Source organism: Alicyclobacillus sp. TC (genome assembly GCF_016804365.1).
Lineage (GTDB): Bacteria > Bacillota > Bacilli > Alicyclobacillales > Alicyclobacillaceae > Alicyclobacillus_I > Alicyclobacillus_I tolerans.
The window spans coordinates 1,670,453-1,728,123 of sequence record NZ_CP044434.1; the positions used below are offsets into that span (position 1 = coordinate 1,670,453).

52 protein-coding genes (2 of these 52 running past the window's edge) are annotated in these 57,671 nt (G+C 45.8%); 3 read left to right on the plus strand and 49 right to left on the minus strand.

Going from position 1 to position 57,671, the window contains the following annotated elements; translation table 11 throughout:
- The 22 genes from mutS to FY534_RS08395 all read right to left on the minus strand — a co-directional run.
- Nucleotides 1–55, minus strand: partial view of a DNA mismatch repair protein MutS gene (gene mutS, locus FY534_RS08290; protein ID WP_072875226.1) — the 5' end (the start) only. Its footprint begins 2,567 nt before the window's first position; the window shows 55 of its 2,622 coding nt (coding positions 1–55); the start codon lies at nucleotides 53–55; its stop codon lies off the left edge, out of view.
- Between the two features lie 180 nt (nucleotides 56–235).
- Nucleotides 236–688 (minus strand): YlbF/YmcA family competence regulator, encoded by a 453-nt coding sequence (locus FY534_RS08295; RefSeq protein ID WP_072875211.1) that lies wholly within the window; start codon nucleotides 686–688, stop codon nucleotides 236–238.
- Nucleotides 685–2,193 (minus strand): tRNA (N6-isopentenyl adenosine(37)-C2)-methylthiotransferase MiaB, encoded by a 1,509-nt coding sequence (gene miaB / locus FY534_RS08300; RefSeq protein ID WP_072875210.1) that lies wholly within the window; start codon nucleotides 2,191–2,193, stop codon nucleotides 685–687. Before miaB ends, FY534_RS08295 begins: the two co-directional genes overlap by 4 nt.
- A 99-nt stretch (nucleotides 2,194–2,292) precedes the next feature.
- A complete protein-coding gene (locus FY534_RS08305) occupies nucleotides 2,293–3,189 on the minus strand; it encodes a PhzF family phenazine biosynthesis protein (RefSeq protein ID WP_203114283.1) in 897 nt (298 codons plus the stop codon).
- 55 nt (nucleotides 3,190–3,244) lie between these two features.
- Entirely contained in the window at nucleotides 3,245–4,534 is a 1,290-nt protein-coding gene (locus FY534_RS08310) for a YheC/YheD family endospore coat-associated protein (RefSeq protein ID WP_203114284.1), read from the minus strand.
- 19 nt (nucleotides 4,535–4,553) lie between these two features.
- On the minus strand, nucleotides 4,554–6,026 hold the full coding sequence (locus FY534_RS08315; RefSeq protein WP_203114285.1) for a putative amidoligase domain-containing protein: 1,473 nt from the start codon (nucleotides 6,024–6,026) through the stop codon (nucleotides 4,554–4,556).
- Nucleotides 6,026–7,171, minus strand: a complete 1,146-nt coding sequence (locus tag FY534_RS08320; RefSeq protein ID WP_203114286.1) for a YheC/YheD family endospore coat-associated protein — start codon at nucleotides 7,169–7,171, stop codon at nucleotides 6,026–6,028. Before FY534_RS08320 ends, FY534_RS08315 begins: the two co-directional genes overlap by 1 nt.
- A gap of 27 nt (nucleotides 7,172–7,198) precedes the next feature.
- Complete coding sequence (locus FY534_RS08325) at nucleotides 7,199–8,365, minus strand: YheC/YheD family protein (protein WP_203114287.1); 1,167 nt, start codon at nucleotides 8,363–8,365, stop codon at nucleotides 7,199–7,201.
- 66 nt (nucleotides 8,366–8,431) lie between these two features.
- A complete protein-coding gene (gene cotE / locus FY534_RS08330) occupies nucleotides 8,432–8,971 on the minus strand; it encodes an outer spore coat protein CotE (protein ID WP_072875207.1) in 540 nt (179 codons plus the stop codon).
- 233 nt (nucleotides 8,972–9,204) lie between these two features.
- Complete coding sequence (locus FY534_RS08335) at nucleotides 9,205–10,161, minus strand: dipeptidase (RefSeq protein WP_203114288.1); 957 nt, start codon at nucleotides 10,159–10,161, stop codon at nucleotides 9,205–9,207.
- Nucleotides 10,162–10,206: 45 nt separating this feature from the next.
- A complete protein-coding gene (locus FY534_RS08340; RefSeq protein WP_072875205.1) occupies nucleotides 10,207–10,467 on the minus strand; it encodes a stage V sporulation protein S in 261 nt (86 codons plus the stop codon).
- A gap of 117 nt (nucleotides 10,468–10,584) precedes the next feature.
- Complete coding sequence (locus tag FY534_RS08345; RefSeq protein WP_072875204.1) at nucleotides 10,585–11,361, minus strand: TIGR00282 family metallophosphoesterase; 777 nt, start codon at nucleotides 11,359–11,361, stop codon at nucleotides 10,585–10,587.
- Between the two features lie 120 nt (nucleotides 11,362–11,481).
- A complete protein-coding gene (gene rny / locus FY534_RS08350) occupies nucleotides 11,482–13,023 on the minus strand; it encodes a ribonuclease Y (protein ID WP_203114289.1) in 1,542 nt (513 codons plus the stop codon).
- A gap of 92 nt (nucleotides 13,024–13,115) precedes the next feature.
- Entirely contained in the window at nucleotides 13,116–13,754 is a 639-nt protein-coding gene (locus FY534_RS08355; RefSeq protein WP_072874065.1) for a regulatory protein RecX, read from the minus strand.
- Nucleotides 13,744–14,787 (minus strand): recombinase RecA, encoded by a 1,044-nt coding sequence (gene recA, locus FY534_RS08360; protein ID WP_203114290.1) that lies wholly within the window; start codon nucleotides 14,785–14,787, stop codon nucleotides 13,744–13,746. The genes FY534_RS08355 and recA overlap by 11 nt, the downstream gene beginning before the upstream one ends.
- Nucleotides 14,788–14,985: 198 nt before the next feature.
- The gene (locus tag FY534_RS08365) at nucleotides 14,986–16,569 is read right to left on the minus strand and encodes a DEAD/DEAH box helicase (protein ID WP_072874149.1); all 1,584 of its coding nucleotides are present in this window, start codon (nucleotides 16,567–16,569) and stop codon (nucleotides 14,986–14,988) included.
- Nucleotides 16,570–16,659: 90 nt separating this feature from the next.
- A complete protein-coding gene (locus tag FY534_RS08370; RefSeq protein ID WP_238413463.1) occupies nucleotides 16,660–17,910 on the minus strand; it encodes a competence/damage-inducible protein A in 1,251 nt (416 codons plus the stop codon).
- Nucleotides 17,911–17,924: 14 nt separating this feature from the next.
- Entirely contained in the window at nucleotides 17,925–18,515 is a 591-nt protein-coding gene (gene pgsA / locus FY534_RS08375; RefSeq protein WP_072874150.1) for a CDP-diacylglycerol--glycerol-3-phosphate 3-phosphatidyltransferase, read from the minus strand.
- Nucleotides 18,516–18,646: 131 nt separating this feature from the next.
- Nucleotides 18,647–19,138: a YajQ family cyclic di-GMP-binding protein gene (locus tag FY534_RS08380; protein WP_072874068.1), complete on the minus strand. Its 492-nt coding sequence runs from the start codon at nucleotides 19,136–19,138 to the stop codon at nucleotides 18,647–18,649.
- 50 nt (nucleotides 19,139–19,188) lie between these two features.
- Nucleotides 19,189–20,139: a helix-turn-helix domain-containing protein gene (locus tag FY534_RS08385; RefSeq protein ID WP_203114292.1), complete on the minus strand. Its 951-nt coding sequence runs from the start codon at nucleotides 20,137–20,139 to the stop codon at nucleotides 19,189–19,191.
- Nucleotides 20,140–20,234: 95 nt separating this feature from the next.
- Nucleotides 20,235–21,032, minus strand: coding sequence for a DUF3388 domain-containing protein (locus tag FY534_RS08390; protein ID WP_238413464.1), 798 nt, complete (start codon nucleotides 21,030–21,032; stop codon nucleotides 20,235–20,237).
- Between the two features lie 97 nt (nucleotides 21,033–21,129).
- On the minus strand, nucleotides 21,130–22,176 hold the full coding sequence (locus tag FY534_RS08395) for a hypothetical protein (protein ID WP_203114293.1): 1,047 nt from the start codon (nucleotides 22,174–22,176) through the stop codon (nucleotides 21,130–21,132).
- Between the two features lie 175 nt (nucleotides 22,177–22,351).
- Here FY534_RS08395 and FY534_RS08400 point away from each other — a divergent pair, with 175 nt between their 5' ends.
- A complete protein-coding gene (locus FY534_RS08400) occupies nucleotides 22,352–22,693 on the plus strand; it encodes a hypothetical protein (RefSeq protein WP_072874152.1) in 342 nt (113 codons plus the stop codon).
- Between the two features lie 132 nt (nucleotides 22,694–22,825).
- Here FY534_RS08400 and FY534_RS08405 read toward each other — a convergent pair whose 3' ends face one another.
- The 5 genes from FY534_RS08405 to FY534_RS08425 all read right to left on the minus strand — a co-directional run bounded on the left by FY534_RS08405 (nucleotide 22,826) and on the right by FY534_RS08425 (nucleotide 28,570).
- On the minus strand, nucleotides 22,826–23,404 hold the full coding sequence (locus tag FY534_RS08405) for a hypothetical protein (protein WP_203114294.1): 579 nt from the start codon (nucleotides 23,402–23,404) through the stop codon (nucleotides 22,826–22,828).
- A gap of 111 nt (nucleotides 23,405–23,515) precedes the next feature.
- Nucleotides 23,516–26,005 (minus strand): FtsK/SpoIIIE family DNA translocase, encoded by a 2,490-nt coding sequence (locus FY534_RS08410; protein ID WP_203114295.1) that lies wholly within the window; start codon nucleotides 26,003–26,005, stop codon nucleotides 23,516–23,518.
- Nucleotides 26,006–26,115: 110 nt separating this feature from the next.
- The gene (locus FY534_RS08415) at nucleotides 26,116–26,343 is read right to left on the minus strand and encodes a YlzJ-like family protein (protein ID WP_072874073.1); all 228 of its coding nucleotides are present in this window, start codon (nucleotides 26,341–26,343) and stop codon (nucleotides 26,116–26,118) included.
- Entirely contained in the window at nucleotides 26,340–27,119 is a 780-nt protein-coding gene (locus FY534_RS08420) for a ClpP family protease (RefSeq protein WP_370541523.1), read from the minus strand. Before FY534_RS08420 ends, FY534_RS08415 begins: the two co-directional genes overlap by 4 nt.
- Nucleotides 27,120–27,244: 125 nt before the next feature.
- Entirely contained in the window at nucleotides 27,245–28,570 is a 1,326-nt protein-coding gene (locus FY534_RS08425; protein ID WP_203114296.1) for an NRAMP family divalent metal transporter, read from the minus strand.
- Between the two features lie 207 nt (nucleotides 28,571–28,777).
- Here FY534_RS08425 and FY534_RS08430 point away from each other — a divergent pair, with 207 nt between their 5' ends.
- Entirely contained in the window at nucleotides 28,778–29,425 is a 648-nt protein-coding gene (locus tag FY534_RS08430) for a helix-turn-helix domain-containing protein (RefSeq protein WP_238413465.1), read from the plus strand.
- A gap of 116 nt (nucleotides 29,426–29,541) precedes the next feature.
- Here the strand turns inward: FY534_RS08430 and FY534_RS08435 are convergent, their stop codons facing one another.
- The 20 genes from FY534_RS08435 to rimP all read right to left on the minus strand — a co-directional run bounded on the left by FY534_RS08435 (nucleotide 29,542) and on the right by rimP (nucleotide 50,847).
- Nucleotides 29,542–31,200, minus strand: a complete 1,659-nt coding sequence (locus FY534_RS08435) for a ribonuclease J (RefSeq protein WP_072874076.1) — start codon at nucleotides 31,198–31,200, stop codon at nucleotides 29,542–29,544.
- A 436-nt stretch (nucleotides 31,201–31,636) separates the two neighbouring features.
- Entirely contained in the window at nucleotides 31,637–32,527 is an 891-nt protein-coding gene (gene dapA / locus FY534_RS08445) for a 4-hydroxy-tetrahydrodipicolinate synthase (protein ID WP_203114298.1), read from the minus strand.
- Nucleotides 32,528–32,533: 6 nt separating this feature from the next.
- Nucleotides 32,534–33,760, minus strand: coding sequence for an aspartate kinase (dapG, locus tag FY534_RS08450; protein ID WP_203114299.1), 1,227 nt, complete (start codon nucleotides 33,758–33,760; stop codon nucleotides 32,534–32,536).
- Between the two features lie 25 nt (nucleotides 33,761–33,785).
- Entirely contained in the window at nucleotides 33,786–34,769 is a 984-nt protein-coding gene (locus tag FY534_RS08455; protein ID WP_238413743.1) for an aspartate-semialdehyde dehydrogenase, read from the minus strand.
- Between the two features lie 70 nt (nucleotides 34,770–34,839).
- Nucleotides 34,840–35,475, minus strand: a complete 636-nt coding sequence (locus tag FY534_RS08460; protein ID WP_238413744.1) for a dipicolinate synthase subunit B — start codon at nucleotides 35,473–35,475, stop codon at nucleotides 34,840–34,842.
- A gap of 25 nt (nucleotides 35,476–35,500) precedes the next feature.
- Nucleotides 35,501–36,406 (minus strand): dipicolinate synthase subunit DpsA, encoded by a 906-nt coding sequence (gene dpsA, locus FY534_RS08465; RefSeq protein WP_203115573.1) that lies wholly within the window; start codon nucleotides 36,404–36,406, stop codon nucleotides 35,501–35,503.
- A gap of 120 nt (nucleotides 36,407–36,526) precedes the next feature.
- Nucleotides 36,527–36,988, minus strand: a complete 462-nt coding sequence (gene dut / locus FY534_RS08470; protein ID WP_203114302.1) for a dUTP diphosphatase — start codon at nucleotides 36,986–36,988, stop codon at nucleotides 36,527–36,529.
- The gene (locus tag FY534_RS08475) at nucleotides 36,985–38,256 is read right to left on the minus strand and encodes a M16 family metallopeptidase (protein ID WP_203114303.1); all 1,272 of its coding nucleotides are present in this window, start codon (nucleotides 38,254–38,256) and stop codon (nucleotides 36,985–36,987) included. The genes dut and FY534_RS08475 overlap by 4 nt, the downstream gene beginning before the upstream one ends.
- A gap of 131 nt (nucleotides 38,257–38,387) precedes the next feature.
- Nucleotides 38,388–39,332, minus strand: a complete 945-nt coding sequence (locus FY534_RS08480) for a polysaccharide deacetylase family protein (protein ID WP_203114304.1) — start codon at nucleotides 39,330–39,332, stop codon at nucleotides 38,388–38,390.
- A gap of 132 nt (nucleotides 39,333–39,464) precedes the next feature.
- Complete coding sequence (gene pnp / locus FY534_RS08485; protein ID WP_203114305.1) at nucleotides 39,465–41,561, minus strand: polyribonucleotide nucleotidyltransferase; 2,097 nt, start codon at nucleotides 41,559–41,561, stop codon at nucleotides 39,465–39,467.
- A gap of 137 nt (nucleotides 41,562–41,698) precedes the next feature.
- Nucleotides 41,699–41,968, minus strand: coding sequence for a 30S ribosomal protein S15 (rpsO, locus tag FY534_RS08490; RefSeq protein WP_072874083.1), 270 nt, complete (start codon nucleotides 41,966–41,968; stop codon nucleotides 41,699–41,701).
- 165 nt (nucleotides 41,969–42,133) lie between these two features.
- Nucleotides 42,134–43,105: a bifunctional riboflavin kinase/FAD synthetase gene (locus FY534_RS08495; RefSeq protein ID WP_203114306.1), complete on the minus strand. Its 972-nt coding sequence runs from the start codon at nucleotides 43,103–43,105 to the stop codon at nucleotides 42,134–42,136.
- Between the two features lie 2 nt (nucleotides 43,106–43,107).
- The gene (gene truB / locus FY534_RS08500; RefSeq protein WP_072874085.1) at nucleotides 43,108–44,022 is read right to left on the minus strand and encodes a tRNA pseudouridine(55) synthase TruB; all 915 of its coding nucleotides are present in this window, start codon (nucleotides 44,020–44,022) and stop codon (nucleotides 43,108–43,110) included.
- The gene (locus tag FY534_RS08505; protein WP_203114307.1) at nucleotides 44,019–45,026 is read right to left on the minus strand and encodes a DHH family phosphoesterase; all 1,008 of its coding nucleotides are present in this window, start codon (nucleotides 45,024–45,026) and stop codon (nucleotides 44,019–44,021) included. The genes truB and FY534_RS08505 overlap by 4 nt, the downstream gene beginning before the upstream one ends.
- A gap of 21 nt (nucleotides 45,027–45,047) precedes the next feature.
- On the minus strand, nucleotides 45,048–45,518 hold the full coding sequence (rbfA, locus tag FY534_RS08510; protein WP_203114308.1) for a 30S ribosome-binding factor RbfA: 471 nt from the start codon (nucleotides 45,516–45,518) through the stop codon (nucleotides 45,048–45,050).
- A 44-nt stretch (nucleotides 45,519–45,562) separates the two neighbouring features.
- A complete protein-coding gene (gene infB / locus FY534_RS08515; RefSeq protein ID WP_203115574.1) occupies nucleotides 45,563–48,424 on the minus strand; it encodes a translation initiation factor IF-2 in 2,862 nt (953 codons plus the stop codon).
- A gap of 19 nt (nucleotides 48,425–48,443) precedes the next feature.
- Nucleotides 48,444–48,803, minus strand: coding sequence for a L7Ae/L30e/S12e/Gadd45 family ribosomal protein (locus FY534_RS08520; protein WP_072874087.1), 360 nt, complete (start codon nucleotides 48,801–48,803; stop codon nucleotides 48,444–48,446).
- Nucleotides 48,784–49,077: an RNase P modulator RnpM gene (gene rnpM / locus FY534_RS08525; RefSeq protein WP_072874088.1), complete on the minus strand. Its 294-nt coding sequence runs from the start codon at nucleotides 49,075–49,077 to the stop codon at nucleotides 48,784–48,786. The genes FY534_RS08520 and rnpM overlap by 20 nt, the downstream gene beginning before the upstream one ends.
- Nucleotides 49,078–49,155: 78 nt before the next feature.
- Nucleotides 49,156–50,265 (minus strand): transcription termination factor NusA, encoded by a 1,110-nt coding sequence (nusA, locus tag FY534_RS08530; RefSeq protein ID WP_203114309.1) that lies wholly within the window; start codon nucleotides 50,263–50,265, stop codon nucleotides 49,156–49,158.
- A gap of 108 nt (nucleotides 50,266–50,373) precedes the next feature.
- Complete coding sequence (gene rimP / locus FY534_RS08535) at nucleotides 50,374–50,847, minus strand: ribosome maturation factor RimP (RefSeq protein ID WP_203114310.1); 474 nt, start codon at nucleotides 50,845–50,847, stop codon at nucleotides 50,374–50,376.
- Between the two features lie 232 nt (nucleotides 50,848–51,079).
- Between rimP and typA the strand changes: the two genes are divergently transcribed.
- Complete coding sequence (gene typA, locus FY534_RS08540; RefSeq protein ID WP_072874091.1) at nucleotides 51,080–52,921, plus strand: translational GTPase TypA; 1,842 nt, start codon at nucleotides 51,080–51,082, stop codon at nucleotides 52,919–52,921.
- A gap of 24 nt (nucleotides 52,922–52,945) precedes the next feature.
- Here typA and FY534_RS08545 read toward each other — a convergent pair whose 3' ends face one another.
- Both FY534_RS08545 and FY534_RS08550 read right to left on the minus strand, forming a co-directional pair.
- Complete coding sequence (locus FY534_RS08545; protein ID WP_072874092.1) at nucleotides 52,946–53,911, minus strand: prephenate dehydratase; 966 nt, start codon at nucleotides 53,909–53,911, stop codon at nucleotides 52,946–52,948.
- 71 nt (nucleotides 53,912–53,982) lie between these two features.
- Nucleotides 53,983–57,671 carry the 3' portion of a PolC-type DNA polymerase III gene (locus FY534_RS08550; RefSeq protein ID WP_238413467.1) on the minus strand. The gene runs 742 nt beyond the window's last position, so 3,689 of the gene's 4,431 nt are visible here — the last part of the coding sequence; its start codon lies beyond the right edge, outside the window; its stop codon occupies nucleotides 53,983–53,985.

The following is a 57,671-nucleotide window of genomic DNA, read 5'->3' on the forward strand; positions in this document are numbered from 1 at the left end:
ACATCAACAGCGCATCTGAAACTTGTTGCTTAATTTCCAAATACTGCTTCATCATTGGTGTCAATTTTAGATTCACCTACCCCTGTATGGGATCTTCATATAGAGATGGTAGCTTTCAACACAAACAAATCGAATATGTTCTTACGACAAAAAACCGTCTGCCCAAGGAAGACGGTTACTGGCATCATTGGAGGCTCAACTTCACAATCCGAGAAATGACATGTCAATTCGGCGTTCATCCGTGATGTCCGCCACATGAACATCCCTGTCCATCCGGACCTTGTCCGCATCCTTGGCGAGGACCTGGTTCAACTGGCAAAACTGCTCCAAGACGCTGCAAAAGACGAGTCATCACTTCCTGAAGAAGATTGTTTAGTTCATCATGGGCTTCACGATATTGATAAGCAACAGGTATTCCCGCCAGTTCTGCTTCGATTTCTTGCATTCTTGTGCGCGCGATGGAAGTGCGTTCATGTACCTCACCATAGTGGCTTTCGAGCACCAATAATTGGTTGGTCTGTTTCTTCAATTCCTCAAATAATTCCTGCGCGCGCTCATGACGTGACATTTTTTCTCGTGCTTCCCAAAAACGTTCTGCTACATCCGACGTAAAAATGAGCCGCACAATAGCATCCGCTTTTGATTGCCAGAGTGGAGTGGGTGGAGATTCAAGAAGATTAACATTCATGCGCTTTCCTCTCCCCTATGGCTGACAATTTCTCCTTTTAGCAACCAGGTTTGTGGCTCAGTAACACGCACCTTGACATGTTGCCCGACTAATGCAGACGTGCCAGCAAACAGAACGAGCTGGTTTTTGCGCGTTCTCCCTGCTAATACATCTGGATTGGTCTTGCTTGGTCCTTCGACCAACACATCCAGTTCTTGTCCTACATATTGCTCTTGTTTTTCACGACTAATGCTGTATTGCATATCGTTCAATCGCTTCAAGCGCGCTTTTTTCTCCGCCAGTGTCACCGTATCTTCAAAGGTGGCTGCCGGAGTATTTTCACGTGCTGAATAAATAAACGTAAAAGCGTTATCAAATCGCACTTCCTCAACCAGCTTCAATGTATCTTGAAATTCTTCTTCCGTCTCACCCGGAAATCCCACAATGATATCCGTGGTCAAAGACACACCAGGAATCTTATCGCGAATGCGCTGTACCAAGTGCAAGTAAGCTTCTCTCGTATGCGAACGGTTCATGCGTTTAAGAATGCGATTGTTACCAGACTGTACAGGCAAATGAATATGCTCAACCACATGCTCAGATTCTGCAATGGCATCGATTAATTCTTGAGTAAAATTCCACGGATTCGATGTTGTAAAGCGAATGCGGTCAATCCCCTCCAAGCTATTGACTTGTCGCAATAGCTGGGCAAACGTCATATTCCCCAAATCAACACCATAGTCGTTTACGTTTTGACCCAGTAATGTAATATCTCTGTACCCATCGGCAATTAAATTGCGAATCTCATCCAGAATATCCTCTGGCAAACGGCTCCGTTCAGCTCCTCGAGTATATGGAACAATACAATACGTACAAAACTTATTACATCCATATTGAATATTCACCCAAGCACGAGTTCCCTGCGCGCGCACTTTAGGTAAGTTTTCCATAGTTTGCGGAGCATAGTCCCAAACTTCCAATACAGTTTCCTGCGATTGTCTAGCCTCAGTTAACAATTGTGGTAAACGATGAAGATTGTGCGTTCCAAAAACGAGATCGACCCAAGGAAATTTGTCTTGAACGAGTTTTTGAACTCCCTTTTCTTGTGCCATGCAGCCGCACAAACCCAAAACCAACTCAGGATTGCGCTGTTTAAGTGGGCGCAAACGGCCAATCTCGCCAAAAACTTTGTCTTCTGCATTCTCACGTACAGCGCATGTGTTGAATAAGATAAAGTCTGCCGATTCAACATCTGAAGCTGGTTCATAACCCATGGTCTGAAGCATTCCAGCCATGACTTCTGTATCATGTTCATTCATCTGACAACCGTACGTACGAATCAAGTATCGATAGGGTTGTCCAGAAACCTTTTGACCCACTTGATATTGCTCGGTTAATTTTGCTATATCAAAAGGTGCGCGTTCTGCAGCAGGACTGCGATGCGTCCCAAAAACGAGACCGCGCCCCTCTTCCATGGCGTGTTTCTTTAATCGCCCTTCGCGCAACTGGTGAATTAGATTTTCCAATTCAATCCCCCCTTGCCTCTTTTATTGCCAAACTCTTGTCTTTTGGATTGCGCTATACGGCGTAATCATACCACAACTCACTGAGAACACATACGGGATTCAAACCAATGAGAGATTTCCCTGTATAGTAATATTTGCATAGCCTGACACGCAAATTTGCAAGACGCTTCCTTCATAAAAAGATTGAGTGGCAATTTGACTAGGACGACCGATTTCGTATCCTTGTTCCAACCAATACGTTTTGCCTATATCTGCTCGTCCCTCACTGACCAGCAATCCAAGTAGAGCCCCAGATGCAGTGCCAGTAGCGGGATCTTCAGGAACCCCTACAGCAGGTGAGAAGTCTCGACAGTGAAAATGGTGCTTGTCCTCAATGGTCTTGCTGCAATAAACGTGCAGCGAAGCCACTCTTAACGCACGGCATATTTGAGCAATTTGATGCAAATTGGGCTGCATATGTGCCATATCACCCAAATTGCTCACTGGTACAAATAAATCCCATAGTCCAGTGGAACACATAGCAAGCGGCCATTCCGTAGAAAGCTTGTCCACTGACAGACCCAAAGCCTGAGCTAGTTCATCGCGCAAACTGTCATCCACAGCTTTTATCTGCGGTGACAACTGTGCCATTTCCGCACGATATCGACCGTCTTCATTGTATAAAGAGACTGACAACACACCTACTTGCGTCTCAATTTTACATCTTCCTTCGCGCAGGATATCCTCAGACAATCTCCCTTGCTCTGCAAGAGCCACCATGCTGCCAATCGTTGCATGACCACACAAATCGACTTCCTGCGTGGGCGTAAAATATCGCAGACGCAAATCTGCTTGTGAATTTGACGCAGTCGTGATAAAAACCGTCTCGGAGGCGTTGATTTCTCGAGCAATCTTTTGCATATCTTCTTCTGTCAGACCATTAGCCAAAGGAACTACACCAGCCGGATTACCGGAAAAAGGCTGGCGAGTGAACGCATCCACAAGCCAAATTTCCAAATGATATCCCCCGCTCGTTAAACGTTGTATATGCCCATGTATGTCTGTCAGACATTCATTTTCTATCAGACATTTCATCCACCTTAGACAGTTCTCGTAAATATTCTAACACGCCTTCCAAAGAACGAGTGCGAATATCCGGTTCGTCAAACTTCATCGGTTTAGCATTCGCTTCAAATATCCAGCTCGATCCCGATGATGTCACTCCGACATCCATGGACATTTCCCCACAAGCGTGATCGAAAAAACTATCTATCGCTTTAGCGGTACGTTCAACACTTTTATCCATTCGTTCTTCAATCTCTTTCCAATGGGAACCAAAATGGGCACGCAAGACATCACGAGCTGAAGCGATGGAACCGCCATTCGGCACATGAGTCGTAATAGCTCCCTGGCCGCTGACTCGTACACCTTTTCCAACAACATGCCATAAACCCAATCTTTTTTGCAACAGAATTCGAAAATCACATGGGCGGCCCTGCCAATCAATCCGTGGAATAGACTCCTGGATGATATAAGAAACAGGTAACCTCATTCTCTGCACAAGCCGCCAAGCGTCTTCAAGATGCCGTGCTGTCGCAGATTCGCTTCGATTATTCTTAAGGACCGTCACAAGCCAACCTGTGTTTTGTCGATCGACACGTATAATTCCATGACCAACACTGCCGCCTGATGGCTTTACATATAAAGAGCCATATTCCTGCAACATGCTGGTAAAGTCACTTTTCGTCAAATGCAATGCCGTATGTGGCAATAGATGAGCTAGACCTGCCTTTTGAAGAATGGCATGAATCTCTCTCTTATTAAAGTAGCGGGGATTAAACATCGGTATCGCACGTTGTTCAATCGCCCTGCGAGCTGCAAGCGCAGATAGCTCCTGTTCATGACGACGAGTTGGAATACGATTGTATATGGCCAGTGGAGCTGGCATGGGCAGTCTAACCCATTTCATATACCCGAGTCGAACATAACCATGCCAAGAGCCCCCTTCCTGTAGGGGTACATCGCCAACAGGAAGCACGTACATCAATTCTTTGCGCGCTCTTGCAGCTCGGATCAAATCACGAAAATCTGTGCGAATGCCTGCAAAACCATCTGCTCCATTCCCTGCAAGAATGGCATATATTGGACTGGTTCGCCATTCAGAACGATTTTCCGCAAGCAAAACAGGAGCTCGGTAGACCACATTTGTAAGTGATTGGACAGGGCGCAAAGGGATACGTCTGTCTCCCACTTTGACTATTTTCCCATGATACATTTTGGGCAATCGAGGAATTTGAATCTCCATTTCAACCGTACTACCCAATCGATGCCACACATATTCACCAGAAAGCACTCTTGCCATCCTAACCCCTCCCTTCTATTTAAGATGATTGGACACGTTTACGCCTCCTACGTTTAACCGCAGGAACAGAACTTGTGTTGGCAAAACGTTTAGGAATTTCCCACACATCTCTAACATCAACCGTTTCATCCCAGATTTCCTGTTGTTCAATCATGTGAAATAAAGGTTCAATTTGTTCTTCATAGCGTCGATAGGCTGGTAAACGCCGAATAGCGACCATACATTGCTCTAAATATGGATGAAGTTCATTGATTTCATGGCTATAGAAATGCGACTGTACTTGCGGATCGTACAACCAAATTTCCGGAAGTTCGATGTAATGAACGGCAATTAAGTGAGCCAGCGCAAAAGCAGCCAAAGTCACTTTTGGATCGACAATAAAAGAAGCGGGCGTACGATATTCAAAACCGCCATAAGATTTATGGCGCACATCGCCAAGAAATCCATAACGGGGTCGACGGCCTAAAGCGCGTGTAGGATTTTCCACCGCCATCAACGGCAATCCTAAATAAGCATCGAGAGCGCGAACTAACCTTGAGGAAAAGGGGAAACCTGAAAAATGGATATGACCTCCCGTCGAATATCCTGCAAAAGGCATACTACCTCCTCTCCATGCGACATCCTGACGATTGATGCGACGCGCCGCTTCTAACATGGTGGTCCGTAAATTGACATACAGTCCCATAGGACTTTGATCGGGATCAGGCCTTAATTCCAAAAGCGGTAAGCGGCGGCCGTCTTGTTGTACACTCCGATCATCACAGCCAACCCGTCCCTTTCGCGTAAAATAGCGACTGGCAAGCACCATTTTGCCTTCAGCGTTTTCTAACATTAACTCGACATCGGTGCCTAATTTCAACTGATTGTAATTGAATCGACTGAGTGTTATCTGTTGTTCCATGTATGTTTGGATAGCCTCTGAGTAAATCTCGAGAAGACGACCTTCCAGTTGTGGATTGCTCGTCACATCAATGACGTGCAGAACACCCTTGGGACCCAAACCCAGTGATACATAGGCCGCATCAAGCCCCAGAGCATGGACGGCGCGAACAGCCAACCATCCTGCACGCGTAATGAGGCGATCACTATCCAGTGCAACTTCTTCTTCGTGCTGCGGCATACCTTGAATCCTGCCGTTTGTCCATGGTTCTTTACCATCCGTACGAAAACAAGCAAGAGGCTGATGATTAAAAACCGGAATGCGAAATTGGCGTACAAAGCGGTTAGCAGAAGGCTGGTTTTGCGATGGTAAAACAAAACGCACACCAACCTGACGCAAAAATTTAGCCATCTGTGATTTGCTGCGAGATAGCTGCAACGCACTTTGCCGATTGAGAATCAGCCCTTCAGTCGGATCGGCCAATTTACTCTGTCCAAAGCGCAACACTATATCATCGGCACGAAGAACCGTCTCTTTGCCATAAAGCTGCGCGCGTGTTCGTTCGAGCAATCGGCGAATGCCCTGCGTTGGTTTAGCAAAGATATAGAGCATCAAGACTCCCCCGCTTTCGAGCCCAGGTGTGTTTGCGCCAGATAAACAGCAAATTCAATGGGACGGCGAAACGATAAATCCACTAAATCTTGTCTCCCTGCTTGCGTAGTGGGTGTTTTGTGCGGTTTGGAATTGACTTCTATAACATAAACCTGGCCACTTGGAGTCACCCCTACATCTACACCCAATTCCCCCAGAGTATGTTCGCACTCTTCCTGCAGCTGCTGAACCACTTTGCGCGCCAAATCGTTGATACGCTGACGGACCTGGTTATACTGCCGATGTTCCTTCCATATCTGCGAAAGAACTTGCGACAAAGGGAGAGCCAAGCCACCACTGCTTAGGTTGGAAGTAAAATCACCGATACGAGCAACACGGGCAAACGCTTTGGTTCGCTTCCATTGCCCACTGCCATCCCTCTGCATCAGGATGCGAATATCGAATGGCCTACCTTCATATGTAGCCAAACGAATGGACTCTTGGCAGATATAAGGCCGTTGCCGCAAACGTTTGCCAAATTGTTCGAGCCATTTGTCAAAAGAAGCCATTTGTCCCTGAACCACTTTTTTTCTTCCTGATTTCCATTGGTATTGCACTGTACCATCTGCTGTTTGTAAGAGCCGTATAATACCAATCCCCAGACTGCCGTGAATGGGTTTGATATAGACAGACCCGTGGCGTTCCATAAATTGCTTTGTCCGATCTCGTTGACGATGAAGAATTGTTGCAGGAAGCGCTGAACGTATTGCTTGATTCTCAGAAAGCCATTCATAAACTTGCCATTTATCAAAAAAGCCATCGTTAAAAATTCGTAACCCATACATCTCAGACAGACGTTTGCGGCGATCGCGCAACCGCTGACTCCGCTCCAATTTTCGAGATGCTAATTGATCGTAAATCACATGAGGCATAGGAATTTGTTCTTCCGTAAAACGAATTCCATCCCAACTGTAGGCACGAAGCATGTTCTTTTCAAACTGCAAATCATTCAATCCAAAAATATACGCCTTAACACCAAGCGACGAAGCCGTCTCCAGAATCTTTTTCCAATTGGCCATTTCGGAGTTATCTCGCAATGTTTTCTGTTGCGATTGCCACAAGGGATTACAGAGAATCCCTATAGACACAGATGACTGTTGATTCATTTGGTACTCCTCCACGTCATCATGTTGCTATTTGGAATTGGTTTGAGTAGAGGCGGACTGATGGAGGCCACCCGTTTCGTCATTCACCTCTTTAACATATTCAATCAGCTTGACTAGTGATAATTGCCGCGTATGTTTATCGAGTGCGCGTAACATTCTCCGCCCAGGCGTCGGATTGACTTCCAAAACATACAGTTTTCCATGATTCGAAAGCGCAAAATCAACACCCAGTTCCGCAAAGGGACCTGATTGTTTCTGAAACATTTCAAAAACCAATAACGCAGCTTTATCTATTTCTTCCAACACTCGCTCTGATTTTGTAAAGGATTCTCTGATTACTTGTTCTGCTGGAAAAGCTCGTGCACCTGAATGCAAATTGGTGGTTACTTGCCCACCCTCGCCCCGTCTGGCGACACGCGCAACCACCTGTGGTCCTGCACTGGATTGAATCATTAACCAGCGAAAATCGACCGGTCCACCTCGCCATTCAAGAAGAGGTATTGCCTCTTGCACAAGCGCATCCTGGAATTTATAAGTGCTCCAAAATTTTAGCCATTTTCCATATGCTAAGTCTTGATGGCCTGGGAAACTAACTTGACGCAAGGAAGGTGTCGAAGTACGCTCGTCCCATGTCAAAAAGAGTTGACGGTTCTTCCACTGACAGCGAAAGACTCCAAGTCCTTGAGCGCTTCGTCTTGGTTTCAAGTAAGCTTTAGAAAAATGAGTCAACGCAGCCCATGCTTCACGTGCTGAGGAAACACATTCTGTTTCCGGAAGTAACTGTGCCGTCTGTTTGTCTTGCTGAAGCAGATGAACAAGTGTCCATTTATCGCTTTCTTCCACTAGCAGGGTATGCAAACATTGATCTTCACGCAGTTTTTGCAATTCCCGCTTAGCCAAAACAAACCTTGAGCGATGAAAAAAACCTGAACGGCGCAATACGACTGAAAAATTGGGCATCGCAACTTCTTTAAAAAGAGCAGGTCGTAACCGTTCACAGTAAAGTGCTGTTTGTGCTGTCACGCAACCTGGATATAAGATGTAGACCTCCACATCTCGTTCTCGGCCGATCTCAATTAAATCCAAGACCAGTTGCGTCTGTTCTCCAAATGGACGCTTGCTGTTGCCTGTCTTCTCTAGATAAACGCCAAGTGTGGCATTGCCTGTTGACCAAGATGTCATTTTGGCTTTCATACCTCGGCCCTCCGATTGGTTTTCAAAAAAAAGGGAGGGCTATGCCCACCCCTGGTCGAAACCCTTTCAGTCTTCAATCTCAACCTCTTCGAGTATGCTGTTACTGTCACTATAAAACTCGTCATCCTTCTTGGAGGGTACGTTGTAAGTGACTACCGCCAGTTTGGTTTTGCCAACAACTTCGACACCCAGTTCTTTCTCAACTCTGACCAAGATTTCAGAACCATTTCCAGTTACAGTTGCATCCAAACAGTTGGGACTCTGCAAGACCCGCACTTCTACCTCGCGTGTGTCTTTCACACAGTCAGCATCGAGATCGCGCAAAGCAATCTGCTCAACATAGGAGACAGTGTCTTTGGCTACTGCAGTCTCAGAGTTATTGTTGTAAGAGTACCAAACGTTTACATCAAACCGTCCATGGACTTCGACATAGTCGCCAACTAACATGGCATCATACGTATGGTTCATGACCCAGCAGCCACCAATCGTAGTTGGACGATTGGCCGGATGCAGTGTGTAAGTAGTTTGTGAATACTTACTGCCTCGGCCACAGACCGCACTTGCCACGATCTCCCGATAGCTGAGGTCATCTCTTGAGAGCACCATGCGGTAACCTCCTCTGATCCTCTGATACCCCTGGTCATGTGGGCAGAGGACGTTCTTATTCTGGCGCTTCTTGGTTTTATAGACCGTTGCCCAAGCGCGACCACAGAGCATCCTATGCACGAACGCCCAGACCTGCTATCAATTCAAAAGATCAAAAAAAAAATAGGCGTACGCCTAAGCATGGGTATGGGACAATGACCATACTCTGAAGTTTGAGGATGCGCCTCCACCGTTTAGTGGATGGAGGCAAATTCAGTTTTGCGGCTGGGAAGTTGACGAGAGAGGAAATCCAAAAAGTTACCGTAGAGAATTTTTTCAGCCAATTCACGACCATATTCTTTGTCCAAACGTTCTGCTAATTTCGGATAATCAGAAACGGTTGCCAATCCTTGCAATGCATGACTGGTACCGTCAAAGTCTGAACCAAAGCCAAGATGTCGCTCGCAACCCAGTGATAAAGCGTGATCGACATGACGCATGAAATCTTCCAGCCCGGCTTCACTTTTTGCGACAAATGAAGCCTCAAAAGTAAGGCCAAGCCATCCATCTCGACGTACAATTTCTCTCACAGTATTATCTGTGAGATTGCGAGGATGTTCATGAATTTTACGCAAATTAGCATGTGAAGCCATAACGATGCCATTCGTTATAGAAAAAACGTCAAATACACCGGCATCCGCCAGATGAGCAATATCGATCCACATTTGCAATTCTTCCATCATACTTACTATCTGTTTGCCAGCTCGCGTCAACCCAGCATTACGCTCTTCCCGACAACCGTCTGCCAGAGAATTGGCTCCATTCCAAGTTAGACCCACACCTCTTACACCGAGCGAAAAAAGCGCTTGCAGAATCTCTGGTGAATCATACAGACAAGCCGCACCTTCTAGAGATAGAATGCCAGAATAAACGGGTTGCACGGAAGAAAATAGATCTTCTCGATAAAAGATGGGTTGTACATAACCCGTGTTGATCATCGTGCGCTGATATCTACCAATATCCTCTAAAACCTGACGCAATTGCTCTCCTGGGGATAACTGAGGATTGGCAAAAAGCGCAAAGACTTGCAGAGATACTCCCGCTTTTAAAGAGTCTTGATATCCAGCTTGCAAAAAGGAAGCCTCTGCATAAGTTGATGAGGCATTGCGTAGTTGATAGAGTACATCCGCATGCGCATCTGCAATTCTCACCCAGTCGTCTCCCCTTTTCACCTGCAAAACTTATGAGGCGATTCTTTAACGCGGTTCTACCAACAGGCGCATAGCTGTTCGATCTTCTCCATCAATTGTAATGTCAGCAAAAGCAGGTATACAGATGAGATCAACGCCACTTGGCGCCACAAATCCACGGGCAATGGCAACCGCCTTTACTGCCTGATTGAGCGCTCCTGCTCCAATCGCCTGGATTTCTGCTGCTCCATGTTCCCGCAACACGCCTGCCAAGGCGCCAGCCACCGCGTTTGGATTTGATTTCGCAGACACCTTCAATACGTCCATCATCCGTCCTCCTTCAATTCCTATAGGACATTATATCGATATTCGCCAGAAGGAACTGTATTCCTTTTTTGGGCGTTGGAAAGAAAAAACATGTGAGCTTTGTATAATCATTCTTATTTATTCCTCGTACTGTAAAAATGGTTCAATTGAACATGCTTTTCCTGAATGATCATCGAGTTCGATGAAAACGGAGCAAAATTGACGTCTTCCTGCTGCCACTTCGAATCGTGCTGGGCGATGCGTTAACATTCGTTCTAAAACACCCGTTCGATCCATTCCGAGAATCCCGTCACGTGGACCTGTCATGCCGAGATCAGTAATATAGGCAGTGCCTTGAGGTAAAATCCGGGCATCATTGGTAGGGACATGGGTATGCGTGCCCACTACAGCCGAAACTCGACCGTCCAGATACCAACCCATAGCTAACTTTTCAGAAGTCGCTTCAGCATGAAAATCAACCAGAACATGATGGATGGAAGGATGTTCTAATAAAATTTCATCAATCGCACGAAATGGCGAATCCAACTCGCTAATAAAAGCCCTGCCCATAGCGTTTATAAGCAGTACAGAAATCTGTCCTACCTTGCAAATGGTATAGCCGCGCCCCGGAGTCCCAAGAGGATAGTTAGCCGGACGCACAATGCGTTGGTCGTGATCAATAAAATTTAGTAAATCTTTTTGATCCCAAGTGTGATTGCCGAGTGTAATTAATTCCACACCCGCATCGTACAACTCTTCAGCCGACTTACTGGTAATACCTCTACCGTGCGAGGCATTCTCTCCATTGGCCACGATTAAATCAGGCTGATAGAGAGGAGCGTACTTGCGAATAATTTCGCCTGCGTACTCCCTACCTGGCTGTCCAACAATATCACCAATAAACCATATCTTCACCTGATCACTCCTCGCCAATAGGCGTGATTTTGCTCGTTCAAAGGTTAGTAGTGGAGTACAGAATTTGACACATCTTTGCCATAGAGTTAGGAAAAAAATAGAGTAGCCGTAATGGCCACTCTATTTTGCGTATTCCACGGCTCTCGTCTCTCGAATGACGGTTACTTTAATTTGACCCGGATAATCCAATTCGTTTTCGATTTTTTTGGAGATTTGCTTGGCTACGCGTACAGATTCCGCATCATCAATCTGCTCAGGCTTGACAATGATACGAATTTCACGACCCGCCTGTATCGCATAGCTTTTTTCTACACCTTCAAAAGACTCAGCAATAGACTCTAATTTCTCTAAACGTTTCATGTAAATTTCCAATGTCTCGCGTCGAGCGCCAGGACGCGCTGCGGAAATGGCGTCTGCTGCAGCAACAATAACAGAAATAGGAGAAATAAACTCGACATCACCATGGTGCGCAGCAATCGCATTGATAACAATGGGATGTTCTTTATAACGACGAGCTAAATCAACGCCTATCTCTACATGCGAACCCTCTACTTCGTGAGTGACCGCCTTACCAACATCGTGTAAAAGTCCTCCGCGTTTGGCTAACGCCACATCGAGTCCCAATTCAGCAGCCATCATACCAGCCAAATGTGCTACTTCTATGGAATGCTTCAAGACATTTTGACCATAGCTCGTCCGGAACCGCAAACGACCAACCAACTTAACCAAATCGGGATGCAGACCATGAACACCTGTATCAAAAGTCGCCTGTTCTCCCTCTTCACGAATGAGTTCATCAATGTCACGCCTAGCTTTTTCAACCATTTCTTCTATGCGCGCTGGATGAATACGGCCATCAGCCACCAAACGTTCCAGAGCCACTTTGGCAATCTCTCGGCGAACCGGATCAAATCCGGACAGAATTACAGCTTCAGGCGTATCATCGATAATTAAATCTATACCAGTCAAGGTTTCTAACGTGCGAATATTACGACCCTCACGACCGATAATACGGCCTTTCATTTCATCATTAGGCAGAGAAACAACGGATACTGTAATTTCTGAAGCGTGATCGACCGCACAACGCTGGACTGCAGCAGCGACTATGTCTTTTGCGCGTCGATCGGCCTCGCGTTTTGCTTCCTGTTCTATTTCTTTCATCAAAACAGCAGCATCATGACGAGATTCGCGTTCTACATCAGCCAAAATTAACTCTTTGGCACTCTCTCTGGTCAAGCCAGAAATGCGTTCCAATTCTCTGATTTGTTCCGCTTGCAACATTTCAATGCGAGAACGGATATTTTCCAATTCATTCTCACGAATTTTCAAACTCTCTGACTTTTGCTCCAAAGCTTCTAACTTGCGATCAATCGACTCTTCTTTTTGCAAAACTCTTCGTTCCAGCTTTTGCAACTCAGAGCGGCGATCTCTCAATTCTCGTTCAGCTTCTTGACGAATGCGGTGCGCTTCTTCTTTAGCTTCCAGCAGAGCCTCTTTTTTACGGGCTTCGGCATCTCTTTCCGCCGACTCTAAAATATGCAACGCTCGTGATTCCGCACTGCCGATTTTATTTTCCGCCATGATTCGACGCAAAATATATCCTAAGAAGAAACCCAATAACAGAGCAACAATGGTAACCAATATCCATAAAGCTATATTCACTGAAAAAGCCTCCCTGCCCCATTCACGCAGCCACAATTGAGCTGCGGAATCTAAACCACAATCGAGCTAGAGGCCGTAAAATATACGCAACCTTATATTATCGGTTCGTCCCAATCGTTGTCAAGAAAAGCTACACGCTTGGCAATATCGTAAGAAAATCCTTTTCTTTGCAAATATTGTATAAGTTTTCTTTTTAAATCCTGAGAATGATCTTTCGATTTTTTTCGAAGATATTTTTCCACAAGCAACTTAGCTGCTGCTTCTTCATCCCAATCTGAACAAACTGTGTCTAAAACACCACTTTGTATGCCTCGCTGTTTCAGTTTCATCATAATATAAGCGCGACTTTGTTGAGATTGATGTTGCTCAGCGTACATACTTGCATACCGTCTATCGTCTAAAAACTTGCGGTCTTGCAAAACTTTTAATACTTGTTGTATCTGTTCTTCTGGATACCCTTTTTCTTGCAAATATCGCTGTGTTTGAAATACTGTACGCATTTGATAGCGCAAATAGCGCAGAGCAGACTTCCAGATTTTGCTGAACGCCGCATGTTCCTGCAGTCTAGCTCTATCTTCGGCAGACAGACGTTTTCCCGAATAGAGATGGTAGTCTGAAACAATATGAACGGCTACAGTTAATGCTGTACCATCATCCAAAAGAATAGACACTAAGTCTGAATCCTCCGGTCGAACAGAAACAACCATACTTTCTTTTTCTTCAATCCTCATATTCGTCTACATCATCCGTTACAGACTGAAATAACTGGGCACTTTGTCCTACCTGAAAATGCTCTCTAATTTTCATTTCAATGGACTCCGCAACATCTGGATGCTCTTTTAAATACTGCTTGGCATTTTCCCTACCTTGACCAATACGCTCATCTCCATAGGAATACCAAGCACCACTCTTCTGAATAATTTCCAGTTCTGTAGCTAAATCAATTAAGCTACCTTCACGCGAGATGCCTTCACCAAACATGATATCCACATCAACTTGCTTAAAGGGTGGAGCGACTTTATTTTTAACCACTTTAATGCGTGTTCTACTACCTACAATATCGTTTCCCTGTTTTAGAGATTCTGCACGTCGTATTTCCAATCTTACAGAAGCGTAGAACTTAAGTGCGCGTCCCCCAGTTGTGGTTTCAGGATTCCCAAACATGACGCCAACTTTTTCCCGAATTTGGTTAATAAAAATACATATGGTTTTTGACTTAGAGATGGCGCCAGCCAATTTTCGAAGTGCTTGTGACATCAGGCGTGCTTGCAAGCCAACATGAGAATCTCCCATATCTCCTTCCAATTCGTTCTTAGGAACGAGCGCAGCCACCGAATCGACAACCACAATATCTACCGCACCACTGCGCACAAGCGCTTCTGCGATTTCCAATGCCTGTTCTCCTGTATCCGGTTGGGAGATGAGCATTTCGTCAATATCGACTCCTAATTTGGAGGCATAGATGGGGTCAAGCGCGTGCTCTGCATCAATATAGGCAGCCTGTCCACCACGTTTCTGCACTTCCGCGACTGCATGCAAAGCAACAGTGGTTTTGCCTGAGGATTCTGGACCATAAATCTCAATGATTCTTCCACGCGGTAATCCACCTACACCAAGTGCGATATCTAATGCAATGGAACCTGTGGGAATTGTCTCTACATTCATTGAAGCAGACGCTTCTCCCAATTTCATAATTGACCCTTTGCCAAATTGTTTCTCAATTTGTTTTAATGCCATATCTAATGCGGCGCGCTTGTCTCCCATGCGGGCACCTTCCATTCTCAATTTCGTTATCTCTACTCTCAAAAATTCGTGAAACCTGATTTCTTTCCTGCACTCTATTGTATCAATCTCACCAAAGAATGCAAACATTTGTTCGCATAAAAAAGCAATCTGAGAAATACTCAGATTGCTGACTTAGTTCATCATGCCCAAGGAGGGAAGTTTTTTCGTTCAAATTGGTTAATGACGCACCCGCGCACGGGGTTTTGCAGGCTCCATATTGACTCGTGCCCCATTAATGCGCGTTTGTTTAAGCGCTTCATAAACAAACGGAGCAGACTCTTCCTCAATTTCAATAAATGTAAAGCGGTCAAAAATATCAATTTTTCCCACTGCTTGTCCTGGCACACCAGCTTCATCTGAGATGGCTCGAACAAAATCAGCCGGGGACATGCGAGCGGCCCTTCCAATGTTGACAAAAAAGCGAACCATGCCCGGCGAAGCACCGGTATCCCCAAAATCGTAATCCACCTGTTCTTCCGCTTGTAAATCACCTGCAGAAGCAATTTTTAGCAGAGCGCAGGCAATATCAATTGGATCATAATCATCAATGACTCGACCTAAAACAGCTCGATAATGGCCCAGTCCTCCATCTTGAATTGCCTCTATGACACGATTGCGCCAAATTTCCGCTTGACGTTCTGCCACATCAGCCAAAGACGGTACTTCACGCAATATCATACTGGATTTGGTCTCACGTTCAATTTGCTTGAGCAACTTAAACTCGCGAGGCGTTACTAAAGTAATAGCCAATCCTTGCTTGCCAGCCCGTCCGGTACGCCCGATCCGGTGCACATAGGATTCTGGGTCCTGAGGAATATCATAATTGATAACATGCGTCACATTGTCTACATCGATACCTCGTGCGGCTACATCGGTAGCAACAAGCAACTCGATATCATTGGTACGGAAGCGTTTCATAACGCGATCGCGCTGAGCCTGACTTAAATCTCCATGCAATCCGTCTACCAAGTAACCACGAGCAAGCAAAGCCTCAACTAACTCATCTACTCCACGCTTGGTCCGACAGAAAATAATCCCAAGTGAAACTTCTTCAGAATCGATGATTCGACAAAGGCTTTCCAGCTTATTGCGCTCTAGCACCTTGTAATAGACTTGATCGATACGCGGAACGGTCACTTCGCCGCGATTTACCGTCACATGTTCAGGTGAACTCATATAGCGACCTGCTAAACGGCGTACCTCGTTGGGAAACGTCGCAGAAAAAAGCAAGGTCTGACGTTGGTCTGGCGTTTCTTGAAGAATGGATTCAATATCTTCAATGAATCCCATATCGAGCATTTCATCAGCCTCATCAAGAACAACTGTCCGCACTTGACTGAGACGAAGCGTTCCTCGACGGATATGATCGAGTACGCGCCCTGGCGTTCCGATAATAATTTGAACGCCTTGTTGAATAGTACGAATTTGATGACCAATCGATTGTCCACCATAAATAGGAAGAGCGCGCACACGCTTATATTTAGCGATTTTCCGAAACTCTCCTGCCACTTGAATAGCCAATTCACGAGTGGGCGTAAGAACTAACGCCTGCACGTGATGATCAGCACTCACTGTTTCTACGAGAGGAATACCAAAAGCAGCTGTTTTTCCAGTTCCTGTTTGAGCTTGTCCAATCACATCGACACCGGATAGAATCACTGGAATTGCCGCCGCCTGAATGGGAGATGGTTCTTCATATCCCATTTCATCAATTGCTTGCTGAACTTTCTTACTTAAATTAAACGCTGCAAATGAACTCATTTTCTCACCTTCCTGATTCTCCCCAACCTCGCTCCAAACATTCCACGTCCTGTTTGTATAGAACAAGCTGCCTTCCAAAAGGACCAAAGTTTATGAATGAAGATGTTGCCATAACCTCCACAGCGCCTGTTTGGCTGAACGTATCTGAATTTGTTCGCGAGATCCTCGCAAATGCAGGCTATACGCCTCGGATACGCCATATAATCCTGCAACACCAATGTACACGGTGCCCACAGGCTTTTCATCGCTACCGCCACTCGGTCCGGCAATACCTGTTACAGAAAGCCCCCAATCCGCATCCAGCGCGTCTTTAACACCTTGCGCCATGGCAATCGCGGTTTCTCTGGAAACAGCTCCATGTTGAAGCAAAACTTGTGAAGAAACATGCAATATTTTATTTTTGATCTCGTTATGGTAAGCTACAACGCCACCACGATAGACTGAGGAAACCCCAGGTAACTGTGTAAGCATAGATTGAACAAGTCCACCTGTACAACTTTCTGCTACTGCCAAAGTCAATCCGCTATTGTGCAACCTGTTGACTACAGCACTTTGCAGATTCTCCTCGTCCACACCATAAATATAACCACCAAGTCGCCTGCGTATCTCCGCTTCCACTGGAGCGATTTTGGACCACGCCGACGACTCATTTGCTGCACTCGCTGTAATGCGTAACAACATTTCCCCTTCTCCTGCGAGCGGGGCTACGGTAGGATTGGAAGTTGCGGTCAAATCCCGTACTTGAGCATCGACATCTGATTCCCCTATACCGCAAAAATGCAAAACACGCGAACGAACTACTTTTTGATTGCCAAATAACCGCTCCAAAGTTGGTATGACTTCAGCCAAAAGCATGGGATGCATTTCCAAAGGGGGCCCTGGCAAGAGAAAATAATGAATCCCTTCCTGCTCTACATATTGGCCTGGAGCCGTCCCATTGGGGTTAGCCAAAAGACGACCACCTTCAATACAGAGCGCCTGCTTGCGATTAGATTCTGGCATGGGCCGCTGACGCTTCGCAAAATAAGCTTCGACTTCACGCAACGCATTCTCATCCATAATGAGGTTACGTCCTAGATAATCCGCCAATGCTTCTTTAGTCAGATCATCTACAGTAGGACCCAATCCGCCTGTTACTATGACTACATTCGCACGCTGAGAGGCGATGCGAAAACTTTCGACTATTCGCTCAAAATTATCACCAACAGCAGTATGATAGTAAACATACAATCCATGCTTGGCAAATTCTTCAGAGATATATTGAGCATGACGGTTGTGAATCTGTCCCAACAATATTTCTGAACCTACAGCAATCAGTTCCGCCTCGCATGCGGCAGCCATAGAAACATTCATCCTTAGCGCGATTCATCTCCTGCCATCTGTGTCACCTGTTTGTTTTTAACAAAATAATCCACACCCGAAGCGACTGTCATAATGACCATCAGGTAAACCATTGCCTCATCAAACGGAAATCCAACGACGGAAAAAGGAAAATTGTTCAACATGAGGGCAATCATTGCAACAATTTGAGTCACAGTTTTCCACTTAGCCAGTTTACTTGCCGCAATTACAATGCCGTCAGCAGCTGCAACAAGCCGCAACCCTGTCACAGCAAACTCCCGACTTATAATAAGAATGGCTATCCAAGCAGACAGACGCTGCATCTCAACAAGAGAGATGAGTACGGCTGAAATCAGCAGTTTATCAGCAAGCGGATCTAAAAACTTCCCAAAATTCGTAATCATTTTCCGCTTGCGTGCAATATATCCGTCCAGGCCATCCGTTCCAGCAGCAATCATAAAGACAAGCGCCGCAATCATTTCACTGCCTGTAGTAGTCCGCCCATTAATGGTAAACGACCAGAATTGATAGTGAATCAGCAGTAAAAAACTGACGACCGGCACAAGAAAAATCCTGGCAAGCGTAATCCGGTTCGCCAGATTCAATCGCACACACGCCCCATTCGGACAAGGTATACCCGTAAACTTTCACAACAATCCGATTGTGTGAGTGAAAACAGAAACCCGAAAATACGAACGATTGCCACTCTATTGACTATCATACCATAAGTTTTGACTCAGCGGTAATTTGTAAACTGCAGGGCGACTGGCAAATCAACCTCTCGCAACATTGCAATCACAGCCTGCAAATCGTCGCGACTTTTTCCTGTCACACGGACTTGATCCCCTTGAATTTGAGCCTGAACTTTCACTTTACTGTCACGAATCAGCTTCGTGATGGACTTCGCTGTCTCCTGATCGATTCCTTGTTGTAATTGAAAAGTCTGGCGTACGGTCCCGCCGGATGCTGCCTCTGTTTTACCTGGTTTCAACGCTTTTAAGGGAACGTCACGCTTGACAAGTTTACTCTGCAATACATCCAACAACTGTGAAAGTTTATATTCGTCATCCGAGACCAGGACAAGAGCATTTTCCTCAAGTCGAATCTCGCTTTTACTTCCTTTAAAATCAAATCGATTTTCAATCTCTTTCTGGGCTTGATGAACAGCGTTAGCCACTTCAGCCATTTCTATTTTAGAAACAATATCAAAAGATGCTTCCTTAGCCACAAAAATAACCTCCCGCAACTTCTTGAGTACAGATTTCAACAGTCCTGACTTCAGGATTTTTGAACAATATCGATATTCAGCGGTTGTTGCACAGAAGGAAGCGCCACGGATTGACCGTCAATTTTGAGTGACGCACCCGGAACATTACCTACACGCAAAAGAATGTTACTACCTGTCCAAGAATGACTCGCACCTTGACTGAGTAAAAGACTAGAATTCACCATAGCCCCATTCACAGTCGCCTGCAGCCAACAGCCATTGGCAGCCGTTGCCGTAATCGTTACCTGCGTGGGTTTTGGCCCAGAAACAGTATAGATCATAGCCCCATTTTGCACTGGAGACGACAAAATCGAGACCGTTGGCTGCTTGGGAAGATTCGTCGTATGCCCATATATAGCTTGACTCGTACTCGATGATGGATGAGATGTAGATGACTGATTACTGTGATTCGACAATGAAGTGCTTAACGCTGAATCCGCTGTTGTATGATTCATCGGCGAACGATTGGCCTGATCATTATGAAGCACCACAATACCAACGACAATAGCGGCCAGCACTACTCCTACGACCCCCGCCTGAAGCAACGCTCCACCTGGCAAGCTCGGACGAGTTCTGTTCATTTTGGAACGGTCGTTCTTTTGAGATGATGATTCAGAAGCATCACCCGTTCGGGAAAGTACTGTTTGCCCAGAAAAAGTCCGAGATTCTGAAGGTTCTTCTGTGGATTGCAGATTCGTTTTTTCTTTGATTGACTGTTCTCTGTGCACAGCATCCAACTCCGCCAGAAGAGCCATGCCATCCATCTGCAAAAGTTCGGCGTACGTGCGAACAAAACCTCGCGCATAAACATCGCCAGGTAAAAAATCCCATTCACCATTCTCAATCGCCCGCAAATAGTGCTTGCGAATTTTCGTTTGCTGCTCCACCTCTTCCAAGCTGAGCCCTAGTCTTTCTCTCTGTTGCCTTAATTTTTCGCCCAGCGCCCGAACAGCAGCATGCATGAACAACATTCTCCTTTCATGTATCTCTTCTATTCACTTCGCTTAAACACCGCGTCAGTCAGAGACGTTATCATCCTTGACAGATGAGAGTGAATTTACTCATTCCAAGCAGCCGCCTGACGCTCATATTCATCGTAACGAATTTCTTCACTAGGTTCGCGACGCAATTCTATAACATAATCAAACAAATCCCAATTATATCGGGAATGACGGACAAAGATATCAGGGTGCTCGATCACGATAGGGGCATCCAAACGCAGTATCTCCTCCAGGCAGGCCTGATGTTCTTCATCGCCGCGAAAACAGGATACAGCCCCATCAATGATATAGACAAATTGATCATTAAGGAAATCGGCTGGCGGCAAATTGCGTAAGATAGTTTGTTTAAGCAACGTCGATGAAACAAAAAACCAACGTTTATTGGCATATACACTTGCAGCCACTATCGATTCCGTTTTACCTACTCGCGGTTGACCGCGCAGTCCTACAATCTGCCTGCCCGGACGTTTTAACAATTCACCTAAAAAGTCAACCAACACACCGAGTTCGTCTCGCACAAATCGATACGTACGAGTCTCAGCATCACTGCGTTCTATAAAACGACCATGTCTTAACGCTAACCGATCGCGCAAAGAGGGGGGACGTAAGGCATCTAATTCAGCGTCTTCAATAGAGGACAGCATGGTCTTGAGTGCTTCAATACTCTCTTCCTTATCTGTTAAAATCAAAAATCCACGGCGTGATTCAGAAACTGCTGCTAACTGGACAATATTAAACCCAAGCATCCCCAGAAGCGAAGCTACATCTCCCAACAATCCTGGACGATTTTTAAGAATGTGATATTGAAAATACAATTCAAATTTTGCTTGACTTGCGTCTGTCGGCAAATCCACGCTATCCCCTCCCTTTACCAAACTTCAATGACATATAGCAAAAAGAAACGGCGAGCAGTGCGTACATAAGCAACCTAAACCTAAATTTTGCAGTCCTCTAGGAACCACTTTGAATGAAAGGATTCCAAGCTGCTTGCAAATTTCCGGGCAATTTTGACCATGCGACAGAAGGATTCAATTTGCCATCTATAATTTGCCCGATTAATTGATGAGCCGCTTGAATAAGGCTAACTGGCAACATTTTGTCCTGAAGAATGACTAGGTGCGGCGTGACTACTGATAGGACACCTGAAGTGGGCAAGTCATTTTGCTCATATCGCTGAAGCAATTCCGGCAAAATTGAAGGCCCTGGGAAGCCAAACGAAGCTACATCGTTTGAGGCAGAAAGTGGCGCAGCAGACAGATGGTAGACGAGTGAATGGCTTTGCAATAGCCAGGATTGCGCAGCCGAAGACAAGGTTCCTGCCGCAAGTACAAGTTGTGGCGCCAGCAAACCGGTCTGGGATGGAAAATACACAGATTGGTGTGTACTGCGTTGGGCGGATGGGATATTTTGTAAAATAACAGAACATTTAGGATTAGCTTGATACACACCCGCCAAAGCAGCAGCCATTGCTGCGGCAGAAGGTTGAGAGCTAATTCCTGCTAAAAGGCCAATTTGTGGCATCGCTAGAAAGCGGCTATTGAGCCCGGCTAAATACCCCACTACATAAGCAGCATCTACTTCTGACTCCTTCACTGTCAACCTCTTCCCATGACCTGTCGAGGCGCTGAGAGGAACTAAGGCCAACGGTCCTTGACTCGACCCTACATCCGCATTTCCCCATTGTCCAACAACTACTGCCAAACCTTGCGGAGCTTTTTTATGAAACTGTTGAATTTGCCCTATCAACTGATGAACTTTGACAGACTGGACCCATACATCAAGATTAGATTTTTCCGCTTCATAAACTGCTTGAGCCGTAGTCCATCCTTGAGTTGAAGATGTAATAAAGATTTCCGCAGCTTTTTTACTGACACTCGGTTTCATATGGCTAATATCTGGAGCTCCACAGCCGACAGCCAGTCCCGAACATACTGCTATAAAAGTGAAGAATAAACTTTTTCGCACTCGAGAATGAAAAATGCTTTTTAAATGTTTCATTGGTTAATTGTAGCACTCCATTTTTCCCTTGTCAGTCCAATTCTGGATTGACAACACTAAAATCATGATCACCCATCAGTTTAACATGATTTGCAGTAAATTTATTTCTCGTCTTTATCTTGCCTTTCTTTATGCTGTTCGTGATAATGAGAGTAGGAAAGGATGAATCTGTGTGATGAATTATAGTGGCGGAGACCACTTGTCTGTCGCCAAAGCTCTCTATCAGTTAGATTTTTATCTTCAGCAATTAAACATGGATATTCGTGTACGCGACTTGTATGAACGCGCCTATCGAGAAAAACGCGGTGACCGATATGATGATCGATGGTTGCAGGTATTGGACGAACACCTCGAGGTACGCGACTCCCTGTCTGAACCTTTTACAACCCAAACTATTCTAGAAGTTCTCATGCGTACTGGGCATGAACCACTTGTCCGCAGTCTAATGAGAGAAATACGTCGCCGTAAAATTGGCTTTACACACATCTATCTGATTGGTCGCTCCTCTCGACGTTAATCTACAGGATGAAAGAAAGCCAGCATTGCTAAGGGACACGCCAATGCTGGTTTCCATTCTCAAGATTCTATTTTCTTATCAGAACTTATTCATGCATCATCCAACTGACATGGAATACTATCCTACCCTTGCTTATCCTAAGGAACTTGCCTGGTACCAAAGTTCTGTTGTCCCACTCTGCAAATTTGAAGGATCCTCCTCTATATCATGCAACATCGCCTGCCAATTACTACCCTCTTGGCCAGCAGTTACAGCCGCCAACGCTTCATATTCTATTTTTCCCATACCAGCTGTGGCTACCAATTGACCATTGACCATGACGTCAAGTTCCGCCTGTCCAACTGGTAATCCAGATTGATAGACGGCTTGAAAATAAGTCATAGCCCAGTTACCCAATTGTTGTGAGGAGACATTATCCAACGTGGGAGGAGTTGATATTTCTGCCGAAACATCCAGTTGCTGATGATTGGCTGATTGAATGACAAGATCGGTTAGATACGGGACAGGAGAAAGCGCTTCTGCCAATTTTGCGCGCACTCCTTCCGGAGGATCGGCAACAGAAAATAATGACTCATTTGCAGATTGGGCTTGAGACGGCGATTGCCCTACAGAAAGTTTACCGATAGATCCCGTATTCTTTGCCCATATCCAACCGCATCCCAAGATACTCAAAACAATAAAAAACGAAAGCCATTTACGAAAGTTGTTCAAAAGGAGATCGCCTCCGTCCTCATTCATCAACCTATCAGAAGGATCCAGGTATGGAACGCCTCCTGAATTAAGATTATGTATGGCGACGGACAAGCATGACTGCTTTTAAACTTATGGATTCTCCGACTTATGAACCGAACGCAAGAAATTGGAATTTTTCATTTCTTCCCACTGCAGTTTGCTAATGAGTAAATCGCGCGGTTTACTTCCTTCAAATCGACCGACAAAGCCTTGTTGCTCCATTTGATCGACAATCCGAGCCGCTCTTGAATAACCAACTCGAAATCGCCTCTGTATCATGGAAACAGAGGCATGACCATTATCCACAACGAGATCCATCGCATCTACAAATAGCGGATCTAAAGGAGCATCCGTAACGGCTTCTTCCGATTCTTCAGGAATTTGTAAATCAACCGTATACACAGCATTTTGCTGTTCTTTGACGTATTCCACCAAGCGTTCAATTTCTCCTTCAGACACAAAAGCTCCCTGAACGCGAGTCGATTTAGGCGCTCCTACTGGCCAATAGAGCATATCACCACGTCCAAGCAATTTTTCAGCTCCACCGCTGTCCAAAATCGTACGAGAATCTGCCATAGAAGAAACTGCAAAAGCAATACGGCTAGGTATATTAGCCTTAATGACTCCCGTTATAACATCTACAGATGGTCTTTGTGTGGCAACAATCAAATGAATGCCTGCAGCACGCGCCATTTGCGCAATACGACAAATTGCATCTTCGACATCCCCTGGAGCCACCATCATTAAATCAGCCAACTCATCAACAATGACAACAATATAAGGAAGAGCATCGAGCCCTTCTTCCTGTAACAACTGGTTGTAGCGTTCAATATCTCTTGCACCGCGATCGGCAAATAATTTATAGCGGTTCTCCATCTCCTGCACAACTTTCTTTAGAGCGAAGGCTGCCTTACGCGGATCGGTTACTACAGGTGCTAAAAGATGCGGGATACCATTGTAGCCATTCAGCTCAACCATTTTGGGGTCAATCATCATAAACTTCACTTCATGCGGTTTAGCGCGTACGAGTAAAGAGGCAATCATGCCGTTGATACATACGCTTTTTCCCGATCCGGTAGCACCTGCTACCAATAAATGTGGCATCTTTTGAAGATTGCCAATGATAGCATTGCCAGCTATATCGCGGCCGAGCGCAATCGCCAACTTTGACTCATGCTTTTGAAATTCTTCTGATTCAAGCACTTCGCGTAACGTTACAACTGCAATCTCCTGATTAGGAATTTCAATGCCAATGACAGATTTACCCGGAACAGGAGCTTCCATACGAATACCTGATGCCGCTAATGCAAGCGCAATGTCATCAGTCAAACCTACTATCTTTGAGACTTTTACACCTGCAGCAGGCTGCAACTCATAACGGGTTACAGTAGGTCCTCGACTGATTTCCAGAACTTTAGCATGTACACCAAAACTCTCCAAGGTAGCTTCTAATTTACGCGCATTTTCATGTGCACTTTGTTGATTGAATCCCGATTTTGGAGATTGCGGTAATGTAAAGAGATGAAGCGGAGGTAGACGGTAATTCTCATCATGCACTGGAACACCGACCGTATAAGGAAATTCTTCTTCAACTACTGGAGTGCGTCCAGATAAACCTGCGGACGCACCTCCTTGAGATGCACTTCTTTGAGATTTTTGCAAATGAGCAGGTGGTAACGGCGATACTAGTCCATCTGATGCTTTAGATTCTGCTGCTTCAACAGCTTTCTCACGCACTTGTGCAGCAAAATCACGAACAATGGGTCTTTGTATAGAATGTTTTTCCTCAGAACCAGCATTCTTTTCAAATCCAGCTTCTGAATTTTTATCCGTTGAACCCGCTTCAAAAATTTCTCCATCAATGATGAGCTGAGGTCTACGGCGACTCTTTTTCTCATTTGAAGGTGTTGTTTCGAGAGTGGCTGGTTCAGTATCTGTATCTTTTTCGAGCAGAACATTAGCAAATTGACGACTGCCTTTCCAGAGATTATCCAGACGTTTTTCCATCCATCGGGTACCCCTTTGAACTCCTTTAACCAATGATTTCTCTGTAGTCAATGCAGCTCCCAGCAAAACAGCAATACCTAAAATCAAAAGCGTACCCAGTGTGGAAAACAGATAGTGCAAGACAGAAAAACAAGCATAGCCAATTAAACCACCACCTGCAGCTGGAACTGTCGTTCCATCAAGACTGCCTGTCAAAACATAAACGCGCAAAGACTGAAGTGCATGCAGTGTGGCCGAATAGAGCGGGACCGTACTGTCTGGTGGAAGAGAGGCGGCATAACTTTGAAAGAAGAAAAATTCCATTCCTGTTAACCATGTCAGAAACAGAATCAATAGGCCGATGTGACGATGGTTCCAAACAAACGAAGTACGTTTGACCATCATAAACAGGGCAGCGTAGCCTATAAAAATAGGGAGTAAAAAACTCCATGAACCTGCCAAATAAATAAAAGCGACATCAACATACCGTCCAACCAAACCTAATTTGCCAAGTGCAAGAGCAGAGCCTGTCAACATGGCTAGGCCGATGGTTTCATATTTTAAAACTTCTCGACGCTGAACTCTTTTTCCCATGCAGAACCTCCTGCATGTGGATAACTACTATCCGCATGCCTTGTAACTTTCTCGAAACAAGGTGGAGATTCCTGCAAACAAGGGAGACAATTCAATGATTTACAGATAACTCAGATGGTGCAAGTATGCAGTGGAATATGCATTCCTGGCGATAAATCAGAACGCAAAAAATCCTTTGGACGCATGGATAAAATTCTCTCAACACGAGCTAACCCATTCTCTAGCGGCTCAACCAACAGCTGAATTCCTTGATACTCGACTTTCTGTAATCGAACGCTGTAACTTTCCAACATGTTGTACATGATCTCTTCACAGTCTGCGACGGTCCACAAAATCATTGTTGCATCACTCCATCTGTTGCAATCGTTGGATTCCAAACAGAAGCATTTTGTTGCATCAATTCACGAAGTTTACGAATAGCTTGTCCAAGCCCACCAATTTCATCAACCAAGCCATAAGCTACCGCATCTCGTCCTACAACTGTCGTTCCAATATCACGCGCCAATTCACCTGTATTCAGCATAAGCTTACGAAAGACAGATTCACTGATATGCGAATGCTGTACAACAAAACGAATGACACGCTCTTGCATCTTCTCTAAATATTCAAATGATTGGGGCACGCCAATGACCATGCCTGTCAAACGGATAGGGTGAATCGTCATTGTAGCTGTTTCAGCAATAAACGTATAATCACAGGATACAGCAATCGGAACACCGATCGAATGTCCGCCGCCCAAAACAAGCGAAACTGTTGGTTTGCTCATGCTTGCAACCATTTCGGCAATGGCTAACCCAGCTTCAACATCTCCACCAACAGTATTCAAAATCAACAGTAATCCTTTAATGTCCTTGCTCTGTTCAGCAGCGACCAATTGTGGAATGATATGTTCGTATTTGGTCGTCTTGTTTTGGGGTGGCAGAACCATATGTCCCTCAATCTGACCAATAATAGTAAGACAGTGAATATCACTATCTGAGAGCGGAACGTCTGTTTCACCAAATTTCTCAATACTCTGCTCTGTCATACCAATTGGATGACTTGCTTGCTCTTCCTGGGGATTGGATTGCGGGATATTATTTTTGAAACTTTGGCGATGATCAGCCAGACTCATGTTGGAATCACCCTCATTATCCCGGGCCTAATGATGGTTTGCGCTGCAGAGCGGGCCCATTTTCAACCAGCCATAGTATCTGGCTTTTATCGCCAAAGCATACTCCCTTTCTCGATAGCTCCCACCTAGAAAAATGTTTGCCAGAAAGTTGCCAAGGTTAATCCACAAAGCAGCGTGACCATTAACCATCCCCACACACGACCAAATATTTTTGTACGATACTGACCCATGAGACGTTTGTCACTTGTCATTACGACGAGAAAGATTAATAACGGAGTCATCAAAATGCCGCCAACAACCTGTGCAAGAATGGATAGAAAGTCGAGTGGCAGATGCGGTACCAGAATGGCTAAAGCGGCAAACAGCAAACTGCCAATGTAAACGGCATAAAATTTTGGTGCTTGACGCAACGTATCATTCAGGCTTTTTGACCATCCGAACAATTCTGAGATACTCCAAGAAGAGGATAGGGATACTGTGATTGATGCCAAAAAACCAGCATCAAATAAACCAATTCCAAAGAGAATAGCTACCCATCTTCCATAACTGTGGTGCAACGCGTCAATGATTTGTGCTGGACCTGCACTGCTTACATTGGACATATGCCCAAACAAGGAAGCTCCAACAATAATAATGCCAGCAGCTACAATGACTTGAACCAAACAACCAAATGCTGTATCAATCCGTCCTAGAATCAGTTCTCGTGAACTGACGCCCTTATCAATCGTTCCACTACCTTGGAAGAAAATCATCCAGGGAGCTATGGCATTACCCACCGTGGCAATCACAAACCAAATCACACCCCCACGAAGACTGGTGGGTACATTCCAGGCTACAAAGGCGTGGCCAATCGATGCCAGGCTGGGATGAGTCATACCCGCTACTACTAGAAAAACAACGTTTAGTGCACCAACCAACAACGCAATGCGTTCTTTTGTAAAATATCCTGTGAAGATGGCAAATGAGACAATAAAAACGAAACAGATCAGATCACTTAACCAAAGCGGCAACCCTAGCAATGTCAATCCTGCTGTCATCCCAATAAATTCAGTAACCAAAGTCAGCAAATTCTCGAATGCGAGAGTAGTGATATGATAAAAACCCCAAAACTTACCATATCTCCGTAGCGCTAACCTTGAGAATCCTTCTTGAGTAACCGCTCCAAGGCGCATGCTCATTTCTTGAACTGTAAAAGTTAGGAATGCCAGACAAAGAACCAAAGGTATAAACAATCCAATTCCGAATTGCACACCTGTTGCCGCATAGGAAATCACCCCGCCTGCGTCATTGTCTGCCAAAGCTGCCAACAATCCCGGGCCAAGCAATGCCCAAAATATCCAGATATATCTTTGCCAACCATGTTTACGTTGCGCCATCATTTCTCGAAACCGTGATCGTTCTAAATTGCTTTGCGACGTTTCCAAATCATTCGGAATGATATTGCTGTCCATTGGAAAACCTCCATTCCCTGTAGGGCCAATCAAGCGGAGCTAGCAGAAGGTTTGAGTGACAAATTTCTCAAATATCTACACTACTTCAACCGGTGACGACATATTCTATACAGAGGCTGTTGCAAATGTGCCGATGTTGTAGAGGAAATCGAAACATGAAATAAATCCGTATGGATTAGTAAAAATTCATGATGTGGAGGTAGTAAAGTGGTGGAAAAAACGGCCGCAAACTTAGAGCAAACTGTTAAGTCTCTGCTGCGGCAACATTCCATGTCCATGCGTCAGTTGGCTGCTCTTACTGGAATTCACGTTGCAACGATTTCAAAGATGTTGCTCGGTAAACAACGAATTAATCCGGAATATTTGGAGAAAATTGCTGAGCATTTATCCGTCCATCCAACTCTGCTTTATCAAGCAGCAGGATTAAAAGTAGCCGATCACGTCGAGAAAAACGATCACTTATCACTTCATAGTTATTTTAAGGATATAATTGACTATACTGGATATTCATCCGTTACCTTGAACAGGCAATCCATTATGGATGAACTATTGAAATACGATGGATACGCCAAGACCAGTGAAGGAAAATTACTGATTGAAGAAAAATTCCCAGAAAAGAGACAGCAAATTTTTGGAACAGGACCGTTTATCGATGAATTGGATAATATGTATGAGCGTTATATTCACGGGGAAATTTCTGAAAAAGAAAAAATGATTTTAGGAAGTGGGTTGCTCTATTTTGTACTCGCGACAGATGCGATTCCAGATTTTATGTTTCCTATCGGTTATCTGGATGACGCTTTAGCCATTCAGATTACTCAAGAACGATTAATGGAGTTCTCTAAAAAAACATAAGAAGGGCTGCCCACGACTGCTCGCCCCTTCTGTTAAAGGTTTGACCTTGTGGCTTCAGGGAAGCATAGGCAGAGTGGACAGCCCGACAATGATTTCAATGCTTTATGTTGTAACACTCACGCTTCCATGATAATAGGCAAAATCATGGGACGACGGCGCGTTTGCTCATATAGATATCTACCCAGTGTATCTCGAACAGCTGTTTTTAATGAAGACCACTCGCTGATATTATCTGAAACCATACGAACGAGTGTCGATTCAACCAATTTGGTTGCCTCATCCAATAACGCTTCTGATTCGCGAACATAAACAAATCCACGCGAAATAATATCCGGACCAGAGAGAATCGTACCGGAAGTTTTTGAAAGAGTCACAACCACAACCAGAATACCGTCTTGGGAAAGCAACTTTCTATCACGCAGCACAATATTCCCCACATCACCAACACCAAGACCATCAATCATGACCGTACCTGCAGGTACCTTGCCGCCAAAACGTGCCCTATCCCCCTCGAATTCGACCACATCACCCAACTCGGTAATAAAGATATTGTCCGGATCGACACCCAAATCAATAGCTAAATTAGCGTGCGTGCGCTGCATACGAAATTCACCATGCACTGGCAAAAAATATTTAGGACGTGTCAGATTAATCATCAATTTTAATTCTTCTTGACTACCGTGACCGGAAACGTGAACGCCTTGATAAATAACGTTTGCCCCCGCTTTAAATAATTGATCTATTGTACGAGAAATAAATTTTTCGTTACCGGGAATCGGATGCGAAGCCAAAATCACCGTATCTCCCGGCATGATTTCTACTTTTCGATGCGCAGAACGAGCCATCCGAGTCAATGCTGACATCGGTTCCCCTTGACTCCCAGTAGAGAGAATTAACACCTTGTCTGGATCCATCCTGCCAATCTCATCGACGTCGATTAATGTGCTTGGCAGAACATTCAAATAGCCCAGTTGAATGGAAGTTTGAATATTATTAACCATACTGCGACCTACAATAGCGACTTTTCTCCCGTATCGCTCTGCTGCCGTAATAACCTGCTGTACCCGATGAATGTTGGAAGCGAAAGTGGACAAAATGATACGTCCTGGCGCTTGAGCAACCAAATGATCAATTGTTTTGCCCACCGATTTCTCTGAGGGAGTAAAACCTGGACGCTCAGCATTTGTACTGTCAGCAACCAATGCCAAAACTCCCTGACTTCCATAACCAGCTAATTTTTGCAAATCAGCCTGACGTCCGTCCACTGGAGTTTGATCGAATTTAAAGTCACCTGTATGCACTACCAAACCCTCTGGTGTATGAATTGCAAAACCAACTGTATCGGGTATCGAATGGTTAACATAAAAATACTCTACTGAAAATACGCCTGCCTGAATTTGTTGGTTGTCCCCAATGGTATGCATTTTGACGGTATCCAGCAAATTGTGTTCTTTTAATTTGTTTTCAATTAAGCCAAGGGTCAATCGTGTACCATAAACAGGAACGTTGAGCGTTTTAAGAATATAGGGCAATCCACCGATATGATCTTCATGTCCATGCGTTACAAAAATCCCACGAACCTTTTCTTTATTTTCAACCAGAAAAGTAATATCAGGAATGACAATATCTACTCCGAGCATTTCTTCCTCTGGAAATTTTAATCCTGCGTCTACTACAATCATGTCATTGCCATACCAATACAAGGTCATGTTCTTTCCGATTTCTCCGACTCCGCCGAGCGGAACAATCGCTAATCTCGATTTACTTTTTGGCACAAAAACACCTCCGGAATATATATGAATATTTCAAAAATACAAAATTAAATAGACGTAACTTAAATGTGCGACATTAAATTTACCATAAATCATGAAAAAAACCAAAAAATCCCATCATCATACCGTAGACGAACAGCTTTGTTATACGATTGCCGTACAGTCTCATTTCTCCGAACTCATTCCCATTCCGCAATCTGCAGAATCCGCCCACGGAACGAAGATAGGTTCTTTGAACTGCAAAGCCGCACCAGTCACTGTACTTCTATTATACCCTGCTCTTTGTGGGGATACAACTCGCCTCTTGAAAACTAAAGATGAAAAAACCAGCATACGATGGTGGATACTCTGCAGTCTCCATCCATGGACGCTGGTTTTTTAACTGAACGATTGCTAAACATCACTAGTGTTTCTCGTGAAGCAGTGAAACAATTCAATATTAGATACTTTGAAGGTAATCAAGCCTTAGCAGTTCTTTTCTTAATCGTTCGCACACCTGGGCAGGCGGCATTGTTACTGGCAAACGCGTTGAACCTACCGGGACGCCTATAGCCTCCAGAGACCATTTCAATGGCCCTGGACTGGTACTCATAAATAATGCTTCATACAGTGACAATAGCATACCCGACCATCTTGCCGCTTCTTGTATGTTTCCTGCTACATATGCTTCTATCATTTGAGTCATTTCTCGACCAACCAAATGAGAAGCTACACTGACAACCCCATATCCACCAACAGACAGAATAGGCAGTGTCAATTTGTCATCACCGGAGTATAGGTAGAAATCATCAGGTTTATCAGCAGCAATCCTTAAAATTTGCGACATATCGGATGTTGCTTCTTTTAGGGCAAATACGTGAGGTATTTGTGCTAATTTCAAAACAGTATCAGGTTCAATATTGCTTGAAGTCCGGGTAGGTACATTATAGAGCATGATGGGAATTTGGACAGCATCAGCAATTGTTGCAAAATGCGCATACAACCCTTCCTGATTAGGGCGATTGTAATACGGTGCAACAAGCAGTAAACCATCTGCACCCATGGATTCAGCTTCTCGCGCTAATGCTACGCTTGATTTGGTGTCATTCGTACCTGCACCTAACATCACCGGCACACGATGGTTTACGATTTCCATCGTCCATTCAAGAAGAGTAAGCTTTTCCTGGTGACTCAGCGTAGGAGATTCACCTGTTGTTCCAGCGACAATAATCGTGGTAGTTCCTGATGAAAGCAGATGTTCGATTAAAATAGAGAGACGATGCCTATCAATATGCTCTCCATCATCTTCAAACGGAGTAGCCATCGCCGTAATAAGCCGTCCAAAATTCAAAGGAAGTCACCTCGAAACATTCTGTTGTACCAGTTCCTCAAGACAAAACTCTCGATGTAACGCGCGAACTGCGGTTTCCATTTGTTCCATTCGAACCAAACACCACATGGTTGTATGTGAATCAGCAAATTGCAGAATTTCTACATTTTCTTCCGCCAAAGCTGTATATATTCGAGCCATGACACCTGGAGTTCCAGCAATAGCAGCTCCTACACAAGAAACTTTAGCACAATCGGGAAGAACTTCCACGCAATAACCAGATTCATTTAACAAACGAACAGCCAGATCAGCTTTCGTATTAGGTACGGTATACGCTACTTTACCTTCCTGCACAGAAATGAAATCAACTGATATGTTGTGCTCAGCCATGATACGAAAAACTCTAGCGCCGTCTTTTCCTGATGCTGGAATTAACAAACGCGTAACATGAGTGGTTTGCGTAACTCCAGTAATTAATTGATCATGGACGACATGGGTTTCCAAAAAAGAGACATGGCTTGTCACCAATGTTCCCTCGTCCTCTAGAGCGGTACTGCGAACTCGGATGGGGATGTTCTTTTGCATGGCAATTTCCACTGCGCGCGGATGGATTACCTTCGCACCCTGATAGGCCAGATTACAAATTTCAGAATAGGTCACCTGGCGAATGCGTTTGGCATTGGTAACAATCCGTGGATCTGCCGTCATTATACCTTCTACATCTGTAAAAATATCAACATACTCAGCATCGAGTGCCACACCCAGTGCTGTCGCAGTCGTATCACTTCCCCCGCGCCCGAGCGTAGTGATATCTCCTTCAGGAGTCACACCCTGGAATCCCATGACCACCACTATACGATTCTGCCCCAATTCATGCAGGATTCGTGTTGGATTCACTTCTAAAACCCGCGCATTCGTAAAATCTTTGGTAGTGATAATTCCAGCCTGCGCCCCGTTCATCACCGTTACTTCATGTCCCCGGCTGCGCAATAAGCTGGAAAAGACCACTGCAGATATGGCTTCTCCACAAGACATAATGATATCCATATCACGGGGTGAAACGCTGGAAGCATTCTCAAACATGGAAAGCAATGTGTCAGTGGCATACGGCTCCCCACGCCGACCCATGGCAGAAACAACCACCACTACTCGATAGCCATCACTGAGTGCCCTCTCTATATGATTGGCAGCATAATTGCGCATTTCACTGGTGGCAACCGATGTACCGCCAAATTTTTGTACGAGGATTTTCACTCTCATCCACTCCTGACAAAGCCGTTCAATGCTCCTTGCCGAACCAATCGTTTTTAACCAGTTCTTCCGCGATTTGTACCGCATTATAAGCGGCTCCCTTTAACAAGTTATCAGCGACTATGAAGAACTGCACACTTCGTTCATCAAATAAATCAGAACGTATTCTGCCTACAAAGGTTTGGCCGCTCCCTTCTACCATGCGCGGATGCGGCCAGATACCTTTTTCTGGACGATCCGCTAAACTGACACCTTCAGCCTGAGCTAGCAGAACACGCACTTCTTCGACAGAAACTGGTCGCGCAAAAGTCACGCGAACTGACTCTGAGTGTCCATATACTACAGGTACTCGCACAGCCGTAGGCGCTACACGCAAGGTTGGCTGTTCAAGAATTTTTCTGCTTTCCTGGACCAGTTTCATTTCTTCTTTTGTATAGCCATTCTCTAAAAAGACGTCGCATTGCGGCAAAACGTTAAACGCCATAGGTACATAGAAGGGTGCAGATGCCATCGGAAAAAGCGTACTCTCTTTAGCAGCAAAACCACTTTCGAGTTCTCGATGAAGCGCATCAATCGCTGTTTGCCCCATGCCACTGACAGCTTGATAAGTAGAGATAACCACTTCCTCTAATCCGAGCGAACGCAATGCATGCAAAACGACTACCAATTGAATGGTCGAACAGTTAGGATTAGCAATGATCCCCTTGTGACGGCTCAGTGCATGAGGATTCACTTCAGGCACAACCAAGGGAACGTCTTCCTCCATTCGATAAGCACTGCTATTGTCCACCACAACCGCATGACTGCGAACAGCAAGTGGAGCGTACTGCTTGGATGTATTTGCCCCTGCACTAAAAAGAGCAATATCCACTCCTTCAAAGGAGTCTTCTTGAACAGCTTCTACTTGCAGTTTCTCGCCAGCATAGGACAGCGTTTGTCCGGCCGATCTCGGTGATGCTAACAATCGCAGTTCAGACAACGGAAAATTTCGCTGTTCCAAAACTTCTATCATCTTTCGGCCTACGGCGCCCGTAGCACCAAGAATCGCCACACGAACTGGATGGTTCACCCGTCTCTATCCCCTATTCACTATGATTTGCAGTCTCCTGCCAAGTTGGCTTGCGTTCATTTTGCCAACGTTCAATCAGGACTGGTTGCAATTGGCGTTTTTGCAATGCCCATTCAATGGTCTCGGGCAATTGGGTCATATCGGCCACAAGTGAATTCATTTTAACATGTGGAGCATCCTGTCCGAAGGGAACAAAGAAAATATTCTTCGTATTCATCAATTTTGCTACATTATATAGATTTAATCCAAGCCCATCATTGGTTGAAATGGCTAATATCACTGGACGATCATTTCGAAAGGTTGATTTTGCAGCCATCAAAACGGGAGAATCTGTATTTGCTGCCGCTAAGCGAGAGAGAGAACTGCCTGTGCAAGGCGCAATCACAAAAGCATCCAAGCGTTTTTGTGGACCCAAAGGTTCTGCTTCTGGTATGCTCGTAATAGCCTTCTGACCGGTAAGACGCTCTATCTTTGCCGCCCATTCACCTGCTTCCCCAAAACGTGTGGAAACAGTTTGAACCGAATGCGAAAAAACAGGCACCACTGTAACTTTTGTTTCTACTAATTGTTCTATAATAGGATAGACTTCTTCGTAAGTACAATGGCTGCCCGTGACGCCAAAACCTATAGTCTTTCCTTCTAATGTCAATGACTTCACGTCCCTTTTCACAAAATTATCCTTTCTCATGTACCTCTGGTTCCGCATCCTTGACGTTCATCAAGCGACAGATGCTCCCAGCTATAATCTTGCCGGCCGTCTTTGGGGCCACAATGCCCGGCAGGGAGGGGGCCAGAATCGCTGTCATACCGCGCCGCTCTGCATATCGAAAATCCGTACCGCCTGGTGCGGAAGCAATATCAATAATGACCGCGTCTAAACGCATTTCTTTTAAAATAGCTGCCGGTAAAACCAATGCGGGAATGGTATTAAAGACAATATCTGCATCTTGCACAGCTTCCAGCAAGCGCTCAAAAGGAACATCCTGCATACCCATTTCACGTATTCGTGCTAACTCCGGTAGTGGTTTAGCAACCACTCGCACATGCGCCCCTAAAGCGTGAAGCGTCCTTGACAATGTTTTTCCACACCTGCCAAAACCAAGCACAACTACGTTAGAATCGTGGATGGTGACTTCCGTCTTCTCCATAGCCAGAGCAATCGCGCCTTCTGCTGTGGGAATCGAATTCAAAATAGCCACTTCATCTTGTTCCATCAATTTAACTAAGCAAAGCCCATACTCCGAACAAATACTTTCCAAACGATTGCGCGCGATCCCGGTAAATACCTTGGCTCCTGGTTTAAGAGCTGCAAAATGATGTTCATTCAAAATCAGTGGTTCGCGAGAGAAACGCGTCTGTACTGAGCCATCCTCTGCCATTCCAGCTACAGGCAAAACAAGCGCATCGGCACCCGCAAACGTTTCGACCGTCAAATCAGCATGGGTGGTGTCGGTAAAAGTTCGGTTGCACAATTCAAAACCGACCAAAGTTACTGTGGCGTCATTATCAACAACCTGCTGAATCACTTCCAACTGGCGCAAATCGCCTCCAACAAAGATAAAACGCCGTCCTGTCAGCATGACCACACCTCCAAGCCAGGTATACCAGCCTATGTGCATGCACTTGGATGAGTGCAAAAAAAATAAGCTGCCCTTTGTTCTTAGGCAGCTTTGGATAGGCTTATGAAAACAGGCTTATGTTTAAGATTCTCCGGTGGATCCAAAACCTCCCTTTCCACGCTCGGTGGGGCTAAGTGATGCTGAAAGCACCCAATGGGCATGAAAAATAGGAAGAAAAACAATTTGGGCAACGCGATCGCCCGATTGAATGGAAACTGGCTGGTCGCCGAAATTTTGCAAAAGTACCTGTAATTCTCCACGATAGTCGGAATCAATTACACCGACTCCGTTTGGCAAACCAAGTCCGTAACGCCATGCATGTCCGCTTCTTGCAAAAATCAGTCCAACACAGTTATTGTCCGGCATTTCAATGGCAATTCCCGTTGGAATACGGACACGTTGTTGAGGCTGGATGAGCAACGGTTCTGGTAGACAAGCGTATAAATCAGCACCTGCTGCTCCTTCTGTTTGTGGTTTGGGTAAAAATTCAGAACTAGCGTAAGGTGAAACGATGCGATACTGAATGACAATTTGAGAATTCATGCGTTCACCAATCCACTGTTTTGAATGGCAGCCTGTACATCCACCTCAGACATAGGCCCTACTGTAGAAATGGCAAATGGATGCTGCAACAACTGTCGGGAAACACGAAGGACATCTTCTGTCCGTACAGCATCAATAGCAGCCAATGTCTCTTCAATGCTGATACTGCGCCGCAGCAACAGTTCATTTTTGCCAAGCCGGCTCATTCGACTGCTTGTACTCTCCAAACCTAACATCATAGAACCCTTGAGTTGGGCTTTACCTTTGTTTAGTTCTTCCTCGCTTAAACCTTGTTCAGCAAAACGCGCAACACACTCTTGTATCAATTGGAGCACATCGGAAAGATTTTCAGGCGATGTACCTGTATATATGCCAAACATTCCGCAATCCAAATAGGAAGAATGATAAGAGAAGACAGAATACGCCATACCTCGCTCTTCACGAATTTCCTGAAAGAGTCGAGAAGACGGATTACTTCCAAGCGCATTGTTCATCAAAATCAAGGCGTACATATCCGGATGACCAGCAGGCAATCCTGGGGCTGCCAAAGCGACATGCATTTGCTCAATATCCTTTTGACGCACAACGACCGGTGTCCGAAAAGGCGGCTCTACCAATTGACGACTACCAGTTCCCGAGGGTTGATAATGGCCAAACAGACGGCCAAAGGTTTCTATCACTCGAGCCTCAGAAATATTGCCAGCCACTGAGATGACAATATCGTTCCCCTGGTATCTGGATTCGATATAGGAAAGCAAATCCTGCCTGGAGAAACTTCGCAGATTCTCCTCTAATCCAAGAATCGTAAAACCTAGCGGATGCTCCCCATAGATACCTTCTGCCAAAAGATCCATCACAAGTTCATCCGGTGTGTCCTCATACATGTGAATCTCTTCTATAACTACCTTGCGTTCTTTGTCCATTTCATCGACTTGAAATTGAGAATGCAGCAACATATCACTGAGTGTATCTGCAGCAATTTCAAAATGATCATCAAGAACGCGCGCGTAAAAGCACGTATATTCTTTAGATGTAAAGGCGTTAACCTGACCTCCAAGATTGTCAAACAGTTCTGCCAATGCTTTGGCAGAATAACGTTCTGTTCCTTTAAAAAACATGTGTTCTAAAAAATGGCTAACTCCGTTGTTTTGCTTATTTTCAAAACGCGATCCGGTACCTATCCAAATTCCAATCGCAACGGATCGCAGAAATGGAATTTCTTCTCCAACAATTCGAACGCCTGAAGGCAGTTGATGACGGTAGCTCACAGTCTGATTATCCTCCTCAAACCTGACGCAGTAACTGTGCCAAGCCTATCCGCAACTATATCAGACTGTCGCATCTATACTCAAGAAAAATTTCTACACACTCTTGCTATTTTTTTTATTTTGTAAACCACTTAATTCTGCTCTTTGGCCAAAACCTTTGGTGGATGAGTCATTCTGCGTTCAGCCAACACATCACTGACCGTTTTTATACAATATCCCTGATTGCGCAATAAATGAATGATTTGCGGCAAAGCTTGTGCTGTTTCCGCTGTCGGATGCATGAGAATCATCATGCCTGGTGTCAACTGTGAACGAACACGCTCGAGAATAACAGCAGGGCGGGGATGTTTCCAATCCACAGTATCGGCTGTCCAAAGAATAACCGTCGTTTGACGATGCCGGGCTAATTGCACCAGTCGCTCGTCATAACTGCCTGACGGTGGAGCGATGATTCGGCTATCAACACCGAGTTGAGTATAGAGTATCGTATGTGTGACATCCAATTGACGGCTTAACTTTTCCATACTCAATTGGCGAAAATCAGGATGGCCTGTCCCATGGCTACCGATATCTTGGCCTTCTTCCACTAATTTGCGAGCTAAAGTAAGATTTTTCTTGACCCAAGCTCCGTCAAGAAAAAAAGTGGCTCGCACGCCTTCTTTATGCAAAGTTTCAATCATGGATGGAAGATACTCTTCTCCCCATGAAACATTAATCATCAGCGTAGCTGATTTTTCAGTCGCAGGTGCACGGTAAACTGGAGCCGGTGGCAATTTCTCCAAATGCTCCGTGGGAGCAACAGATTGCCATTGCAAGTGATACTTCCCGTCAGTTGCCGAAGCGGTCAGCCGCTGAGAAGCTGGAATATCAAGCTGCCAACCCGACAGACCGGGAATTCCTTTCCAAACACGATCGATGCGGGCATTTGTTGGTGCTTGGCCAAACTCTTTATTCAATCGCACAAAATCATCTGTCGTTGTGGGAACAGCCAGAACTGTTGGATGGATACAAGTCATCAGGCAGCATAAAGCTGCTACAGCTCTGGCTGCGATGTGTGAAGCGCGTAAAAAAGACACCTCTCATCCCTCGCTTTCGTGAGTCTCTCGGTTTTTCGGAAGAAAAGACCCACTGCTTTCAAGTACTGTCGAGGATAAGGTGCCCAAAAATGCTTCCATTCACACAAAGGTTGATACAAAATGAATCACAAATTACAGAGAAGCCATATCCGATTCATTCTTTAATGCTTCCTTGCGAGAGAGGTTCAGCCGGCCTTGTGCATCAATTTCTGTTACTTTCACAGTCAGCGGATCGCCCACTGAACAAACGTCCTCTACTTTGTTGACACGTTGCATATCCAACTGAGAAATGTGCACCAGTCCCTCTTTACCAGGCAAAATTTCCACGAAGGCACCGTATTTTTCCACACGGGTTACTCGGCCTACATAGGTTTGGCCGACTTCTACTTCGCGAGCAATATTCTCAATCGTCTGTTTGGCACGATGAGCCATTTCCGCATCCATACCGTGAATAAAGATTCGTCCATCTTGCTCAATATCAATTTTTACGCCAGTTTCTTCAATAATTTTGTTAATCACACGACCACCAGGTCCAATCACATCACGAATCTTATCTGGATGAATGCGCATGGAAAGCACGCGCGGTGCATATTGCGATAATTCTGGACGCGGCTTAGAAATGGCTTCCATCATTTTCTGCAGTATAAAAAGACGGCCCACACGCGCCTGCTGTAAAGCTCGCTCTAGAATTTCGCGATTGATACCAGCAATTTTGATATCCATTTGTAAGGCAGTGACGCCTTTTTCGGTCCCAGCTACCTTAAAGTCCATATCACCAAGATGGTCTTCCATACCTTGGATGTCCGTCAAGATGGCTACGTCTTCACCTTCTTTGACAAGTCCCATAGCTATCCCGGCTACGGGTGCTTTGATAGGCACTCCCGCATCCATCAGGGCCATCGTACTGCCACAAATGCTTGCTTGAGAGGTCGATCCGTTAGATTCCAATATCTCAGAGACCACACGAATCGCGTAAGGGAACTCTTCAGGTGATGGAATCACAGCGTCAAGAGCCCGCTCACCAAGTGCGCCATGACCAATATCGCGGCGGCTCGGCGCGCGCAATGGACGTGCTTCACCCACACTAAAGGGAGGAAAATTGTAATGATGCATATAGCGATTGGAAGCTTCTAACTCTAAACCATCCAAAATTTGCTCATCACCCATGGCGCCAAGTGTACAAACCGATAACGCCTGCGTCTGCCCCCGAGTAAAAAGACCGCTTCCATGGGCTCTCGGCAAAACTCCAACCTCACAAGAAATCGGTCGAATTTCATCCAGCTGACGTCCATCGGGCCGCAAACCTTCTTTAAGAATCGCTGTGCGAACTTCTTCTTTGAGCAAATCGTGCAAGATTTCGTCCATCCAGGCCTCGTCTTCCGGATATTGCTCAAGAAGTTTTTCTTTGACACTCGTATTGACGGTGGCAATGTTATCTTCACGTGTCTGCTTGTCCGGATGGCGTACAGCAAGACGCAATTGTTCACCAAGAACTTCACGAATAGCTTGTACCAATTCCGCAGGAGCTTGACGCAAAACAACTTCGCGCTTGCTCACGCCCACTTTTTCAGCGAATACCTGAATTTCAGCAATAATCGCCTGAATATGTCGGTGTCCAAATAAAATAGCCTCAAGCATTTGCTCTTCAGGTACTTCTTCAGCACCTGCTTCAACCATGACAATGGCGTCTTTGGTGCCAGCGACCACCAGATGCATTTGGCTTCGAGTCGCTTCTTCAACAGATGGATTGAGAACAAACTGACCATCAATCAGCCCTACAATCACACCAGCAATCGGTCCATCAAAAGGAATGTCTGAAATCGTAAGCGCTGCTGATGTACCAATCATTGCAGTGATTTCTGGGGCACAGTCTTGATCGACTGACATGACGAGATCGACCACTTGCACTTCATTGCGAAAACCTTCAGGAAATAATGGACGAATGGGGCGGTCAATCAGCCGTGAAGCGAGTATCGCTTTCTCACTGGGACGGCCCTCTCGTTTAATGAATCCTCCAGGAATCTTACCGACTGCATAAAGACGTTCCTCGTAATTAACAGTCAATGGGAAAAAATCAAGATCTTTTGGCTCTTTTGAAGCCGTCACTGTGGCCAGAATCATGGTATCTCCATATCTGGCATCAACAGCCGCTGTTGCCTGTTTGGCCATTTTGCCAGTTTCCAGTACAAACTTGCGACCGGCGACCATAAACTCATGCCGCACAACCATACAACAATTTTCCTCCTCTATCCTGTCGTTGTTATTTCTATCCAGGATTACATTTTGTGCAATTGAACGATGGATTTACAAGCTAAACGAACAATGCAGACGCATGCAAAACAAGCGGGCCTTAGCCCGCTTGCAATCTATCTGCGCAATCCTAGCGTCTGAATCAACTCACGATATCGATTGACATCTTTCTTGCGAAGATAGTTCAGCAAGTTTCTACGATGACCAATCATTTTATACAAACCGCGACGGGAGTGATGGTCTTTCTTGTGTTCACGAAAATGTTCGGTCAGATAATTAATTTTTTCAGTAAGAATGGCAATCTGAACTTCTGGACTTCCTGTGTCTGAATCATGCAGGCGAAATTTCTCGACAATTTGCTTCTTTTGTTCATTAGTTAACAAAATAACCTCTCCTCTGTTGGCTCACGAAATCCCTCCTGCCGAAGCTGCCGTCAGGAGCAAACGAACAACTGCGACAGAGTTCCATTCTCATGTGAGCTAAATCAATGTCAATGACTCACAAAATATAGCACACTCCAGCAACTTCGTGCAATCTCAGGAAGAGGGCGATCACGATGTTTGTCCCATACCAAGCATTTCCCTGGCTATCTGCACGTCCTCACGAATCTGTGTTTCCAACTCTGCAAGTGACGCGAATTTCTTCTCATCGCGAATTCTGCGCAGAAATTGTATACGCAAGGTCGAGCCATACAAATCCCCTGAGAAATCGAGCAGATGAACTTCTAGTTTCTCGGCCACACCATCGACTGTCGGTCGTACGCCAAGATTGGCCACGCCAAACCAATGTCGACCCGATGTCGCATAAGGAGCCGTATCGACCGCTACTACATATACCCCGCGCTTTGGCAAAACATAACTGTCCAGCTTCCCTATATTGGCTGTTGGAAAACCGAGTTCTCTTCCTCGCTTGTCCCCTGTCTCCACCAAACCCGTAACACCATACGGACGTCCGAGCAAAGCTTCTGCAGCTTCCACACGTCCAGTTTGCAAATGTTTGCGAATTTGAGAAGACGAAACCTTTATACCATTTTCTTCTACATGGTGAACGACGTTGACCGGAATATTGTGTGGCTGACAAAGCTTAGCTAATTCTTCAGCTGTCGCTCGCCCACCCTGGCCAAATCGAAAGTCATGCCCTACAACTATGCTCTTCGCTCCGAGCGGAAGAAGGTAATTGGCGAGGAATTCCTCTGGGCTGGTATTCATAAAAACCTGATTAAAATGTGCCAAATAAAGACGTTCTACACCAAATTGTTCGAGCCAATATGTCTTTTCCGGCAATGGTGTAAGGAGACGCAAATATTGTTCGTCCCCTGTCAACACGTATGTAGGATGAGGTTGAAAACTCAAGACTGCCACTTGACCTGCTCGAGAGTCAGACGCAAGCTCTACACGAGCTTTGGCAAGAATGGCCTGATGCCCAATATGCACGCCGTCAAACTTGCCGATGGCCAGTACACAGGGAGATAAAATCTCTCCAGCAGCAAAAGACGGCCCTTCAATGTCTATCCGTTGCAACATTTCTATTCACCTCTTTTCCAAAAAACTTTCTGCGGTTTCAATATCCACACGCCCGTTCGTTCCTGAATCGGCGTTGCACTAGCAACCAATCGTCCACCGCATGTCAAAAACACGGTTTCCGTCCAAACATGACTATTGCCTTGCACATAACGCAATTTCTGGCCACAGGCCAAACGCTCTGCCTCTGGCAGAGAAACCTCTAATTGTTGATAGTGCTTCAGCGCGTCAAGCGGATGACGAAGATATTTTAATCGTTGCTCATCTCCCAAAAGAGTAGCTAATGGTATACATTCTTCAATATCCATACCACTTGCCATCGTGCGGCGCAAGCTGCGAAGATGGGCTGGGACACCAAGCAGCCGTCCAAAATCTCTACACAGGGAACGAATGTACGTCCCCGCACTGCAAGTTACTTGAAACTGCAAAAGCCACGTTTCACCCGTGTTGTCTGATTCTGGCGCCACATGAAATTCGAGAATTCGCACTTGCCGCGTAGGTGGATTGAAATCAGCTCCTGAGCGGGCCAAGTCATAGGCACGTTGCCCAGCTATATGCACTGCCGAATAACGAGGTACTTGTTGATCAATGATACCCATCAGACAACTGGCGGCTCTTTCTGCCTCTTGCAAGGTAAGGCCCTGGGTTGAACCGATTTCCAACACTTGACCTTCAGCATCATCCGTGCTGGTACCAACGCCAAGCAACAAGGTGCCCGTGTAAGTTTTGTCGCTCCCAGTCATATATTCGAGTAATCGCGTAGCTTCTCCCAAACACAAAAGAAGTACGCCCGTTGCAGCCGGATCGAGCGTACCTGCATGTCCTACACGCCGAATGCCATAAGCGCGACGTACTCGTTGGACCACATCATGCGAAGTTATACCAGCTGGTTTGTCAACAGGCAACAAACCCCAACTCATGCCAATCCAGCCTCCGCGAGCGCTGCTTCAATCGCAGCAGACACTTTATCCATAGCAATATCAAGCGTGTCCATGATCACACAACCTGCTGCCCGAACATGACCACCGCCGCCAAATAGTTGCGCTACTCGTGAAACATCAACTCGCCGTTTGGAACGAAGCGAAACTTTAACTGTACCTTCCTCTGTCTCGCGAAAGAGCATCCCTACTTCAACCGTATCAATCGAGCGGGCAAATCCTACCAAGCCTTCCACATCGTCATCGTTTGCACCTGCACCATCCAACATACCGCGCGTAACATAAATCGCAGCATAGAGGCCATTGCGCGAGACTGTCAAATTAGCAAGCGCCATCTGCAACAGATGCATTTGTGCGGCCGAACGCGATTCCAGCGCTGGTTCAGCAATATCATAAGGTTGAACACCTGCCGCTAATAATTCTGCGGCAATTTGGTGCACAGCTTTTGTTGTATTCGGTTGGATAAACCCCGCCGTGTCAGTCAGAATTCCGGTGTAAAGAGCCGCAGCTAGAGACTGCTGCATCGGTTGTTGCAATTGTTGAGCTAAATAGAAGATCAATTCACAAGTAGCCGCGGCGTCAGCATCCACATAATTGGCTATCCCATAACGCGGATTCGTACGGTGATGGTCAATATTGACAATCGTCGCCTGATTGGCAATCCAACCATGCAGCCCTTGAAAACGCATCTCGTCTGCGCAGTCAACGGCAATTACATGGGAAAAACGCTCGCCTGCAAAATGGGAGGCAAGTTGAGCCTTCCCAAAAAACTCCAGATAATCAAAGCGACGCGGCAAAACTGTCTCTGTCAGGAAAGTCCATTTTTTACCCAGTTGCTCAAGAATATGGGCGATGGCTAAAGCACTGCCAATCGCATCACCGTCTGGCCGCTCATGTGTCACAATCAGCCAATTGTCGCCATTTTTCATAACTTCCACTACATGCTGTATATCGTCGGTGAATTTGGGATTTGGCAGGATTGCCATTCAGTTGTTCCCCTTTCCACCTTAGTCATTCTCACTTGTCCGAAATTCTTGATTCAAATGGTTATTAGAAACTTGTCCCCCAGCCGCTTCGGAGGATGGACGCGAATCTTCCAAAGACTTAAGCACTGTCTGAATATGGGCGCTGTATTCACCGGAATCGTCAAGTTTAAAAATGATTTCCGGGGCTAACCGAAGATGTAGACGGCGAGCAATTTCTCCCCGCACAAAACCAGCTGCTTTATGCAGCGACTGTAAAACTTCTTCTTTTTTAACCACGTCGCCAAACACACTGACATACGCTTTTGCGTGCTGCAAATCTCCAGCCATGTCTACCCTGGTCACCGTAATAAAACCGAGTTCTTGATTTTTTAAGTGATTTTGCAAAATATCCGCCAATTCTTTTTTCATCTGCTCACCTACGCGAGCTACGCGGATTTTACTCAAATGCCATCTTCCTTTCAGCCCGTGGTATGGGCAGGCCGAAAACGGCATGCGAATTCGGCTCTCCAACTTGCGTCCCAAACCTGCCGGTTAGCTCAATGTACTTTTAGAGCCTCCATTTTGAAGGCCTCTATGACATCGCCAACCTTAATATCGTTAAATTTCTCTAGTGTAATACCACATTCAAAGCCTGTTTGAACTTCCCGAGCGTCGTCTTTGAAACGCTTCAAGGTATCCAGAGCACCTTCGTAAATTACCACACCGTCACGAACGAGACGAGCTTCCGCATCACGCGTCATTTTGCCATCCGTAACATAGCATCCCGCAACCGTACCCACGCGAGAAATGGTGAAAACTTGACGCACTTCCGCATGACCAAGAACGACTTCCTTATATTCAGGATCAAGCATACCTTTCATGGCCGCTTCAAGTTCTTCTATAGCGTTGTAGATGACCCGATAGAGACGAATATCCACTTTTTCCGCTTCCGCCGCACGTTTTGCGTTAACATCAGGACGCACATGGAAACCTATGATAATGGCGTTTGAAGCACTCGCCAGCGAAACATCGGATTCCGTAATCGCACCCGCACCACGATGAATCACTTTTACGCGCACGCCTTGCACTTCAATTTTCTCAATCGCTCCTACAAGCGCTTCGACAGACCCTTGAACATCCGCTTTGACAATCACATTTAACTCTTTGACATTTCCTTCCTGAATCTGGCGATACAAATCATCCAGCGTGACACGCGATGTACTGCTCATAGCTTCCGCTTTTTCGCGGTTCAAACGCTTTTGGACAAGAGCTCGCGCCGCGCGCTCTTCATCATAGACAACAAACAAATCGCCTGCGCTAGGCACATCACCTAAGCCCTGAATTTCGACGGGTGTTGAAGGGCCAGCATCTTTCAAACGACGGCCCCGATCGTCAACCATGGCTCGTACGCGGCCAAAGCTGGTACCTGCCACAACAATGTCGCCAACTTTGAGTGTTCCGTTTTGCACCAACACGGTGGCTACCGGACCGCGGCCTTTGTCCAATTTTGCTTCAATGACCGTACCTCGTGGACGGCCATCCGGATTGGCTTTTAAATCCTGCATATCAGCAACAAGCAGGACCATTTCAAGCAAATCGTCAAGACCTTCTTTTTTCAAAGCGGAGATGTTGACAAAAATCGTATCGCCGCCCCATTCCTCAGAGACCAAACCGTACTGCGTCAACTCTTGTTTAATGCGATCAGGATTAGCATCCGGTTTGTCAATCTTATTGATGGCCACCATTATGGGCACATTGGCAGCTTTGGCGTGATCGATAGCTTCAATCGTCTGCGGCATGACACCATCGTCTGCTGCTACAACCAAGATGGTAATATCCGTGACCTGCGCCCCGCGAGCACGCATGGTTGTAAAAGCTGCGTGACCAGGGGTATCCAGGAACGTGATGAGCCTATTGTTAATTTCCACTTGATAGGCACCGATATGCTGTGTAATACCGCCAGATTCGGTTGCTGTTACACGACTTTGACGAATCGCATCCAGCAATGTGGTCTTACCGTGATCGACATGACCCATGATGGTGACAACCGGAGGACGGGTAATCAGATTTTCCGGTTTTTCTTCTTCCATCAGCATATCCAATGCTTCTTCATCTACTGGTTCTACCACACTGAGTTTAATCTGATATTCATCAGCAATCAGTTCCATAGCGTCTGTGTCAATTTCCTGGTTGATGGTAGCCATAATTCCCAGGAAGAGCAATTTCTTAATGATTTCAGACGCCTCACGACGAATCAATTTGGCAAAATCACCAACTGTCATTGGACCTTCTACCGTTACCTCGGTAGGAAGTTCCACCTTGCGCTGTTCGCGCTGACCTGTTTTGCGGCGCGCGCGCAATTTCTCCTCATTAAACTGTTCTTTTCGATCGCGATTAAAATCTGGACGATTTTTTTCCCGCTCTTTACGAGAAGGCGCCGCGCCTTTCTGAGGAGCAACTGCTGCTACTGTTGCGCTACCACCTGAACGGCCACCGCCAAATCCTCCACTGGGTCGACCAGCACCTGCAAAAGCACCAGGACGATCGGAACGATTGCCAGGCCGAGCAGTTCCGCCCCCTGGAGAACGCCGATCGCTCGCAGAACGCTGATCTTTGTCGCGACCAAACCCACCGGAGCGGTTGCCGCCGCCGTCTCGCTGGCCGCCATAACCACCGGAGCGGTTGCCGCCGCCGTCTCGCTGGCCGCCATAACCACCGGAGCGGTTGCCGCCGCCGTCTCGCTGGCCGCCATAGCCACCAGAGCGGTTGCCGCCGCCGTCTCGCTGGCCGCCATAGCCACCAGAGCGGTTGCCGCCGCCGTCTCGCTGACCACCATAGCCACCAGAACGATGTTCACTACGCGATGGAGCCGATTGGTTTTCAGAACTTTGGGCAGATCGCGAGGCAACTGCATTCCCATTCCTGTCGGAACGTTGTTCAGATTTCTCAGAGTTGTACGTATCGGTTGTCAAATCTCTACCTCTTGTTCCAGCATTTGCATTCCTGCCTTCGACACTGCGCTGAACGTCAGCGGATTGCCCACTTGCTTCAGTCGATAGCTCTCTTACAGTAGATTTAGCCACTGTTCCCGATTCAGCGTTAGGAGCATCTTTGCTGCTTGATTTTGGACGATCTGCACCAGAGATATGGGCAGAAGTGGATGTATTCTGATGCCTTTCATCCATGCGTTCCCTGCCCATTTCATTGGCAGAACTTGATTCCGCAGCGTGTTCTCGCTGTTTCTGCTTATCACGCAATTCTTTCTCAACTTCCGAAGCATGCCGTTTCGCAGCTCTCTGCTTGACATCCTGGAAGAATTGTTCTACTTTTTGCACCATTTGATCGTCCATCACACTCATGTGATTAGCAACCGGCTCGCCAACGCGTGATAGTATCGTTAAAATTTCCTTACTCGACATATTTAATTGTTTTGCATATTCATACACTCTCAGTTTTGTCAAACAATACACCCCCGTCTGATTCCCCTAACGCATTTTGTAAAGATGCTGCAAACCCGGGGTTGGTTACAGCAACGACAACAACTTGTGAACGCCCGAGCGCCTCGCCTAACTCTTTGCGACTTAACGATTGAACTAACGGTTTATGATAAAACGCGCATTTATCGCGTATTTTCTTTGTTACATTTGTTCCTGCGTCAACAGCCAGCCAAACTTGCAAAGCGGAGCCTGCTGCCAAACCGGCAAGTACAGCATCCGTACCTACCAGAAGCGCACTTGCTCGTCTTGCAAGCCCTAATTGTTGTAAACAGCGATTACGGTCAAACGTCCGGTTTGGCAACAGACCCCGCCTCCCTGGGCATGCTTTCCTCTAACTTCTCGTATACATCGTCGGGAATGGAGGTTTTCAGCGCCCGTTCCAGCGATTTTCGTTTGCGAGCCGTTTGCAGGCAACTGAGCTGTCGACAGAGATATGCTCCTCGTCCATTCATTTTCCCACGCATATCAAGTTCGATATGACCTTCAGGCGTTAAAACCACACGCAATAAATCAGCTTTGGGAAAACTCTCCTGACAACCTACGCATTTTCGCAGTGGAACTTTCCGCACTTTCATCCACCATCACCTCGCGACTATTCCGACTTCTCTCGCATTTCTGCCCTTAAAAAATTATCCGCACCAAGCAGTTGGGCATCAGGGTTCTGTCAACCAATCATCGGACAGCGTAACCACAGATTCTTCTTCATCCAGTTCTGAAAAGAGACCGATATCAGAAGCCTGTTGCTCACTCTTAATATCGATTTTCCAGCCTGTCAATTTGGCGGCTAATCGAGCGTTTTGCCCCTCTTTGCCAATGGCCAAAGATAGTTGATAATCCGGAACAATAGTCCGGGCAACTTTTTCTTCTTCGATAATCTGAACATCCAACACCTTGGCAGGCGCTAATGAATTGGCCACAAACTCAGCTGGATCTTCACTCCATTTGACGATATCAATTTTTTCTCCATGCAGTTCATTGACTACTGCCTGCACACGCGAACCGCGGCTGCCAACACAGGCTCCTACTGGATCCACTTCAGGATTGCGGGAGTGAACCGCAATTTTCGAACGGTAACCAGCCTCACGTGAAATCGCACGAATCTCTACAATTCCCTCAAAAATTTCGGGAACTTCCAATTCAAAAAGCCGTTTCAGTAAACCTGGATGAATACGGGAGAGAACAATCTGCGGTCCTTTCGTCGTACGCTCTACACGAGCGATAAAAGCACGCACTCGATCTCCTTGTTTGAACTGGTCGGTTGGCATCACTTCTGTATGTGGCAATACTGCCTCTGTCTCGCCAAGATTAACATAAAAATTGCGAGCGTCTTGACGCTGAATGATTCCATTCACAATCTCTTCTTCTTTATCAGCAAATTTCCCGTAAAGGGCAGTCCGCTCTGCCTCACGAATGCGTTGCGTAACTACCTGCTTGGCTGTCTGGGCAGCAATGCGTCCAAAATCCCGAGGTGTTACTTCAATCTCGACCACGTCACCCACTTGATAGTTGGGATTCATATCACGGGCAGCTTCAAGCGAAATTTCTAATCGACTATCCGTTGGTGATTCCACAACTTCCTTGCGAGCAAAAACACGAACTGTTCCTAATTCACGATGAATATCGACTCGAGCATTGGGAGCAGAATTAAAATTACGCTTATATCCAGAAATCAAAGCCGCCTCAATGGCCTCCAACAATATTTCTTTGTCAATCCCTTTTTCTTTGGCTAACTGATTCAACGCTTCTATAAACTCAGCATTCATTTGACACCAATCTCCCCCTGATTCGACCGCTTTGAGCCAACCAGTTCACATTCTCTTCATTTCCGGTATGGAGAGCGTTTATTGATACACTCACAGCAGCGGAATAAATTATAGCCAGACAGAAAGTCTGGCTGACGCCACTTTGGAAACCGGCAAAATAACACGTTTTGCTACAGTTTTATCCATGTATTCCACTTCTAGTTCCTGCTCATTGTATGAAAGCAAGGTGCCGTCAAATGTTTTTTGACCTAGAAGAGGTTCGTATAGGCGAATATGCACACGCTCTCCAACAGCTTTATAAAAGTCGGCTGGCTTTTTTAAAGGACGCTCGGCACCTGGCGACGACACTTCCAAGAAGTACGAGTTAGGAATCGGATCAACCCTATCCAATTCATCCGAAAGCTGCTCGCTAACATGGCTACAGTCATCAATATCCACGCCGCCTTCTTTGTCGATATAGACGCGCAGGTACCAATTAGAACCTTCTTTACGGTACTCTACTTCCACGAGTTCCACGCCCGCTTGTTCCACAATCGGCAGCGCCAACCGCTCCACAATGTCGGTTACGCGTTCATTCGCCACATGATTTCCTCCTCCATCACGTCACCTGTGACGGTCACGCAAAAAGCCCGTTGCATAAGTCAGAGAGTGGGTTGCCCCACTCTCCGCACGAAAGCCTATACGAAGCCTAACATTCGCATTATATCACCCGTCAAATAATGCCGCAAGCCATTTTCATTGCAGTAAGTCACAGAGCATGGTATGTTGGAGAGCGGCAGAGACAGGAGTATGTATTAAGGAGAGAAATTTTAAAATGACGATACGTAACATTGAACATTTGCGAAATGTTGCCATTGTAGCTCACGTCGACCACGGCAAAACATCCTTGGTGGATCAGTTACTGAAACAGTCTGGACTGTTCCGGGCCAATGAGCATATGGCGGAACGCGCCATGGACTCCGGAGATTTGGAGCGCGAACGAGGCATCACGATTCTGGCCAAAAACACGGCTATTCCCTATCGAGATATACGTATTAATATTGTCGACACTCCCGGTCACGCTGATTTTAGCGGTGAAGTTGAACGCATTGTGCGGATGGTAGACGGTGTGCTATTGGTGGTAGATGCTTTTGAAGGTGTCATGCCGCAGACCAAATTTGTCCTGCAGAAAGCTTTGGAAGCTGGTTTGGCGCCCATTGTTGTTGTCAATAAAATGGATCGTGAAAATGCCCGCCCCGTTGAAGTCATAGATGAAGTCCTGGACTTGTTTATTGAACTTGGAGCCAGCGAAGAACAATGTGATTTTCCAGTCGTTTATACATCTGCGTTGCGAGGGACAGCAAGCGAGAGCATCGACCATCCAGGCGAAAACTTGCAGCCACTTTTTGAAGCAATTATTCAGCATATACCGGCTCCCTCGGGAGATCCTGAGGCTCCATTACAATGGCAGGTAACGATGTTGGATTACAACGAATTTTTAGGACGGATTGGTATTGGACGTGTAGCTCGCGGCCAAATTCATGTAGGTGACGCGGTCAGTGTGGTGCGCCGAAGTGGAGATGTTTCCAGGGCAAGAGTCGTGAAACTGTTCTCCTTCCAAGGATTGAAACGCATGGAAGTAGAAACCGCAGGCGTAGGGGATATTGTAGCTGTAGCTGGAATTCCAGAGCTGACAGTAGGAGAAACAGTTTGTCCTGTAGACGCTCCTGAAGGACTGCCCACATTGCATATTGATGAACCAACTTTACAAATGACTTTTCGTGTCAACGATTCGCCGTTTGCTGGACGTGAAGGACAGTTTGTTACGTCACGCAAGCTTCGTGAACGCCTGTTTGCAGAATTAGAGTCGGACGTTTCACTGCGGGTAGAAGAAACTGAGGATACAGATGCTTTTTTGGTTTCCAGCCGCGGAGAGTTGCATTTGTCTATTTTGATTGAAACCATGCGTCGTGAAGGATATGAATTACAGGTTTCCAAGCCACGCGTTATTCTACGAGAACAAAACGGTAAAATTCAGGAACCTATTGAACATCTGGTGGCCGACGTACCAAGCGATGCTGTAGGTTCTGTAATTGAAGCACTTGGATACCGCAAAGGCGAAATGGTCCACATGTTGACTTCGCCTTCTGGAGAATCTACACGCCTTGAGTTCCACGTTCCGGCGCGCGGCTTAATCGGCTTTCGCACAGAATTTTTAACACTGACACGGGGTTATGGCACCATGCACCATCGATTTTTGCAATATGATGAGTGGAAAGGTGACGTCATCACCCGACGACAGGGTGTCCTTGTAGCTAGCGAAAGCGGCACTGCGACAGCATATAGCATTCAAAACTTGGAAGATAGAGGTATTCTATTCATCACACCTGGTACAGAAGTCTATGAAGGAATGATTGTTGGCGAACATACACGTGAGAATGATTTGACCGTCAACGTCACCAAAGCCAAGCATATGACCAATGTTCGCTCCGCAACCAAAGAAGAAACGGTCCGGTTGAAAGCACCCCGCTTGCTCTCTTTGGAACAGGCTATGACCTATATCGAGGATGACGAGTTGTGTGAGATCACGCCTCAAAGCGTTCGCTTGCGCAAACGCTATTTAAACAAGTCAGAACGCGATAAGATGGCCAAGCGAGGAAAAGAAGTCATGCAATAACAGCCTTGTCAGAACGGCAAACTATCAGGTTGAATGGTTTTCCAATAGACCAAATTGCAAATACTCACCAAGTATTTTTAACTGTATTCCGCGAGAGGCGAGCATGGAACAGACTATCCGCCAATTTTCCTGTACTTGCTCTGTCGACTCGCCCAGCGGAAAATCAACATCCATATAGAAATGATATTCACCGAGAATTCGACCTGCTGGCCTTGACTCAATACGTGAGAGATTGAGCCCAAAATAATGAAATGGTGTTAGTGCGCTCCACAAGCCACCAGGTTCATTGTGCACTCCTATTAAACATAAAGAAATGGTGCGCTCCTCAGGGCGGAAAGCTTCAGCAAATAAGCTTTCTGCCTTATTTTTTGAAAGCAGCCCAAAACGCGTTTGGTTACCTGACGCATCTTCCACAGCACGTTTCGCAATGTGTAAACCATATAGTTCAGCAGCAATTTCATTGCCGAGCGCAATCTGAGGCTGTAACGAATGTTCAGAAACCATTCTCGCTGCTTGAGCTGAACTCGAAACTGGAATACATTCCGCCTTAGGCAATTCTCTTTGTATAAAATGCCGACACTGAGCAAGCACTTGCGGATGAGAGTAGACTTTTTCAGCAAGCGTCCAATCACTCCCCGGGCTGCTTAACACATGATGATGAATAGGTAAGGTCCATGCTGCTACCAGTCGAGGATAATCCGTCTCTGCATTCGTGTCTTCAATCTCATCAGCTAACTTTTCTTGCGCAATCACCATTTCAATGAGTCCATCCCAAGCATAGGTGACTGAACCTTGAATACTATTTTCAAGCGGAAGACATCCGTGTACAGACCTGTCTTCCGCATGGAGCACGGTATGAATAATTTCTGCTATGGAATCAAGCGGCCGCAAAATGGCGTTTTCCCATCCGACTCGTTTACAAAATGTGCGCAATGCAATATCGGAATGAGTTCCTTGGGGACCAAGAAAATAGATTGTCGGTTGAGCCATCCTATGCACGCTCCTTCGGTATGTCAAAAAGAACCAACTAACCATATACAATGGGATGGTAAGAGAGAAACTTAAATATTGAAAAGCGACAGCTGATTGGACTCTGGCATGCCTTGCAAACAACCTAATTGCTGCAAAATTTCTATGACGGTTTTCGAAACTCGGCTACGTTCTTGCAAATCTTCTATAGAAAGAAATGGACCATCCAATCTCGCTTGCGCCAAATTGCGGGCTGCAGCATCACCTACTCCAGGAATTGCGGCAAACGGTGGCAGAAGCGAACCATTCTGTTCATTCATCAGGAAGCGAGTGGCGTCAGATTGATAGAGTGAGATGCGCTCAAAGCGAAATCCACGTTCTACCATCTCCAAAGCAACTTCAAGTACGGTCAAGAGACTTTTTTCTTTCGGTTGAGCCGCGTTTCCTTTGTCTTCAATTTCTTCAATTCTTCTACGTATCGCATCTGAGCCTTTGATCATCAACTCTACATCAAAGTCATCAGCACGCACCGTAAAGTACGTAGCATAGAAAGCGAGTGGATAATGTACTTTAAACCAGGCTATACGAACAGCCATAATCACATAGGCAGTAGCATGAGCCTTAGGAAACATATATTTGATTTTTTTTCCTGATTCTATATACCAATCCGGTACGCCAAATTCGCGCATATACGCCTCATCATCGGGCTTGACTCCCTTGCCTTTACGAATCGATTCCATGATTTTAAATGCGCGCGCTGGTTCAAGTCCTTTGTATATCAAATAGACCATGATATCATCGCGAGCACAAATAACTTCTGAAAGCGTTGCTACCTGGTTACGAATTAAAGTTTGCGCGTTATTTAACCATACATCTGTCCCGTGAGACAAACCGGAAATACGCACTAACTCGGAAAATGTGGTTGGCTTCGTATCTTCCAACATTTGTCGAACAAACTTGGTGCCAAACTCAGGAATGGCAAACGTCCCAGTATTGGAGCGAATCTGTTCCGCAGTAACACCCAGAGATTGCGTTCCACTAAAAAGAGCCAAAACTTGCGGGTCATCAAAAGGAATGGTTTTAGGATCGACACCAGTTAAATCCTGAAGCATGCGAATCACCGTCGGATCGTCATGACCCAAGATATCTAGTTTCAACAAACAGTTTTCCAACCCTGAGTGATAATCAAAGTGAGTCGTCAGCGTCTCCGATTGTTTATCATCTGCAGGGTACTGAACTGGTGAAAAATCATATATGGAAACATGACTTGGCACAACCACTTGCCCGCCTGGATGCTGTCCAGTTGTTCTTTTTACACCCGTACATCCTTGTACAAGCCTTTCAATTTCGGCATTGCGCAGTACCAACCCTCGTTCTTCTGCAAATTTGCGGACATATCCATAAGCTGTTTTCTCAGCCACAGCTGAAATCGTACCCGCCCGAAAAACGTGATCGCGCCCAAAAAGCTCCTCTGTATAACGATGAGCACGCGGTTGATATTCGCCAGAAAAATTCAAGTCAATATCAGGAACTTTATCTCCTTCAAAGCCTAGAAACGTTTCAAAAGGAATGTCTTGTCCATCTCGTTCCATGGGTTCGGCACAATGTGGACAATCTTTCTTTGGCAAATCAAAGCCGGAACCAACACTTCCATCATCAAGAAATTCGCTGTGTTTGCAGTTTTGGCAGCGGTAATGGGGTGGCAAAGGATTCACTTCAGTAATATCCATCATGGTTGCAACCAACGAGCTCCCCACCGAACCACGGCTTCCTACAAGATAACCATCCTGCAAAGACTTGGTGACCAACTTATGAGCAATCAAGTATATGACTGCAAAACCATGCGAAATAATGGAATGCAATTCTTTCTCCAGTCGTTCAGCAACGATTTGCGGCAGCTCTTCACCGTATAAATGTTTTGCTTTACTGTAAGTCAATTGCCGCACTTCATCCTCCGCCCCATCGATAATAGGCGTATATAGTTCATTGGGAATTGGCGGTACATCTTCAATTTGTTCAGCAATTTTAGCCGGAGCTTCTACCACCACTTCTATGGCAGCATCACCAAGAAATGAAAATTCTTCCAACATCTCCTCTGTGGTTCGAAAGTGCAATGGCGGCTGACGCTCAGCGTTCGATCCGTTATTTTGCGACTGCAGAAAAACCTCCCGGAAGATACCGTCCTGTGGATAAAGATAATGGACATCACCTGTAGCCACAACAGGCTTGCCGAGCCGTTGCCCTAATTCGACAATCTGCTGATGCACCCTTTTGAGACTGTTTGTCTGCCATATCCCTTCGCGAATGAGATTGTCATAGTGACTCAGCGGTTGAATTTCTAAATAATCATAAAAGCTGCATATTTCTTCAATTTCTTCAATAGATTTGCCGCGAATAAAACTCTCAATCAATTCACCTTGCTGACAGGCTGTACCAATCAACAAACCATCCCGCAAACGAGCCAATTCACTTTTGGGAATCCTCGGCGTTCGATAAAGATACTTGGTATGGGCAAGAGAAACCATCTCGTAGAGATTGCGTAGACCCTGGCGATTTTTAACAAGCACGGTCGCATGAAATGGACGCACTTTGCTCATATCGGCTGTAGATGAAAGATCATTTAACTCCACAAGATTTGTAATCCCATTGGTACGAAGCTCCTTCTGCATATGAGCAAACAAACGTGCAGTTGCTTCGGAATCAGCCAAGGCGCGATGATGATTGACCAGCTCAATCTGAAGTTTTTGCGTCAACGTCTTTAAACGATAATTTTTTTCTCCTGGAAAAAGAATGCGGGCCAAAGCAAGCGTGTCAATAATGGGCTGCTCCCATTGCGGCATATCAATCCGCAGAGCGCACTGATTGAGAAAGCCGCTGTCAAACTCAGCATTGTGCGCCACCAATACCGCATCACCAACAAATTCTCGAAAACGCGGTAAAGCATCTGCCAATACAGGCTGTCCTTCCAACATTTCTGGTGTAATTCCAGTCAACTCCGCCACTTTCTGTGAATACGCACGCTCGGGCTGGATGAGCGTCGAGAATGTATCCACAATTTCAGTTCCCCGCATGCGCACGGCAGCAATTTCAATTAAAGTGTCTTCACGCGCATTCAGGCCTGTAGTTTCTGTATCAAACACCACAAATTCGCATGTATCGTCAAGCTCTATCGACTGTGGGCGAATGACCACGCGCGCTCCATCATCAATCACATAAGCTTCAACACCTAGTATTGCTCGAATACCGTGTTTCTTGGCCGCCCCATATGCTTCTGGAAACGCCTGCACTCCACCGTGATCGGTCACAGCTATGGCCTTGTGACCAAGCCTCGCTGCTTCAGCGATCAACTTGTCCACAGGAATGACTCCATCGAGCGGAGACATATTGGTGTGCGCATGAAGTTCAATACGTTTCTTCTCTGCAAAATCCATTGGCAACTGAGCTTCAATTGGCTGCATATCAGAAACCATAAAAACGATTTCTTTACTGAAAGTATCAAATTGTACTTGTCCGCCAATTCTCAGATAATCATTGTTTTTCAGTGGTTCAAGCACTTCGCGCTGACGTTCGTCACGAGCAAAACATTTAGCCGTGATGGAGTTGGTGCCATCCGTAATATTGAACTGAAGAAGAAAGCGACCGCTCGGCAAGACACGTTTATCTACACTGAAGACTCTACCCTGCACGACAGCGCGCCGCATCTCATCCTCAATTTCCTGAATCGATATGACTTCTTGCAAGTCTAATGGTTTACCCAATGTAAGAGGGGCTATGGGGGTTT

Bases quoted from the DNA above. Each gene is read 5' to 3' on its own strand.
- FY534_RS08400 (WP_072874152.1), top strand. From the start codon at position 22,352: ATGAATTATAGTGGCGGAGACCACTTGTCTGTCGCCAAAGCTCTCTAT.
- truB (WP_072874085.1), bottom strand. From the start codon at position 44,022: ATGAGTTGGGGTTTGTTGCCTGTTGACAAACCAGCTGGTATAACTTCG.
- FY534_RS08385 (WP_203114292.1), bottom strand. From the start codon at position 20,139: ATGCATGCTGCTGTTCGGGCGCTGGGCGAAAAATTAAGGCAACAGAGA.
- FY534_RS08370 (WP_238413463.1), bottom strand. From the start codon at position 17,910: ATGGCTGCCGCATGCGAGGCGGAACTGATTGCTGTAGGTTCAGAAATA.
- FY534_RS08325 (WP_203114287.1), bottom strand. From the start codon at position 8,365: ATGAAAGCCAAAATGACATCTTGGTCAACAGGCAATGCCACACTTGGC.
- FY534_RS08545 (WP_072874092.1), bottom strand. From the start codon at position 53,911: ATGGCTCAACCGACAATCTATTTTCTTGGTCCCCAAGGAACTCATTCC.
- FY534_RS08455 (WP_238413743.1), bottom strand. From the start codon at position 34,769: ATGATAGAAGTTTTGGAACAGCGAAATTTTCCGTTGTCTGAACTGCGA.
- FY534_RS08310 (WP_203114284.1), bottom strand. From the start codon at position 4,534: ATGGCAAGAGTGCTTTCTGGTGAATATGTGTGGCATCGATTGGGTAGT.
- FY534_RS08355 (WP_072874065.1), bottom strand. From the start codon at position 13,754: ATGAGGATTGAAGAAAAAGAAAGTATGGTTGTTTCTGTTCGACCGGAG.
- recA (WP_203114290.1), bottom strand. From the start codon at position 14,787: ATGGGAGACAAGCGCGCCGCATTAGATATGGCATTAAAACAAATTGAG.
- pnp (WP_203114305.1), bottom strand. From the start codon at position 41,561: ATGGTTGTGCGGCATGAGTTTATGGTCGCCGGTCGCAAGTTTGTACTG.
- FY534_RS08505 (WP_203114307.1), bottom strand. From the start codon at position 45,026: ATGGCAATCCTGCCAAATCCCAAATTCACCGACGATATACAGCATGTA.
- FY534_RS08415 (WP_072874073.1), bottom strand. From the start codon at position 26,343: ATGATTTTGTGGACCGTCGCAGACTGTGAAGAGATCATGTACAACATG.
- FY534_RS08315 (WP_203114285.1), bottom strand. From the start codon at position 6,026: ATGCTCTATATCTTTGCTAAACCAACGCAGGGCATTCGCCGATTGCTC.
- dut (WP_203114302.1), bottom strand. From the start codon at position 36,988: ATGAATTCTCAAATTGTCATTCAGTATCGCATCGTTTCACCTTACGCT.
- nusA (WP_203114309.1), bottom strand. From the start codon at position 50,265: ATGAATGCTGAGTTTATAGAAGCGTTGAATCAGTTAGCCAAAGAAAAA.
- FY534_RS08320 (WP_203114286.1), bottom strand. From the start codon at position 7,171: ATGAATCAACAGTCATCTGTGTCTATAGGGATTCTCTGTAATCCCTTG.
- FY534_RS08495 (WP_203114306.1), bottom strand. From the start codon at position 43,105: ATGTTGCAACGGATAGACATTGAAGGGCCGTCTTTTGCTGCTGGAGAG.
- cotE (WP_072875207.1), bottom strand. From the start codon at position 8,971: ATGGTGCTCTCAAGAGATGACCTCAGCTATCGGGAGATCGTGGCAAGT.
- rbfA (WP_203114308.1), bottom strand. From the start codon at position 45,518: ATGCCGTTTTCGGCCTGCCCATACCACGGGCTGAAAGGAAGATGGCAT.
- FY534_RS08340 (WP_072875205.1), bottom strand. From the start codon at position 10,467: ATGGACGTATTGAAGGTGTCTGCGAAATCAAATCCAAACGCGGTGGCT.
- infB (WP_203115574.1), bottom strand. From the start codon at position 48,424: ATGTCGAGTAAGGAAATTTTAACGATACTATCACGCGTTGGCGAGCCG.
- FY534_RS08425 (WP_203114296.1), bottom strand. From the start codon at position 28,570: ATGGACAGCAATATCATTCCGAATGATTTGGAAACGTCGCAAAGCAAT.
- FY534_RS08410 (WP_203114295.1), bottom strand. From the start codon at position 26,005: ATGGGAAAAAGAGTTCAGCGTCGAGAAGTTTTAAAATATGAAACCATC.
- typA (WP_072874091.1), top strand. From the start codon at position 51,080: ATGACGATACGTAACATTGAACATTTGCGAAATGTTGCCATTGTAGCT.
- FY534_RS08295 (WP_072875211.1), bottom strand. From the start codon at position 688: ATGAATGTTAATCTTCTTGAATCTCCACCCACTCCACTCTGGCAATCA.
- rnpM (WP_072874088.1), bottom strand. From the start codon at position 49,077: ATGAAAGTGCGGAAAGTTCCACTGCGAAAATGCGTAGGTTGTCAGGAG.
- FY534_RS08365 (WP_072874149.1), bottom strand. From the start codon at position 16,569: ATGAGTTCATTTGCAGCGTTTAATTTAAGTAAGAAAGTTCAGCAAGCA.
- FY534_RS08395 (WP_203114293.1), bottom strand. From the start codon at position 22,176: ATGAAACATTTAAAAAGCATTTTTCATTCTCGAGTGCGAAAAAGTTTA.
- FY534_RS08420 (WP_370541523.1), bottom strand. From the start codon at position 27,119: ATGAGTCTGGCTGATCATCGCCAAAGTTTCAAAAATAATATCCCGCAA.
- dpsA (WP_203115573.1), bottom strand. From the start codon at position 36,406: ATGCTGACAGGACGGCGTTTTATCTTTGTTGGAGGCGATTTGCGCCAG.